The organism is Pseudomonas sp. FG35, assembly GCF_057809295.1.
This window is the reverse complement of sequence record NZ_JBMDJR010000008.1, coordinates 221,905-277,713: the sequence shown is the minus strand read 5'-3', so window position 1 is coordinate 277,713 and position 55,809 is coordinate 221,905. Positions and strand designations below refer to the sequence as shown.

Below are 55,809 nucleotides of genomic sequence, written 5' to 3'. Positions count from 1 at the left end.
CACCACGCGTCGGCTGAGCCTGACGGCGGCCGGTGCGGCGTTGTTGCCACAGGCTCAGGCGCTTGTCGTCCAGGTGGAGCGAGCGCGTCAGGCATTGGCGCGATTGAAGGACGACATGGCCGGCCCGGTGCGTATGACGGTTCCGGTGTCGCTGGGGGAAACCTTCTTCGACGGTCTGCTGCTGGATTTCTCGCAGAAATACCCCGAGGTACAGATCGAACTGGAGCTGAATAACAGCTACCGCGACCTGTCTCGCGACAGTTTCGATCTGGCGATCCGCACCGAGGTGGCCAATGACGAGCGACTGGTGGCCAAGCCGCTGCTGGCCTGGCAGGAAATGACCTGCGCCAGTCCTGAATATCTGGAGCGCTTTGGCGAACCGCTGACGCCGCAGGCGCTGGCCGAGCACCGTTGCCTGCTCAACAGTCATTACAGCGGTCGCGAGGAATGGCTCTATCACCAGCAGCACGAACTGCTGCGGGTGCGGGTGTCGGGGCCGTTCGCCAGCAATCACTATAACCTGTTGAAGAAAGCCGCATTGGCCGGCGCCGGGATCGCTCGCCTGCCGTCCTACCTGTTGCAGGCGGAATTGGCTGACGGCCGATTGCGCTGGCTCCTTCGCGATTTTCAGACCCGACGCATGCCGATGTATCTGGTGCACCCGTATCAGGGCGGTCTACCGAAACGCACCCAGGTGCTGGCAGATTACCTGATCGGCTGGTTCAAGCTCAGCGGCGAGGCGCTGGACCGGTTGTAGTGCCTGGCGATCAGGTGATCGATCGACAGTTTGCCTGGCCCGGTCGCCATCAGGTACAGCAACACCGCCATCCAGGTGCCGTGGGTCGGGTACGCATCCGGATACACGAACAGCTGAATGGTCAGGGTCATGCCCAGCAATGCCAGTGCCGAAAAACGCGTGGCGAAGCCAATCAGGATCAGGACCGGGAAGAAATGCTCGGCAAACGCGGCCAGATGTGCGGCGATTTCCGGCGCCAGCAGGGGCACGTGGTATTCGCTCTTGAACAGTGGAATCGTCGAGTCGGCCAGACGCGGCCAGCCGAACTCGAAGGTGCCATCGATCAGGTCGACGGCCAGGCCTTCGATCTTGGTCTGCCCGGATTTCCAGAACACCGCTGCGATGGAAAAACGCGCGATGAAAGCGATCAGACTGTGGGGGATTTTTTCCAGCAGCGCGATGGCGCGGACAATGAGGCTGTTCATGACGACACCTTTGGATGGAAATGAGTGATGACTTGGCGACTGATCAGCAGGGCGAGGGTCTGGCTGAGGTCGAAGGCCTCGGCGGATTCCAGCGCCTGCGTGAGTGAGTGGCCGGCCTTGAGCTGGCGAATGAACTGGCTGGCGCCGCTATCCATGGCGAACACCTCGACCTCCAGTCCGTTGCGCAGGATCAAAGCGTGTTGGGCGTGGTGCAGATCGATCCCGGCCAGCGTCGCGTCGTGCTGATGCGCGGCCCAGACGTCCACCACGGCGAAGCTTGAATCGAGCAGATGCAGCGAAGGGTGCAGGCCGATACGCAGTTCGTTGAGTGCATCGACATCTGCAAATACAGCAGCGATCAGGTCCTGACTGAGGGGTAACACATCGGCAACGTGGTAGGCCTGCGTGCGCAAGCGTTCGAGCCGCGCGACATCGGCCAGATAGGGAACGCTCGCGGCAGGTCCGAACTTGCTGATGAAGTCCGCCAGCTCACTGCCGTAATCGCTCATTAACGGACTGTGTGGCGGATGGCTTTGCACAAAAACTCCGGCCATGGCCCGAAAGAATTCGTCCCCCACCAACTGCACCACCACGGGATAACTGTCGGCCAGTGCGTTGATCAACGAGCTCTGAACATTGTTGCGATACACCGCGAAACGGCTGGCCGGATCGGCGCCGTTGGCGCTGCACAAACCGTCGGGGCAGGGCAGGTCGATATCGAGCAACGCTGCGCTGAATGCGGCTTGAGTGCTCATGGCCGACCTCCCGCGCACAGCAGTAGCTCATCGGCCTGCTGCGCTTCCGCCAACAGCATGTTGAAGGCCGGCACCTGATTGTCCCGTTCGATCAGCGTCGCCACCGGGCCGACACGTTCCAGCGCTTTTCGATACAACGACCAGACGGCTTGATCGATCGGTGCGCCGTGATCATCGATCAGCAAGCGATCACCGAGGCTGTCGGAGTCTTCAGCAAACCCCGCCAGATGAATCTCGCCCACCGCGTGCAGCGGCAGTGCGTCGAGATAAGCCAGGGGGGCGCGCTGATGGTTGATGCACGAGACGTAGACGTTGTTCACGTCCAGCAACAGACCACAGCCAGTGCGCCGGATGACCTCACGGATGAATTCCGCTTCGTCGATCGTCGAGCGCTGGAAGGCCAGATAGGTTGCCGGGTTCTCCAGCAGCATCGGGCGTTTGAGGGTGTTCTGCACCTGGTCGATGTGATCGCAGACGCGATTCAGCGTCGGCGTGTCGTACGCCAGGGGCAGTAAATCATTGAGAAACACCGGGCCATGGCTCGACCAGGCCAGGTGTTCGGAAAAAGAGTGGGGTTGATAGCGCTCGATCAGCGCTGACAGGCGTTTGAGGTGCTGGACATCCAGCGCGCCTTCGGCACCGATGGACAGCCCGACGCCATGCAACGACAGCGGATACGCGTCGCGAATCAAACCCAGAAAATGATGAAACGGGCCGCCGGCCACCATGTAGTTTTCGGCGTGGACTTCGAAAAAACCGATGTCCGGACGTGAATCGAGCACTTCGCTGAAGTGCTCGCTTTTGAGCCCCAGCCCGGCACGGGACGGGAGCCCGGTGAGGGCTGCCCGAGTGCGGCGCAAGGCATGGTCGCAGGATGTGATCATGATCGACACTCGGGCGGCTCCCGGATCAGGACTTGGCTTTGAACGCTTCGAGCTGACCGAAACCGGTCGGCGAGGTTTTGCTTTCGGTGGTGGTGCAGGTGCCTTTCGGAACCAGCTTCCAGGCGTTGGCCTGATGATCCATTTTCGCGGTGCCGGCACAGGTGGTGCCTGCGCCTGCGGCGCAATCGTTCTTGCCTTTCATGGCCACGCCGAAGCATTTTTCCATGTTGTCGTCAGCAGCGTGGGCGGTAGAGACGGCAGCGATGCTCAGAGCAGAACCGAGGGCCAGAACCAGGGCAGTGGCGGACAGGGTGCGGGTGGTAGCAGTCATGATGTTTCTCCGGTTTTAACTTGGGTTTGAACAAGCGATTGCGCTTGCTTGCCCCACTAGAGAAACGACTTGGGGATGCGTTACAGCGATCAATAAAAGATTTTTTGCCGGGCACAAAAAAACGGCCCGAAGGCCGTTTTCTGTTTGAAGCGATCCATCAACCGCCGAGGTACGCCTCGCGCACTTTCGGGTCGGTCAGCAGCGCTTCGCCGGTGCCTTGCATCACCACCCGGCCGTTCTCCAGAACGTAGGCACGGTCAGCGATTTTCAGCGCCTGGTTGGCGTTCTGCTCGACCAGAAACACCGTCACACCGTCCTTGCGCAGTTGTTCGATGATGTCGAAGATCTGCTGGATGATGATCGGTGCCAGGCCCAGCGACGGCTCGTCGAGCAGCAGCAATTTCGGCTTGCTCATCAGCGCACGGCCGATGGCGAGCATTTGCTGTTCGCCGCCGGACATGGTGCCGCCGCGCTGGTTGAAGCGTTCTTTCAGGCGTGGGAAAAGTCCGAGAACCTTGTCCATCTGTTCCTGATAGTCGCCCTTGTCGGTGAAGAATCCGCCCATGGACAGATTTTCTTCGACGGTCAGACGGGCAAATACCCGACGGCCTTCCGGCACCACGGCGATGCTCTTGCGCATGATCTGCGACGAGTCCTGGCCGACCAGTTCCTCACCCATGTAGCGGATGCTGCCGCTGTGGGCCTGCGGCGAACCGCACAGCGTCATCAGCAGCGTGGACTTGCCGGCACCGTTGGCGCCGATCAGGGTCACGATCTCGCCCTGGCGGACTTCGACGTTGACACTGTGCAGGGCCTGGATCTTGCCGTAGAAGGTGGAAACGTTTTCGAACTGCAGCATTTACGCTTCCCCCAGGTAGGCTTTGATCACTTCAGGATTGTCGCGGATCTGCTCCGGCGTGCCGTCGGCCAGGGGCGTGCCCTGGTTGATCACGACGATGTGGTCGGAAATGCTCATGACCAGTTTCATGTCGTGTTCGATCAGCAGCACGGTCACGTTGTGCTCTTCACGCAGCACGCTGATCAGCGCCTTGAGGTCTTCGGTTTCTTTCGGGTTCAGGCCGGCGGCCGGTTCGTCGAGCATGAGGATCCGCGGACGGGTCATCATGCAGCGGGCGATTTCCAGACGACGCTGCTGACCGTAGGCCAGGGTGCCGGCGGGGCGGTTGGCGAACTCTTTCAGGTTGACCTTTTCCAGCCAGTACTCGGCGAACTCCATGGCCTCGCGCTCGCTCTTGCGAAACGCCGGGGTCTTGAACAGGCCGGACAGGAAGTTGGTGTTCAGGTGACGGTGCTGGGCGATCAACAGGTTCTCGACCGCCGTCATGTCCTTGAACAGGCGCACGTTCTGGAAGGTCCGCACCACGCCTTTGAGGGCAATCTTGTGGCCCGGCAGGCCGTGGATCGGCTCGCCGTCCAGCAGGATGCTGCCGCCCGATGGCTGGTAGAAGCCGGTCAGGCAGTTGAACACGGTGGTCTTGCCCGCGCCGTTCGGCCCGATCAGCGCCACCACCTGTTTTTCCTTGACGGTCAGGGCCACGCCGTTGACCGCCAGCAAGCCGCCGAAGCGCATGCTCAAGTTTTCGACTTTAAGGATCTCGCGGCTCATTTTCGCAACTCCATGTGTGGGCGTTGCATCGGCAGCAGACCTTGTGGACGCCAGATCATCATCAACACCATCAGGGCGCCGAACATCAACATGCGGTACTCACTGAACTCACGCATCATTTCCGGCAGCAGGATCATCACCACGGCCGCGAGAATCACGCCCAGCTGCGAGCCCATGCCACCCAGCACCACGATGGCGAGGATGATCGCCGACTCGATGAAGGTGAACGACTCCGGCGTCACCAGACCCTGACGGGCGGCGAAGAAGCTGCCGGCGAAACCGGCGAAGCTCGCACCCAGGGTGAACGCCGAGAGCTTGATCACGGTCGGGTTGAGACCCAGCGCACGGCAGGCGATTTCATCTTCACGCAGCGCTTCCCACGCACGGCCGATCGGCATGCGCAGCAGGCGGTTGATGATGAACAGTGCGGCCAGCGCCAGCAGCAGGGCAACCAGGTAGAGGAAAATCACCTTGTTGATCGAGTTGTATTCCAGGCCGAAATACTCGTGGAAGGTTTGCAGGCCTTCCGCGGCCTTGCGTTCGAAGGTCAGGCCGAAGAACGTCGGTTTCTCGATGTTGCTGATCCCGTTCGGACCACCGGTGATGTCGGTCAGGTTACGCAGGAACAGGCGGATGATTTCCCCGAAACCGAGGGTCACGATCGCCAGGTAGTCGCCGCGCAGACGCAACACCGGGAAGCCGAGCAGGAAGCCGAACGTCGCCGCCATCAGGCCGGCAATCGGCAGGCAGATCCAGAAGCTCAGGCCGTAGTAGTGCGACAGCAGCGCGTAGCTGTAGGCGCCGACGGCGTAGAAGCCGACGTAACCCAGATCGAGCAGACCGGCGAGGCCGACCACGATGTTCAGGCCCAGGCCGAGCATCACGTAGATCAGGATCAGCGTCGCGATATCCACTGCGCCGCGGGAGCCGAAGAACGGCCACACCAGCGCACCGATGATCAGCGCGATGATGAAGTAGCGCTGGGTGGTCGGCAGGGTCAGGAAGTTGCTGGCCTTGGCCGGGATCAGCGGCATGCCCGGCGACGAACGCCACGCCTTGCTGATCTGCTGGTTGAACAGCACCCGCAGAAACATCAGCACCGAGCAGATGGCGATGGTCGCCAGAATGGCCGGGCTGGTGTTGTGCACTTCCAGATTGGTGCCGACGATAGTCAGTTTCAGGCCCAGTACCGGATAGGCCACGGCCCAGACCAGCAAGGCGCTGAACAACGCCTGTTTAAGATTCCTAGTCATACTTTCTCAACCTCCGGACGGCCCAGAATGCCGGTCGGACGGAACAACAGCACCAGAACCAACAAGCCGAAAGCCACGACGTCCTTGTATTGGTCGCCGAAGATATCGGCGCCAAAGGCTTCCGCCACCCCGAGCACCAGCCCGCCGAGCATGGCGCCGGGGATGCTGCCGATCCCGCCCAGCACTGCGGCGGTGAAGGCCTTGAGGCCGACGAGGAAACCGGCGTTCGGGTTGATCACGCCGTATTGCATGCTCAGCAGCACGGCCGCGACGGCCGCCAGCGCAGCACCGATGACGAAGGTCAGGGCGATGATGTTGTTGGTGTTGATGCCCAGCAGGTTGGCCATCTTGATGTCTTCGGCGCAGGCGCGGCAGGCGCGGCCCAGGCGAGAGCGGGAGATGAACAGCGTGAGGCCGAGCATGGCGATCAGGGTCACCACGAACACCACGATTTGCATGTAGGAAATCAGCACTTCATGTGCGCCACCTGGGCCGAAGGCGAAGTTGCCCGGAATCAGGTTGGGGATTGCTTTGTCCTTGGAGTCTTGCGCCAGCAGAACCGTGTTCTGCAGGAAGATCGACATACCGATCGCGGAAATCAGCGGGATCAGACGGTTGCTGCCGCGCAACGGGCGGTAGGCAATGCGTTCGATGCTGTATCCGTAGGAGCTGGTGACGACGATGCTGGCGATGAACGCCACGGTCATCAACAGCGGGACGCTTTCGAGTCCCATCATGGTCAGCCCGGCGATGGCGATGAACGCCACGTAGGAACCGATCATGTACACCTCGCCGTGGGCGAAGTTGATCATTCCAATGATGCCGTAGACCATCGTGTAGCCGATGGCGATCAGGGCATACATGCTGCCAACGTTCAAGCCGTTAACCAGCTGTTGGAAGAAGTGATAGATGTCAGGCATTACAGCGCTCCTAAAAACCTGATACGCATTTCACTGGTGGAGTCATTTTCCCGCCCGGCCCCGTGGATCTATATCCACTTCGAATCCGGGTTTTGCCAGCGAACCGCTGATGACGGTTTTGAGATTTTCAGGTGGGGAGACTGGCGGATCACGCCAGCGCGGCCCAATACGTTCGTAAAACAAAGCCCACGGCACGCCGTGGGCTTTATTGGCAGTCAGTCAGGCAGCGCCTTACTGAGGCGACGCTTCAGTTTTTGGGCCGTTAGCGTGCCATGTGTAAACCACGAACTTGAAGTCCTTCAGGTCGCCCTTGTCGTCGAAGCTCAGGTCGCCGGTCGGAGTCTTGAAGGTGCCTTTGTGGATGGCTTCAGCTACTTTGGCAGCATCTTCGGACTTGGCAGCCTTGATACCTTCGGCAATCACTTCAACCGCCGAGTAGGACGGGAACACGAACGGGCCGCTCGGGTCTTCTTTCTTGGCCTTGAATGCATCGGCCAGGGCCACGTTGGCCGGATCCTGGTCGAAGGATTTCGGCAGGGTCACCAGCAGGCCTTCGGCAGCGTCCTTGGCGATCTGGGTGATCGAGTCGTTACCCACGCCTTCCGGACCCATGAACTTGGCTTTCAGGCCTTTTTCCTGGGCTTGACGCAGGATCAGGCCCAGCTCCGGGTGGTAGCCGCCGTAGTAGACGAAGTCGACGTTGGCTTGCTTGAGCTTGGCGATGATCGCGGAGAAGTCCTTGTCGCCGGCGTTGACGCCTTCGAACACGGCAACCTTGGTGCCTTTCTTCTCGAGGGTGGATTTGACGGCGGTGGCGATGCCTTCACCGTACTGCTGCTTGTCGTGCAGCACGCCGACGATTTTCGGCTTCACGTGATCGGCGATGTAGTTACCGGCTGCAGGGCCTTGGGCGCTGTCCAGACCGATGGTGCGGAAGACCATTTTGTAACCACGGTTGGTGATGTCCGGGCTGGTGGCAGCCGGGGTGATCATTATCACGCCTTCGTCTTCGTAGATGTCCGAAGCGGGCTGGGTGGAGCTGGAGCACAGGTGGCCGACCACGAACTTGACGCCGTCGTTGACGACCTTGTTCGCGACTGCTACCGCTTGTTTTGGATCGCAGGCGTCATCGTATTCAACGGCTTCGAGCTTCTTGCCGTCGACGCCGCCTTTGGCGTTGATCTGTTCGATGGCCATTTTCGCGCCACTGAACTGCATGTCGCCGTACTGGGCTACTGGACCGGTTTTAGGGCCGGCGATACCGATCTTGATGGTGTCAGCTGCGAACGAATGGCTGGCAACCCCGGCCAGAACCATAGCGGCAAACAGTTTGGAAATCTGCTTAGTAGCCTTAGTCATAGTGCTCCACTCTTACTGTTGTATTTTTTTTGAGTCCTGACGCCGTAGCAGCAGAACCGGGACAGATATCTAGGCGATACCCTCCGGAAAGGCCCCCGGCAACTGTACCGGTACAGTGTAGAGCGCCGGTTGTTGGCCTGGGAAGCTGGCGCCAGGGGGCAAAACCTGAGGGTGTCGCTTAAATGAAAGAAAAAGACAGAATTGCGGCGGGACGTTCAGAGGGCTTATACCCCAATCATCAGCATTCCTTGGCGTTCCTGCTCTTTTCGTTCGGTACGACCTTTTGCAACCGGGTTTTTCTGCCGGACCACCGACGTTATCATTCGCGCCGATTTCTTTTCCGGACAGTCCCATGAATCAAGAACCTAGCACCCTCTATGCCAAGCTGCTTGGTGAAACCGCATCTATTACCTGGAAAGAGCTGGAGCGCTTCTACGCCCAGGGTGCCCTATTGTGGGTCGACGCCAGCCTGGATTTGATCGCGGTCGCCGAGGCCGTGGCGGCGGATCAGGGCGAGAAAGTCGCTGCCTGGCTGGCCGAAGACAAGGTCGCCAAGCTGTCTGAAACGCGGGCGCTGGATATTTTCGAGCGTGATCCAGAGATGTGGGCGGTGGTGGTCCGGCCATGGATCCTGGTCCAGGAAAGGGCAGTGGCCTGACGGGTTGCACCTTGTTGGTGCGAGTGCATGTCGGCAAAAAGTGTGTAGCGGAGTAGCGTGATGGCACGTTGCCGTAGAGAAATGCCACAAGCGTAGGTGGCATAACGGTGACGTAAACGTAACGGGCACAGTTTAGTAAGCAGCCTAACGGCTGCTTAATTGTTTCGGGATGTTGGGAAGGCCGAATAAACCGGGAATTTGAGCGCCTTATCGCGAGCAGGCTCGCTCCCACAGGAAATGCATTCCATTGTGGGAGCGAAACTGTTCGCGATAGGGGCGCCTCGGTCTGGTGTCAGACCGAGTAAGACTTGCCAGTGTGGTTATTGAGGGAAATAACCTTGGTCTTGCCGATCCGGTGACGGTAGATCTCGCGCAAGTATTTGATCGACTTCTTCACGCAATCGCGCGACAGGCGAATGTCGTTGATCGAGACAAACTTCTCTTTGTCGTTGATCAGTTCGCGGTACTTCTTCTCGTACATCGGCTTGATCGCGTACCAGTTGGTATCGAGGATCTTCGCCGGGTTCTCGAATTCGTTGAGCAGGTCGTCGATGCGGTCCTCGTCGAACTCTTCCTGAATGATGAAATCGAGGATCGAGTTGTCCAGGGTCTCGTCGAAACGGTACGGGGTCTTGGCGAAGCAACGCTTGATGAACGCCACGATCAGCGTCAGGAAGTCGTCCGACAGGCACGGGCTCTTGGCGATCAGGGTGGTCAGCGACAGGTTGGCCGAGGCGCCGATCACCAGCGCGTAGCGCTTGAGCGTGGTGTTGGGGAACAGGCTGTTGAGGTGGGTCTTCAACCGGTTCAGGTCCATGTACGACAGCTTGTAGTCTTTCGGCAGCGAAACGATCGAGACCACCGACGAGCAATTCTTGAAGAAGTGCAGGTCATGCAGCGCGGCGGCATCGTAGCCGGAATTCTTGTACTGCTCCAGCGACGCGCGATAGCGCTTGGACTCGATCGGCAGCAGGCTGATGCCTTCGATGGCCTGGGTCACCTTGTTGAAGTGCGGCAGATCGATCGAGCGGAAGAACAGGTCGTCGATGTTCAGGCGCTGCGGCTCTTTGTCGAACACCTTGAACTTGTCGCTGCTCGGCGGCGGGGTTTCCGGCACTACCGACTCGGCGTAGGCAATCGCCACCGGGCCGGCCAGACTCATGAACAGGTCGTTGGCGTCCAGGCGAATGGTCTCGCCGATGTCGATGCCGGCGCGGCGGAAATAGTTCTGGTCGTAGTCGGTCGTGACCGCCTGGGCCGTCAGAATGTTGAAGATCTGCTGCGAGATGTACTGGTTGGCGTGCTTCTCCATCGCATTGACATCAATGTTCTGGATGTTGCCGTCATCGCTCTCTTCGGCATAACGCATGATGTCGTTGGAGATCAGCATCATCGCGTTCCATGGGCGGATACGGCCCATGACGCTGGCTTCGCTGCTGTCTTCGTTGGCGAAGTTGTACGAGAAATCCCATTCTTCCGAGAGGTATTTGCACAGCAGGCGACCGGCGTTGATGTGCAGCGCCTCGGACATTTCGCTGCGGTGGTCGGAAATGTTCGGCAGCACACAGATGCCGCTGGTGAAGATCGGTTCGAACACGAACGAATGACCGCTCTTGCCGTCGTGCTCGTCCATCGGCTTGGTGTCGAACGTCTTGTTCATGTACGAGTGCTGCTGGGCCAGGCCGAATTCCGAGGCCATGCCCGAACCGGTACCGCCGCCGGCACTGAAGATCGAGAAATACAGGCGCGACTGGTTGGCCTTGATGCCGCAGCTGTCGATCAGGTACGAGTGGATCATTTTCCAGTCAGGGCTGGAGAAGCGCTGGGTGTCCTTGTTCAGGATGATCTTCGCCAGATACTGGCCGAGAATAGGTGCGTTACCGGCACCACCGGCGTGGACTTCCGACAAGTCCATGATCTTCATCTTGCTGTAGTCGCGCAGGAAACCGCTCTTTTCGCCCTTGCGCGAGAAGCGGATACGCCCGGCAATGTCCTTGTCGAGATCGCCGAGCATCACCAGCGGTTCTACCAGGAACACCGGTTTGGTCGATTTGTTCGGGCCGATCCGCAGATTCTGCTTGATCCACTGGGCCGGGCTGTAGCCTTTGTCGGAGGCCAGGCGACGGTCAGCCGCGCGATCCTCGTTGTTGAATTCGTTGAGGTAGAACTTGCGCGCGTTGTACACCAGCTCCGCCACGTCGAGGGCGATGTTGGAGCCGCAGCGACCGAGGCCGATCAGGCACACCGACGGGAATTCCTGATCGTTGTGCTGTTCGTTGTCGCCTTCCAGGTGCGGCGGGCGCGGGAATACCAGGTCACGCAGGCCATCAAGGTTGTCGAGGATGCGGTCGGTATTGGTTTCGGTGAAGTACAGGTATTGCTGGGTGCCCAGCGGACGCGAGGGTGGCAATGGCTTCATCGGGGCAGGGCTGTTCGCCGCTGGGCTCAGAGTCAGATCGGATACCGCAGTGGCCGGATTGTTTTTAGAAGTCATTGTGCGCCATATACCTGGACTGGTTGGTCGGCGACCGCTGTCGTCGAGCCTCACGGAATGGGAATCTCGCGTCTTTTTTCTGCGCGTATTTGGCCCGTGCGTCAGGGTTATGGCCTGAGTGTCGCGCGGGGGAATCCTTTCCTGATTGATGATGGATCGGCCATTATTCGGCGATCTTTAATCAAAAGGAGGCTAAATGATGTCAACGCGACCTTCGTTGGGGTTTGCCGGAATCGGTCTGATGGGCCTGCCGATGTGCCGCCGTCTGCTGGCCGCCGGCTATCCGCTGGCCGTGTGGAACCGCAACCCGGCCAAGTGCGCGCCGCTGGTCGAGGCTGGCGCCCGGCAGGTGGCGACTCCCGCTGAACTCTGTGAACAGGCTGACGTGGTGATGCTGTGCCTGGCGGACACCGCGGTGGTTCGCGAAGTGGTGTTCGGCCCGGCGGGCGTGGCCGAAGGGGCGAAACCCGGTCAGTTGCTGGTGGATTTTTCCAGCCTCGAACCGACGGCGACCCGTGAGATGGCAGCCGAGCTGGCCGACAAGACGGGCATGGCCTGGCTCGATTCGCCGGTGTCCGGCGGGGTAGTCGGGGCCGAGGCCGGCAGCCTGGCGATCATGGTCGGCGGTGCCGAGGCGGATCTGCAGCGAGTACGCCCGGTGCTGCTCGAACTCGGGCAGCGGGTCACACACATGGGCGGCGTGGGCGCCGGTCAGGTGACCAAGGCCTGCAATCAGATGATCGTCGCCTGCAACGCCTTGGTGATTGCCGAAGTGGTGGCGCTGGCCGAACAGGCCGGGGTCGATGCCAGCCTGATTGCCGAAGCGCTGGCCGGTGGTTTTGCCGATTCCAGACCGTTGCAGATCCTCGCCCCGCAAATGGCCGAAAGCCGTTTCGAGCCGGTGAAGTGGCACGTGCGCACGCTGCTGAAAGATCTGGATACCGCGGTCAAGTTTTCCCGGGAAACCGGCTCGGCCACGCCGATCAGCGGATTGGCCGCACAACTGATGCGCCTGCATGGGGCACAAGGCTTTTTGCAGAAGGATCCAGCGACACTGGTGCAAATGTACCGCGCGCCAGACTCAACGGATTGACCGCGTGCGCGTGTTTGCGCTGATTGATTTCCTCCAGCACCGGACGCAGTTCGGCCAGTGGCACCGGGCGGCTGAGCAGGTAACCCTGAATGAAGTCGCAGCCCGAGCGCTCCAGGAATTCGTATTGCTCCAGGCTTTCGACGCCTTCGGTGACCACCTGCAAGTGCAGGGTGTGCGCCATGACGATGATCGCCTGGACGATCTCCATGTCGGCGGTGGCCTTGGGAATGTCGAGGATGAACGAGCGGTCGACCTTCAGGGTGTTGAGCGGCAGGCGTTTGAGATAGGCCAGCGACGAATAGCCGGTACCGAAGTCGTCGATCGACAGTGACACGCCGAGGGCGCGGATCTGCCGCAGCAGCACCAGGGTGTTGGCGATGTTGCCCATCAAGGCGTTTTCGGTGACTTCCAGTTCCAGCCGTTCCGGGGCGACCCCGGCGCTGCGCAAGGCATGCTCGATTTCATTGGCCAGTTCTTCCCGGGCCAGATTCAGCGGTGAGCAGTTCCAGGCAATCTTCAGTTCTTCACAGCCATGGCGCGACAGCTCGCCAAGGTCCTCACAGGCCTTGCGCAGGACCCAGTTGTCGAGTTCGGCAATCAGGCCGTTGTTTTCGGCGATGGCAATGAATCGGTCCGGGGTGAGCAGGCCGTGCACCGGGTGCTGCCAGCGGATCAGCGCTTCAAGCTTGGTAACCTTGCCGGTCTTGAGTTCGAAGATCGGCTGGTAATACAGCAGCAGACCGTTCTCCTGACGCAGCGCGTGGCGCAACTCTTCCTCCAGTTGCAGTTCAAGGCTGGCGCGGTTTTTCAGATTGGAATCGAAAAAGTGCACGCCGTTGCGCCCGGCGCCCTTGGACTGGTACAGCGCCAGATCCGCGTGCTTGAGCAGTTCATCGCAGGTGGACCCGTCCTCGGGAAACAGGCTGATGCCGATGCTGGTGGTCATCACCATGCGCCGTCCGGCCAGTTCGATCGGCTCTTTCATCTTGAGCATGATGCGCTGGGCCAGGTTGCGCGCCTCTTCGCGGTCGCGCAGACCGATCAGGATGCAGAACTCGTCGCCGCCGAACCGCGCCACCACATCTTCATGGCTGCGCACCGAGCCCTTGATGTGCTGGGCAATGACCTTCAGCAGTTCGTCGCCGGCGTCATGGCCGAGGCTGTCATTGATGCGTTTGAAGTGGTCGATGTCGAGAAACATCACTGCCAGCATCCCGCCTTCGCTGGTTTTCTGGCTGAGTTTTTCAGCGAAGATCTGATTGAAGCCACGCCGGTTGATCAGGTTGGTCAGCGCGTCGTAGTTGGCCACGTGCTGCAGCGACATGCGTGCCTGATCCAGCTGGCTGAGCAGGGCGTTGACCCGGCGCAGATCGTGCTCCTTGTTCTGCAGCTTCTTGTCGGCCAATGCGGCGCTGATGGCGCTGCCAAGAATCAGCAAGGTGATCAGCGCGACGGTCAGGCCCAACTGCAAATGGCTGGTTTGCGACGCCAGGGTCGGCAGTTGCCCTTCGGGCAGCACCAGTTGCAGCGCCGCCATGCCGGTGAAATGCATGCTGAGGATGCCCGCACCGAGAATCAGCGCCGCCACGTATTTGAGCATCTGGATGTGCAGGCCGCTGCCTTCGCGCAGATAACCGGCCACCCACAGTGCGGCGAAGCTGGCGCCGATCGCGATCACGATCGAGGCCAGAAACAGAGTGGGGTCGTAGTAAGCCGAGGCGGCGGATTCGATGGCGGCCATGCCGACGTAGTGCATGCCGGCGATGCCCAGACCAATGACGATGGCGGTCTTGAGGTACTGCAGCAGGCTCGGCTGGGGCGTGCTCAGGGTGTGCATCGCCAGCCAGGACGCCAGTAGCGCGATCACCAGGGAAAACAGGGTCACGGGCAGGTCGTACTGAATGCCGATCGGCGCCTGGAACGCCAGCATGCTGATGAAGTGCATGGCCCAGATGCCGCCGGCCAGACAGGTTGCACCGATCCAGCGCCATATCCGCTGCGAGCCGGGCTCTTCAGCGTGGGCGACCCGTTCGGCCATGTCGAGGGTGGCGAAGCTCGCGGCGCAGGCGACCAGGTAAGCCACCAGCACCAGCAGGGGATTGTGTGTGCAATTGAGGATGACCTGCCCGCTCTCCGGCTGCTCGGCAACGAACTGCAAACCAAGCCACTCCATAGCATGCCCCGTCTCTGAATACGTCCTTACTGCGTCATCAACGCAGGCGAATGTTTGCAGTATAGAGGCGGTTTTTGCCGTGCAAGCGGTAGTGGCACATTGGTGCTAATGATTTCGGCATTAGCCTCATAGCGAATGGCGCTAAGCGTGCACAGGCCTGAACTCAGGCGACTTCGTTCCAGTGCGGTTGCAGCGGTGGCAGGCCGAAGCGGGCGCGGGCCTTGTCGCAGTCGGTGTTCTGTTCGCCGTTTTCCCAAGACGCTTCGAACTCGCGGCAGGGGCTGGAACGCTTGTCGTAGATCGTGCAGGCCACCGCTTTTCCGACTTCGCCCTCCAGCGCGGTGCAGCGCGGCGCCTTGCGGTCGGTGCCGATCATCGCGACCCGGCTGGGGGTGATCTGGGTGACCAGTTCATCGGGCACAGTCCCGCCGGAGGATGCGCATTCACCCCAGAAAAATGACACACGAAAATGGGAACAGCAGGCACCGCAATTCAGACACGGACTGGCTTCGGACATGGGCGGGATATCAAAGGGGTTGATCGGCAGGAACCGGACGGATCCGGCGGCCATTCTAGGCTTCGCCACGGCGTTGGGAAGGGGGGCGTGAAAGTATTTTTTCATTGCCGGATTTTTCCGCAAAACCCCCGGTTTTCGGGGGATTCGAAGCATTTCAAGGGCTTACGTTTCGTTACACGGCCATGGCCCGTCATCAGGCTTGCGAATGATCACAGACAGCCCCGACGAGCGTGACTAGATTGCAGGTTCCGGGCTCGGATGCGTTGGCAGTGAAGCCCTCATAACAATAAAGAGACGGACCCATGCAGAACTCGACCCAAGCGGCGAATGCCTGGCGCATTCTGTTCCTGCTGTTCCTTGCCAACCTGTTCAACTTCTTCGACCGCACCATCCCGGCGATCATCATCGAGCCGATCCGCATGGAATGGCACCTCAGCGACTTTCAGCTGGGGATTGTCGGCACTGCGTTCACTCTGGTCTACGCGATTGCCGGGCTACCACTGGGCCGAATGGCCGACACCGGTTCGCGCAGCAAACTGATGGGTTGGGGCCTGGCGACCTGGAGCGCGCTCACTGCCGTGAACGGTCTGGTCGGCAGTTTCTGGAGTTTTCTGCTGGTGCGCATGGGCATCGGCATCGGTGAAGCCAGTTACGCGCCCGCCGCCAACTCGCTGATCGGCGACCTGTTCCCGGCCCATCGCCGGGCCCGGGCCATGGGCATCTTCATGCTCGGCCTGCCGCTGGGACTGCTGCTGGCCTTCTTCACCATCGGCTGGATGGTCAAGGCATTCGACAGCTGGCGCGCACCGTTTTTCATCGCCGCCGTGCCGGGGCTGGTGCTGGCGGTGTTCATGTTTTTCATCAAGGAACCCAAGCGTGGCGCGGCGGAAACCGTACAGGTGTCCCAGGAGAAAGTCGACAGGCCGATTCGTCGGGTCCTCGCCATTCCGACCTTCCTGTGGCTGGTGATGGCCGGGCTGTGCTTCAACTTCGCGACCTACGCCTGCAACTCGTTCCTGGTGCCGATGCTCCAGCGTTATTTCCTGATGCCGTTGCAGGAAGCGGCGGTGGCGACCGGGGTAATCGTCGGTGTGACCGGGTTGATCGGCCTGACCCTCGGCGGCTGGATCGCCGACAAGATTCACCAGCGGGTGGCCAACGGGCGACTGCTGTTTGCCGCGTTCAGCCTGATCATCTCGACCCTGTGCACGGCGTGGGCGCTGCATGCCGGGCGTATCGAGATCGGGGTGTTTGTCGCGGTGTTCAGTGTGGGCTGGCTGTTCGCCTACAACTTCTACACCTGCGTGTACACGGCGATTCAGGACGTGGTCGAGCCGCGCCTGCGGGCTACGGCGATGGCGCTGTTCTTTGCCGGCTTGTATTTGCTCGGCGGCGGGCTGGGTCCGGTGGTGGTCGGCGGCTTGTCGGATCACTTCGCCAAGTCGGCGATGGTCGCGGCGGGCGCCGAGCAGATGACCGAAGCCTTCAAGGCCGTCGGCCTGCATGATGCGATGTACCTGATTCCGGTGGCGTTGTTCCTGACCATGGTGTTCCTGTTCCTCGCCTCGCGCTGCTTTGTGCGGGATGCGAAGCGGATGAAGGAGGGGCTGGTGGCAGTGGTTGAGCCGCAGAATCAGGCCGTTACCGCTTGATCGGAGAGGCAAACAAAAAGGCCCGCATCACTGCGGGCCTTTTCATTTGTGGCGATGGAGCAGGGCGGTTTAGCCCGCTACCAGCACCCGGATCGCTTCCAGTCGCAGCGCTGCCTTGTCGAGCATCGCCAGACCTTGTTCACGCTGCTTGCGCAGAGCGTCCAGTTCGCTGTCGCGCACGGTCGGGTTGACCGCCTGCAACGCGGTCAGGCGTGCCAGTTCTTCGTCGGTGTCGGCTGCCAGACGGCGGCGGGCCTCGGCCACGCGCTCGGCGTGGCGCGGGGTGACCTTGTCTTCACCGGCGTTGATCCGTGGCGTCAGCTGATCGCGCTGGGCCTGGATGAACTTGTTGGCGCTGGCGCGCGGCACGCTTTCCAGTTGATCGTTGAGGGTTTCGAACGCCACGCGCGACGACAGGTCGTTGCCGTTGGCATCGAGCAGGCAGCGCAGGGCGGCCGGCGGCAGGTAACGGCCCAGTTGCAGCGAACGCGGGGCAACCACTTCGCTGACGTAGAGCAGTTCCAGCAGCACGGTGCCCGGCTTGAGCGCCTTGTTCTTGATCAGCGCGACGGCGGTGTTGCCCATCGAACCGGACAGCACCAGATCCATGCCGCCCTGCACCATCGGGTGTTCCCAGGTGATGAACTGCATGTCTTCGCGCGACAGCGCCTGGTTACGGTCGTAGGTGATGGTCACGCCTTCGTCGTCGCCCAGCGGGAAGCTGGCGTCGAGCATCTTCTCGCTCGGCTTGAGGATCAGGGCGTTTTCCGAATGGTCTTCGCTGTCGATGCCGAAGGCGTCGAACAGGGTTTCCATGTAGATCGGCAGGGCGAACTGGTCGTCCTGCTCGAGGATGGCCTCGACCAGCGCCTCACCTTCGCCGGCGCCGCCGGAGTTGAGTTCCAGCAGGCGGTCGCGACCGGTGTGCAGCTCGGCTTCCAGACGCTCGCGCTCGGTGCGCGCCTCGTCGATCAGCGCTTGCCATTCGCCGTCGTCGGCCTCTTCGAGCAACGGCAGCAGGCGCGGGCCGAACTGATGCTGCAAGGCGTTGCCGGTCGGGCAGGTGTTGAGGAACGCGTTCAGGGCTTCGTGGTACCACTGGAACAGGCGCTCTTGCGGGCTGGTTTCCAGGTACGGCACGTGCAGTTCGATGATGTGCTTCTGGCCGATCCGGTCGAGACGACCGATCCGCTGCTCCAGCAGGTCCGGGTGCGACGGCAGGTCGAACAGCACCAAGTGGTGGGCGAACTGGAAGTTGCGACCTTCACTGCCGATTTCCGAGCAGATCAACACCTGCGCGCCGAACTCTTCGTCGGCGAAGTAGGCGGCGGCGCGGTCACGCTCGAGGATGTTCATGCCTTCGTGGAACACCGTGGCCGGGATCCCGGAGCGCACGCGCAGGGCGTCTTCCAGGTCCATCGCGGTTTCGGCGTGGGCGCAGATCACCAGCACTTTGGTGCGCTTGAGCATTTTCAACTGGTCGATCAGCCACTCGACGCGCGGGTCGAATTTCCACCAGCGTTCTTCTTCGCTGGCGTCCGGCTGGGCCTGGAAGCTGACTTCCGGGTACAGCTCGGCGTGCTCGCCCAGCGGCAGTTCGAGGTATTCGTCCGGGCACGGCAGCGGGTACGGGTGCAGTTTGCGCTCCGGGAAACCCTGCACGGCGGCGCGGGTGTTACGGAACAGCACGCGGCCGGTGCCGTGGCGGTCGAGCAGTTCACGCACGAGGCGGGCGCTGGCTTCGGTGTCGCCATCGTTGACGGCGGTGAGCAGGGCTTCACCTTCGTTGCCGAGGAAACCGTGGATGGTCTTGTGCGCGGCCGGCGACAGGCGACCCTTGTCCAGCAGCTCCTGAACGGCTTCGGCCACCGGGCGATAGTTTTCGCTCTCGGCACGGAAGGCGGCCAGGTCATGGAAACGGTTCGGGTCGAGCAGGCGCAGACGGGCGAAGTGGCTGTCCTGACCGAGTTGTTCCGGGGTGGCGGTGAGCAGCAGCACGCCGGGAATGACCTCGGCCAGCTGTTCGACCAGCGAGTATTCCGGGCTGACTTTGTCTTCGTGCCACACCAGGTGGTGGGCTTCGTCGACCACCATCAGGTCCCAACCGGCAGCGAACAACGCGTCTTGCGCCTTTTCGTCGTCGACCAGCCACTCCAGCGCCACCAGGGCCAGCTGGGTGTCTTCGAACGGGTTGGTGGCATCGCTTTCGATGAAACGTTCTTCGTCGAACAGCGCGACCTGCAGGTTGAAGCGGCGGCGCATTTCCACCAGCCACTGGTGCTGGAGGTTTTCCGGTACGAGGATCAGTACGCGGTTGGCGCGGCCCGACAGCAACTGACGATGGATCACCAGACCGGCTTCGATGGTCTTGCCCAGACCCACTTCGTCCGCCAGCAATACACGCGGCGCGATGCGGTCGGCGACTTCACGGGCAATGTGCAACTGGTGGGCGATCGGTTGTGCGCGCACGCCGCCCAGGCCCCAGAGCGAAGACTGCAACTGGCGGCTGGTGTGTTCCAGGGTGTGATAACGCAGGGAGAACCACGCCAGCGGGTCGATCTGGCCGGCGAACAGACGGTCGCTGGCAAGACGGAACTGAATGAAGTTCGACAGTTGGGTTTCCGGCAGGGTGACCGCTTCGTTCTGCGCGTTGAGGCCGTGGTAGACCATCAGGCCGTCGACGTCGTCGACCTGCTGGACAGTCATCTTCCAGCCTTCGAAGTGAGTGATCGAATCGCCCGGCGAGAACCGCACGCGGGTGAGGGGCGCATTCCGTAGCGCGTACTGGCGAGTTTCGCCAGTGGCCGGGTAAAGCACGGTCAACAAGCGGCCGTCCTGTGCCAGAACGGTGCCTAAACCAAGCTCTGCTTCGCTGTCACTGATCCAGCGTTGCCCCGGTTGATACTGCTGCGCCATGCTGCCTGACTCCCACCTTGAAAAAGCGGGCTATCTTAACGGAATGAGGGCTCGAGGCCAAAGGATAAGGAGCCTCGGCCCGGCTTTTAACCGCAATCGGCCAATTGCAGGGAAGATTAGGTCATGCATCGGTTTTACGGGATGTTGCGGCACCCCTGAGTGCCAAACCGGTCACAAGTTTGCGACCGATGGCTCAAGGCCCCCCTGGCGCCGCCGATAACCTGCTGACAGGAGACCCTTCATATGCTGCCACCGATGCTCCCCCTGAGCGCCGTGCCGATCACCTCCCAGCAGGATCCGATCCGCCAGCGACCGGATATTCCCCCTGTGGTGCCGGTGCAGGAAAGCTCCAACGAAAGCACCATCGACCTGCAAAAGCGCGACCCGGAAGAGGACGGCTATCTGCTGCGCGAAGAGCAGCGCCGCCAGCAGGAACGCGATCGCCGGCGCCGCGAAGCCGACGACGACCCCGAAGCGCACCTCGCCGTGCCCGGCACCGAACTGAATGCCGACAACACCGTACCGGTGGCGCCGTTGATGGAAGATCAGCCGCGTCAGGGGCTTTGGGTCGATATCGAGATCTGAGGCCGGGCGGCCAGTTCCGTCAGGTTTTCCAGCAGCACGTCGATCTCTTCTTCTGTGTTCAAGTAGCTCAACGCCACCCGCGCAATATTCGTCAGCCCGCGCGCCTGCATGTCCAGCGGCGTGTAGGCCACGCCATTGGCGCCGATGTTGATTCGCCGTTCGGCCAGCGTCTGCTTCAGCGCCACGCTGTCCCAGCCTTCGAGCGTGAAGGCGATCAGCCCGGATTGTTGATTGGCCGCGCCAAGATTCCGCAGCGTCAGGCCGGGAATCGCCTTCAGGCGTTGCCGCAGTCCATTGCTCAGGTGTGCGATGCGTTGGCGGATCGCGAACGCGCCGAGGCGATTGTGCTCCTCCAGCGCATTGGCCAGCCCGGCCAGCAGCGCCAGCGACACTTCACTGGTTTCAAAGCGGCGCGCGTCATCACGCAGAGTGAATCGCTTGCCGTCCCACGGCGCCGACAAAACATCGCGCTGCACGGGGAGCAGCCGTTGCAGAAATTGCGCCCGGATGTACATCAACGCCGTGCCGCGCGGCCCGCGCAGGAACTTGCGTCCGGCACCCTTGAGCACGTCGCACTGCAAGTCTTGAACATCGCAAGGCAACTGCCCCAGCGCCTGACCGGCATCGATGAAATAAGGGATGCCGTGACGCCGCGCCACGCTGCCGATCTGCGCGGCGGGGTTGATAAGACCACCGTTGGCCGGCAGCCAGGTCAGGGCGATCAGGCGGACCTGGCCGTCGATCATCTGCGCCAGGGCTTGCGGGTCGACTGCCCCGTGGGCGTCACAAGGAATCACTTCGAGCCGCGCGCCGGCCTTCACCGCTTCGGCCATGCACGCCAGATTGCCGGCCCATTCATGACGCCCCACCAGAATCCGTTCGCCGGGCTGCCACGGCCCCAGCGCGTTGAACGCCTGGCTCCAGGCTGCCGAGCCGCTGCTGGCGAAGGCGATGTCTTCGGGCTGGGCGTTGAGCAGGGCGGCGGCCGCGTTGCGCGCGCGTTCCTGTACCCGGTTGTCTGCCGCTTCCATCGGCCCGCCGAGGGCTTCGCGTTGCAACTGTTCGATCACTGCATCGAGGGTGGCCTGGCTAGGCAGCGAGGCGCCGGCGTGGTTGAAGTGGACCACCTGAGCGCAGCCGGGTGTGGCTGCGCGCAGGCGCGAGAGGTCATCGATGTTCACGGCTTGAGCTCGAAGATCGCGTCGATTTCCACCGCGACGCCGGCCGGCAGACTCGACACGCCGACCGCAGTGCGCACGTGCCGGCCCTTGTCGCCGAGGGCGTTGACCAGCAGGTTCGAGGCGCCGTTGGCGACGAAGCCCTGAGCCTTGAAGTCCGGTGTGGCGGCGACGAAAACCCCGAGGCGCAGGATGCGCACCAGTTTCGACAGGTCATCGCCCAGCGCATGGCTCAACTGGGCGAGCAGTCCCATGGCAGCCAGTTCAGCGGCTTTAATGCCTTCTTCGTCGGAGATCGCTTCGCCCAGTCGCCCAATGAAGACAGGTTTGCCGTCGAGCAATGGAATCTGCCCGGAGATGAACAGCTGATTCTGGCTGACCACATGGTTGACGTAATTGGCGATCGGTTGGCTCGGTTCGGGCAGGCGCAGGCCGAGTTGTTGAACGCGTTGGCTGAGGGAATCGGTCATGGGAAGTCCTCCTGAGTGAGGGCTTCAGCATGTTGTGGCGAGGAAAGGGCGACAAACGGATAGATTTAATTCGACGCATCCAAAAAACTCATGCGTTCGCGGTTTCCTCCAGCCACTGGCAGAAACTCTGCGCCGCCGCAGTGGCCGGGCGTTGCGGGGTGACCAGCCAATAACCGATCTCGCCGAGCATTGGCGGCGTATCGAAGGCTGGCACCAGCGCGCCCTCCTTGATCCGCCGATCGATCATTCGTTCACGGCCCATGGCAATGCCCTGACCGGCGACGGCCGCTTCGACGACGATGTTGTAGTCATGCAGCATGACGCTGGGTACATGAGTCAGATCGATGCCGCTGTGTTGCTGCCAGTCGATCCATTCGAACGGCTGGTGCGACTTGGCCATCAGCAACGGGCCGTTGCTCACGCCTTTGGCCTTGAAGGCCGGGCTGCACACTGGTGTCAGGGTTTCGCCCATGAACCGGCGGGCCTGGACTTTCGGCCAGCCGCCCTTGCCGTAGCGGATCGCCAGATCCACCTCGCCGGCGTCGACATCGGCCAGTTGCACGGCGGGCAGCAGTTCGACGTGGATGTTCGGGTAGTTCGCGTTGAAATCCGCCAGGCGCGGTGCCAGCCATAAAGTGGCGAAAGAGGCGAGCAGGCCGATGCGCAGGGTGGCGGGGCGTTCGCCGCGCAGGTCGTGGGTGGCGGCGGCAATCGCGGCGAGGGCGGGTTCGATCTGCCGGTAGTAGTGTTCGCCGGCGGGTGTCAGATCGATCGCCCGGGTGCGGCGCACGAACAGTCGCTGATCGAGGAACTCTTCGAGTTTGTGCACCTGATGGCTGATCGCGCTTTGGGTCACCGACAGCTCAGTGGCAGCCTTGATGAAGCTCAAATGGCGGGCCACGGCCTCAAAGGCGCGCAAGGCCATCAGCGGTGGCAGATCCTGATGCAGGGGCACGGCGCAGATCCTTCGGGTTCAGAGCGAGGTGCCGATTGTGCGGGCAAATCCGGTGGGCGGTACATGAATTGTTGTAGAGCGTTCAGGTCAGTGGCTGGTCAGCGCCTGCGTCAGGCCGCATTATTGGCGCAGTCCTGTCGGAGATCCGGCAGTTGTGATTCAGTCCAAGCGATGCACCGAACGCCATGAGCCAAGACGACAAGCTGATTGACCTCAACACCGAACGCGCCAAGCGGGTGCATGACCTCAACGAGAAGCGCCTGAACGAAGTACGCCAGGCTTTCGAGCAGGCCATGCCTTTGGGTAAACCGAAGAAAAAGCCGAAAAACAAACCGAAAAAGCGTTGATCTCCCCTGCATCCGTTGATGCAGGTCAGTTATTTCCCCTCCTTTCCTCCCCATGGTGAGCGGCATTGATCCCGGTCAATTCCTGCGCCTGCCTGATTGGTTAACTTAGTTCCATCGCAGCAGAGCAGGGGCCAGGAGGCCAGTCATGTTTTTCGATAACGTGGTGTTTGCCGGGGTCCTGACTGTGGGCCTGATGGTTCTGTTTTTTGCAGGGTTTGGATTTTTTATCTGGAAGGATGCGAACAAGCGCAAGAAGCCTTGATTCTTCCGGGTTTGATGAGCACGCAAGGCATTTTGGGCAACTTCGGTTGCCCTTTTTTTGTCTTCTTGGCGGCCTTTGGGCCGACCATGCTTTGGGTTGTTTGGGGTGAATATCCGTTTCTGCGGGTGTTGCCGCTGACGGTTTCGCCCTTACGGCGAGTCCCTTTGGCAAACGCCCCAAAGGAACCAAAGGTCTGGGCCCCGGCGTTCGGCACCTCGCTTTGGCTCGGCGTTCCTTCGTTCCGGGATTTATCCGGGGGCATCGCCTACGGTTTGCTTCGCTGCACCTCCTCTCGATGCATGCGGCTTCGCCGCACGGTCGCTGCGCTCCCACCCCCGGATAAATCCCTCCACTCAGCCTTCCGATGGGGCCGGCACGTCAAAAGCATTACTCGAGCTAACGCTCATCGTGTTGAGTGGTGAGGAGCGGAAGGCGGACTGCTTTGCTTTGATCGTTCCCACGCTCCGCGTGGGAATGCAGCCCGGGACGCTCCGCGTCGCATCTCTGGAAGCAACAAAAAAGGCGTGATCCTTTCGAATCACGCCTTTTTCATTTCAGCGGTCTATCAGCTACCCAGCGCCTTCGACGCCAGCCAGAACAGGCCGGCCGACAGCGCCACGGTGGCTGGCAGGGTCAGGACCCAGGCCAGCAGGATGGTTTTCACCGTGCCGCCTTGCAGGCCGCTTTTGTTGGCGACCATGGTGCCGGCCACGCCCGAGGAGAGGACGTGGGTGGTGGACACTGGCAGGCTGAAAATGTTGGCCATGCCGATCAGGCTGGCGGTGGTGATCTGGGCCGACATGCCTTGGGAATAGGTCATGCCTTGTTTGCCGATCTTCTCGCCGATGGTCAGTACCACGCGTTTCCAGCCGACCATGGTGCCCAGGCCCAGGGCCAGCGCTACCGCCAGAATTACCCAGAACGGGGCGTATTCGGTGGTGGTGGTCAGGTCTTTGCGCAGTTTGTCCAGGTCGGCTTTTTCACGAGCGGCGAGGCCTGGCAGTTTGCTGACTTTCTTCGCGGTGTCGTCCAGGCAGAGCAGGTAGCGACGCACTTCGATGCGGCTTTCAGCGGACAGCGAGTGGTAGTCAGCTACACCTTTGAGCGTGTCGAGCAGGGCGGCGATGGTCGGTTCGGTCTGTTGCGGGTTGCAACGGAATTTCTCCGGCAGGTCGCCTTCCACGCTTTTGCCCAGGGCCAGGAATTCGCCCAGGGTATCGGCGTTGCGCTTGTAGAACTGGCTCAGGTGCAGGGTCGCATCGCGAGTGCGTTCGATCTGGTAGGTGGTGCTGTTCAGGTCGAGTACGAACTGCGCAGGCACGATACCGATCAGTACCAGCATGATCAGGCCGATACCTTTCTGGCCGTCGTTGGAGCCGTGCACGAAGCTCACGGCCATTGCCGAGATCACCAGGACCAGGCGGTTCCAGAACGGTGGGTGCTTCTTGTCGTCGATCTTGCGGCGCTGTTCCGGCGTCTTGTGCATCTTCGACAGCGGGCGCCACCATTTCAGGCCGATCAGCACCAGCGCGGCGATCAGGAAGCCGGCCATCGGCGAGAACACCAGCGAGGCGCCGATGTCGATCGCTTTCTGCCAGTTGACGCCGTCAGCCAGTGGAATTTCGTTGATCAGGGCGTTGGCCAGGCCGACACCGAGGATCGAACCGATCAACGTGTGCGAACTGGAGGCCGGGATACCGAAGTACCAGGTGCCCAGGTTCCAGGCAATCGCGGCGGCGAGCAGCGAGAACACCATCGCCAGACCATGGCCGGTGTTTACGTTGATCAACAGTTCTACCGGCAGCAGGTGCACGATGGCATACGCCACGCCAACGCCGCCCAGCAATACGCCGAGGAAGTTGAACACGCCCGAGAAGAACACCGCCAGGTGAGGCGGCATCGCTTTGGTGTAGATAACAGTGGCTACCGCGTTAGCGGTGTCATGAAATCCATTGATGAACTCGAAGGCGAGGACAAATGTCAGGGCGAGCAGGAGGCTCACAAGCACCCAGGCATCCAGTCCGCTGAATAAATCGATCATGAAGGTTTTCTGACCCGGTCATAAGGGGGCGCGATTATGCCAGAAAAGACTGGAAATCGATCCCCTACCTGCTCATCGGTAAGCGTCTTCGCCAAATTAATTTGTATCAAGGTGCATTACCCAAGCTTTTTGCAGGGTTTTGCAAGGTGTTGATTCGATTGATAAAAATGCGAGACGCCGGCGGATTGGCCGGTTGTCGGGAGGGGGCTGAAACTTGTATGAAATATCTGAGAAACGCGTCTGACATGCTCCAAACCTGTGCAATACAGGGGAGTTGGCCGCTGCCCGCGGGTAGCGGGCGCGCAAGGCATCGTCAGTCCACCGTGCTTGTAGCCCGGTGAGTACGCTTACCCTCGAAAGTCTCAAAGGAAGGCATCAAGGCTCTTCGGCTTTGAGTTCCTCTTCCATTTTTTTCAGTTCTTGCTGGAAGACCTGATCCTGAACGGTAGGGCGTTTACGCCAGGCTTTGCGTTCTGGTTCGGGCTGGGCGGCGTAGGTGGTGACTTCCCCGCCGTAAACTTCCTTGTAACGTTGTTCCTGGCGCTCAAGTTCCGCGCGCAGTTCGTCTTTCGTCACAGTGCTACCTGTATGAGTTGAGATAAATGTCTGGTGAAACGCACTGCAACGAATCATTTAACCGGTTCACCAACAAGCGCTCGCCCGGACAGGCAGCGGTGTTGTCGGGAAGACGGTCAGGACTTCCATGTTGCAGGCGGCTACGGCACCAGATTAAAACTGACGCAGCATCAGTTTCCTGTTTCAGCGAGCGCGCTGGCGGTGCATGAGTAATGCGCATCAGGCGCTGGCCGGGGCCGGCGGCGATGGACATCGCGCCGGCGGGTGGCACCGTCGGCAAATAAAAGCGCGGTGTCACTGAGGTGCATTATAGCGGCCGAATCGGGATTGACTATCTTTGCCAAGTTAAAAACGGTTCCGGATGTGTGATTGTTTTGTGACGTGCAACTTCCGGCAATAGTTGCATCGTTGTTGCCCAGTGTTTGGTTTCTGGCGCCATTTAGTCGAACAACTAAGGCGCTTAAATCGTCCAGACGTTCCAAGTTCAAATCCGCTCTGCACAGCCTGGCCGAGGAGGCCAGGGTGATTGCGATTATCGGTCGACGGTTCGATAATCGCCCGGTGTTGGCGGTCTGTCACTTGTGTATCCGCCAGCGAGCCGCTTGTATAGCCGTTGATCCGAACAAGAAAAAAAGGACCTGACATGAACGATCAAATGCGCAATTCCTTCACCTCGGTAGCGCCGCCGATCGTCGCTTCGCCGGCCAAGCGTATCCAGGCCCTGACTGGTGATCCGGATTTCATGACCTCCCTGGCCCGTGGCCTGGCGGTGGTGCAGGCGTTTCAGGAGCGCAAGCGCCACCTGACCATCGCCCAGATCAGCCACCGCACGGAAATTCCCCGCGCCGCCGTGCGCCGTTGCCTGCACACACTGATCAAACTCGGCTACGCCACCACCGACGGGCGCACTTATTCGCTTCTGCCCAAAGTGCTGACCCTCGGTCACGCCTATCTGTCGTCGACGCCGCTGGCGGTCTCGGCCCAGCCGTACCTCGACCGCATGAGCGAGCAACTGCACGAGGCCTGCAACATGGCCACGCTGGAAGGCGACGACATTCTCTACATCGCCCGTTCGGCGACCACTCAGCGTCTGATTTCGGTGGACCTCTCGGTGGGCGGGCGTTTGCCGGCGTACTGCACGTCCATGGGGCGGATTCTGCTGGCGGCGCTGGACGACACCTCGCTGCGCGAATACCTCGACCACGCCGAACTGGTGGCCAAGACCAGCCGCACCATTCACACCGCAGACGCCTTGCTCGAATGTCTGCAGGAAGTCCGGCAGCAAGGCTGGTGCATTGTCGATCAGGAACTGGAGCAGGGCCTGCGTTCGATCGCCGTGCCGGTGTACGACGCTTCCGGCCAGGTGGTGGCCGCGCTCAACGTCAGCACCCACGCCGGTCGCGTCAGCCGCACCGAGCTGGAGCAGCGCTTTCTGCCCGGTCTGTTGAGCGCCAGCCGCGACCTCAGTGCGCAGTTGTTCGCCTGATGAAGCTGTTCGATAAACGCACAGAGTTGCGTTTATCGAATTGACGCTAAAACCCCCGGATCATTAATGTCGCGGCAGCGTCATCCGGCGCGAATGTGAATGAGCCCGCCGGATTGTCGACTCCCATAATAATGACAAGAGGCAACTTCCCATGCGCACGTTCCCCGACTGTCGCCGCTCCCGTTCCTGTTGCCGGTATTAGCGCAACGCCTGATTCCTTCCTTATATAGTTGTGACCGTGCCGCTCTCTGGCCGGCCGCCGTTCGACTGCGTTTTCTTGCGTGGAATAAAAATAATGAACCAGCCTCAGTCCGCTGTAGGTCACTGCCTCGACGTGCAGTCCTTCATCAACGCTCAACCGATCTCGCGCTATCAGTGGCGCGTGGTGATCCTGTGTTTTCTGATTGTGTTCCTCGATGGCCTCGACACTGCGGCCATGGGTTTTATCGCGCCAGCCCTGTCCCAGGACTGGGGCATCGACCGCGCCAGCCTCGGCCCGGTGATGAGTGCCGCGCTGATCGGCATGGTCTTCGGTGCGCTGGGCTCCGGGCCGCTGGCTGACCGCTTCGGGCGAAAAGTCGTACTGGTCGGCGCGGTATTTCTGTTCGGCGCCTTCAGCCTGGCTTCGGCCTACGCCACCAACGTCGATCAACTGCTGGTACTGCGTTTCCTCACCGGTCTGGGACTGGGCGCGGGGATGCCGAACGCCACCACGCTGTTGTCGGAATACACCCCGGAGCGCAAGAAGTCGTTGCTGGTGACCAGCATGTTCTGCGGCTTCAACCTCGGCATGGCCGGCGGTGGATTCATTTCGGCCAAGCTGATCCCGGCATTCGGCTGGCACAGCCTGTTGTTGATCGGCGGGATTCTGCCGCTGATCCTCACCGTGGTATTGCTGCTCTGGCTGCCGGAATCGGCGCGCTATCTGGTGGTGCGCAATCGCGGCACTGACAAGGTGCGCAGGACCCTCGCACCCATTGATCCTGCCATCGTCGCTCAGGCCGCGAGTTTCAGCGTGCCGGAACAGAAAACCGTCAAAGCGCGCAACGTGTTCGCGGTGATTTTCTCCGGTACCTACAGCGTCGGCACGTTGCTGCTGTGGCTGACCTACTTCATGGGCCTGGTGATTGTTTACCTGCTGACCAGCTGGCTGCCGACCCTGATGCGCGACAGCGGCGCGAGCATGGAGCAGGCGGCGTTTATCGGCGCGCTGTTCCAGTTCGGCGGGGTGTTGAGTGCGGTCGGCGTGGGCTGGGCGATGGACCGCTTCAATCCGCACAAGGTCATCGGCATTTTCTACCTGCTGGCCGGGGTTTTTGCCTACGCGGTGGGGCAGAGTCTGGGCAACATCACGCTGCTGGCGACGTTGGTGCTGGTGGCGGGCATGTGTGTCAACGGCGCGCAATCGGCGATGCCGTCGCTGGCAGCGCGGTTTTATCCGACGCAGGGCCGGGCGACCGGTGTCTCGTGGATGCTCGGGATCGGCCGCTTCGGCGCGATTCTCGGGGCGTGGATGGGCGCAACCCTGTTGGGCCTGGGCTGGAATTTCGAACAGGTGCTGACAGCGTTGGTGATCCCGGCCGGGCTGGCCACGGCAGCGGTGGTGATCAAGGGCCTGGTCAGTCACGCGGACGCAACCTGATATCCACGTCCATCACTCCCGCACGCGGTGCGGGAGTGATCATTAGGCAGATAACAATCTGTTCGATAAACGAACACTCAGTCGATTATCGGATTGTTTGGCGAAAATCAGCGGCTTAATCTTCAGTGACTCCGGCGCAGAACCTCGCGCCTTTTTATTCACTGGCGATTCATTACAAAAACGGGAGCCCGCTCCATGGCTGAGATCCTTTCGCTGCACGACGCGGTGAAGCAATTCGTCAACGACGGCGACACCGTCGCGCTCGAAGGCTTCACTCACCTGATCCCTACGGCGGCGGGTCATGAAATCATTCGTCAGGGCAAGAAAGATCTGACCCTGGTGCGGATGACGCCTGACCTGATCTATGACCAACTGATCGGCGCCGGCTGTGCACGCAAGCTGATCTTCTCCTGGGGTGGTAACCCTGGCGTGGGTTCGCTGCACCGTCTGCGCGACGCGGTCGAGAAGCAATGGCCGCACGCGCTGGAAATCGAAGAACACAGCCACGCCGACCTGGCCAATGCCTACGTCGCCGGCGCCTCCGGCCTGCCGTTCGCGGTGTTGCGGGCCTACGCCGGTTCCGACCTGCCGAAGGTCAACCCGCTGATCAAATCCGTGACTTGCCCGTTCACCGGCGAAGTGCTGGCGGCGGTGCCGTCGGTGCGTCCGGACGTGACCGTGATCCACGCCCAGAAAGCCGACCGTCAGGGCAACGTGCTGCTGTGGGGCATCCTCGGCGTGCAGAAAGAAGCCGCACTGGCTGCCAAGCGGTGCATCGTCACCGTCGAAGAAATCGTCGACAACCTCAACGCCCCGATGAACGCCTGCGTGCTGCCGAACTGGGCCTTGAGCGCGGTCTGCCACGTACCCGGTGGCGCGCATCCGTCCTACGCCCACGGTTACACCGAGCGTGACAACCGCTTCTATCAGGCGTGGGATCCGATCGCCCGCGACCGTGAGACGTTTACCGCGTGGATCAACGAATACATCCATGGCTGCGCTGACTTCAGCGAGTTCCAGGCCAAGTTGGCCGCTGCTTCGGAGGCCAAGTAATGACTTACACCACCAATGAAATGATGACCGTCGCCGCGGCCCGTCGCCTGCAGAACGGCTCGGTGTGCTTCGTCGGCATCGGCCTGCCGTCGAAAGCCGCCAACCTGGCGCGCCTGACCTCGTCGCCGGACGTGGTGCTGATCTACGAATCTGGCCCGATCGGCGCCAAACCCAGCGTATTGCCTCTGTCGATCGGTGACGGCGAACTGGCGGAAACCGCTGACACCGTCGTGCCGACCGGTGAGATTTTTCGCTACTGGCTGCAGGGCGGGCGCATCGACGTCGGTTTCCTCGGCGCAGCCCAGGTCGACCGTTTCGGCAACATAAACACCACCGTGGTCGGCGACTATCATCAGCCGAAAGTACGCCTGCCGGGTGCCGGTGGCGCGCCGGAGATTGCCGGTTCCGCCAAAAGCGTGCTGATCATCCTTAAACAGTCGGCGCGTTCGTTTGTCGACAAACTCGATTTCATCACCTCGGTCGGCCATGGCGAGGGCGGCGATTCGCGCAAACGTCTGGGCCTGCCGGGTGCCGGCCCGGTCGGGATCATCACCGACCTGTGCATCATGGAGCCGGAAGAGGGCACCCACGAATTCGTGGTCACCGCACTGCACCCGGGCGTGACCCGTGAACAAGTGATCGCTGCCACCGGTTGGGCCATCCGTTTTGCCGACAACGTTGACACCACCGCCGAACCGACCGAAGTCGAGCTGACCGCCCTGCGTGATCTCGAAGCCCGCACCGCAGCGGCCCACGGCCAGGCACCGGGAGAAGCATGATGCGCGACGTTTATATCTGCGATGCGATTCGTACCCCCATCGGTCGTTTTGGTGGCGGTCTGGCGGCGGTTCGCGCCGACGACCTGGCCGCCGTGCCGATCAAGGCCCTGATGGAACGCAATCCGTCGGTGGACTGGAGCGCCATCGACGAGGTATTCCTCGGCTGCGCCAACCAGGCTGGCGAAGACAACCGTAACGTGGCGCGCATGGCGCTGCTGCTGGCCGGTCTGCCGGAGAGCGTTCCGGGCGTCACCCTCAATCGCCTTTGCGCGTCGGGCATGGACGCCATCGGTACAGCGTTCCGCGCCATCGCCAGCGGCGAAATGGAGCTGGCGATTGCCGGCGGTGTCGAGTCGATGTCCCGCGCACCGTTCGTGATGGGCAAGGCCGACGCGGCGTTTTCGCGCAACATGAAACTGGAAGACACCACCATCGGCTGGCGTTTCATCAACCCGTTGATGAAGGCCCAGTACGGCGTCGATGCGATGCCGCAGACAGCCGACAATGTTGCCGACGATTACGAAATTTCCCGCGAGGATCAGGACGCTTTCGCCCTGCGCAGTCAGCAACGTACTGCCGCTGCCCAGGCTGCCGGCTACTTCGCCGAAGAAATCGTCGAAGTGCGGATCGCCCACAAGAAGGGTGAAACCGTGGTCAGCCAGGACGAACACCCTCGCGCCGACACCACGCTTGAAGCGCTGAGCAAACTGAAACCGGTCAACGGCCCGGACAAGACCGTCACCGCCGGCAACGCGTCGGGCGTCAACGACGGTGCTGCCGCGCTGATTCTGGCCTCGGCGGAAGCGGTGAAAAAACACGGTTTGACTGCCCGCGCCAAAGTGCTGGGCATGGCCAGCGCCGGGGTCGCGCCACGGGTGATGGGCATCGGCCCGGTGCCGGCGGTGCGCAAACTCACCGAACGCCTCGGCGTGGCGGTCAGCGATTTCGATGTGATCGAACTCAACGAAGCGTTTGCCAGCCAGGGTCTGGCGGTATTGCGCGAGTTGGGGCTGGCGGACGACGCGGCCCAGGTCAACCCGAACGGTGGCGCGATTGCCCTCGGTCATCCGTTGGGCATGAGCGGCGCGCGGCTGGTGCTGACTGCGCTGCATCAGCTGGAAAAGACTGGTGGCAAGAAAGGTCTGGCGACCATGTGCGTCGGTGTCGGCCAGGGTCTGGCCCTGGCCATCGAACGCGTCTGACGCAAGCCGTGACGAAAAAGAACAGAGGAAAGCGAAATGACTGACAAGCCTGGTTACCGCCGCCCGCAGGAAGGCACCCAGCCGCCGTACCTGCACCCGACCTATCAATCCACCAATCTGCGCTCGCCGTCCAAGCCGTTGGTGTTCCTGCCGCATTCGCTGTCGGAAATCACCGGCCCGACCATCGGCGCCGAGCGTGTGGCCGACACCGACAACGATCTGACCGCCCAGCATCAGGGTGAACCGCTCGGCGAGCGGATCATCATTCACGGGCGTGTGCTCGACGAAGACGGCCTGCCGGTGCCGGGGATTCTGGTGGAGATCTGGCAGGCCAACGCCGCCGGTCGCTACAACCATGCCCGTGACCTGCACGACGCACCGCTGGACCCGAACTTCACCGGCACCGGCCGCACCGTGACCGACGCCGACGGCTGGTATCAGTTCCAGACCATCAAGCCCGGCGCCTATCCGTGGGGCAACCACCACAACGCCTGGCGCCCGGCCCACGTGCATTTCTCGTTGTTCGGGCCGAGCATCCTGACGCGCCTGGTCACGCAAATGTATTTCCCGGGCGACCCGCTGCTGGCCTACGACCCAATCTACAACTGCGTGCCGGACACCTCGGCCAAGGAACGCCTGATCGCCGCTTTCGATCTGGAAAAAACCATTCCGTCCTACGCCCTCGCTTATCGCTGGGACATCGTGCTGCGCGGCCGCGAAGCCACGCCGATGGAGAAATGAGATGACCCTGACTGCGACCACGTCCCACACCGTCGGGCCGTATTACCACATCGGCCTGACCTGGCTGAACCGTGAAAACCTCGCCAACGAACTGACCCTCGGCCAGCGTGTGGCGATCACCGGGCAAGTGGTGGATGGAAACGGCGATGTCGTCAACGACGCCATGCTCGAAGTCTGGCAGGCCAACGCTGCCGGCAAATACGATCACCCTGAAGACGAGCAGGCCAAGCCGCTCGATCCGAATTTCGAAGGCTTTGGCCGGGTACCGGTGGACGCCGAAGGGCGCTTTCGTTTCACCACCATCAAGCCGGGCACGGTCGAAGGCCTGAAAGGCTCGACCCAGGCGCCGCATCTGGTGGTGCTGGTGTTCGCGCGCGGTCTGGTGAAGCACTTGCTGACGCGGATTTATTTCGAGGGCGATCCGGCGAACGTCAATGATCCGCTGCTCGAATGCGTACCGGCCGAGCGCCGCGATACGTTGCTGGCGAAGCCGGATGCGGCGGGTGTCTATCAGTGGAATGTGATCCTGCAGGGCACTGATGCCGAGACGGTGTTCTTCGATTACTGAACCGGATACTGATCGTTCCCACGCTCTGCGTGGGAATGCATACCGTGACGCTCCGCGTCACAGTGGACGTAGAGCTTCCATGGCGGCATTCCCACGCGGAGCGTGGGAACGACAGAGATCGGGTCTGGTTGGTGATCCAATGCGGAACGGGACTGTTGCGAAGTGTGTCTAGACTCTCACTGTCCCTATCGAGTGAAAAAACAATGACAATCACCACCTCCCATTACACCGGCGAAGAGCGCAGCAAGCGCATCTTTGCCATTGTCGGTGCCTCGTCCGGCAACCTCGTCGAATGGTTCGACTTCTACGTCTACGCTTTCTGCGCGATCTACTTCGCCCCGGCGTTTTTTCCCTCGGACAACCCCACGGTGCAGCTGGTCAACACCGCTGGCGTTTTCGCCGCCGGGTTTCTGATGCGACCGATCGGCGGCTGGATTTTCGGCCGGGTCGCAGACAAGCACGGGCGCAAGAACTCGATGCTGATCTCGATCCTGATGATGTGCTTCGGCTCGTTGTTGATCGCCTGTCTGCCGACCTACAAGGACATCGGCGTCTGGGCGCCGCTGTTGCTGTTGTTCGCGCGTCTGCTGCAAGGCCTGTCGGTGGGCGGTGAGTACGGCACCACCGCGACCTACATGAGCGAAGTCGCGCTCAAGGGCCAGCGCGGGTTCTTCGCCTCGTTCCAGTACGTGACCCTGATCGGCGGGCAACTGCTGGCGGTGCTGCTGGTGGTGATCCTGCAACAGTTCCTCACCGAAGAAGAATTGCGTGCCTACGGCTGGCGGATTCCGTTCGTGGTCGGTGCGGCCGCCGCGCTGATTTCGCTGTTCCTGCGTCGCTCGCTGAAAGAAACCACGAGCAAGGAAATGCGCGAGAACAAGGACGCCGGCAGCATCCGCGCACTGTTCCGCGACCACAAGGCTGCGTTCATCACCGTGCTGGGTTACACCGCCGGCGGCTCGCTGATTTTCTACACCTTCACCACGTACATGCAGAAGTACCTGGTGAACACCGCCGGCATGCACGCCAAGACCGCCAGCTACATCATGACCGGCGCGCTGTTCCTGTACATGTGCATGCAGCCGCTGTTCGGCATGCTCGCCGACAAGATCGGCCGGCGTAACTCGATGCTCTGGTTCGGCGGCCTCGGCACGTTGTTCACAGTGCCGATCCTGCTCAGCCTGAAAAGTGTCGGCAGTCCGTTCCTGGCCTTTGTGCTGATCACCCTGGCGCTGGCGATCGTCAGTTTCTACACCTCGATCAGCGGTCTGGTGAAAGCCGAGATGTTCCCGCCGGAAGTCCGCGCCCTCGGCGTCGGCCTGGCCTACGCGGTGGCTAACGCGATCTTCGGCGGGTCGGCCGAATACGTGGCCCTGAGCCTCAAGGCTGGCGGCATGGAAAACGCGTTCTACTGGTATGTCACCATCATGATGGCCGTGGCGTTCCTGTTCAGCCTGCGCCTGCCGAAAGAAGCGAAGTATCTGCACCACGACCTTTAAACCATGCGCGCGGGCCACAAGTGCCCGCGCCGTCAAGGACTGTTTATGACTCAGCGACCGGGCAATCAATTGTTCGATGCCTACTTTACTGCCCGCGATATGCGCGACGTGTTCTGCGATCAGGGCCGGGTGCAGGCGATGCTCGACTTCGAAGCGGCGCTGGCCCGGGCCGAGGCGCGGGTCGGCTTGATTCCGGCGGATGCTGTCGCGGCCATCGAAAACGCCTGCCGCGCCGGGCTGTTTGATTTCGCAGCGCTGGGCGAGGCGATTGCCACGGCCGGCAATTCGGCGATTCCACTGGTCAAGGCATTGGGCAAACAGATTGCCGCGACCGATGCCGAAGCCGAGCGCTATGTGCATCTGGGCGCCACCAGTCAGGACGTGATGGATTCCGGGTTGGTGCTGCAATTGCGTCAGGCGCTGGAATTGATTGAAAGGGAGTTGGGGCAACTGGCCGACGCCCTCGCCACTCAGGCGCAGCGCCATGCCGCGACGCCGCTGGCAGGACGTACCTGGCTGCAACATGCGACGCCGGTGACGCTCGGCATGAAGATCGCCGGTTGGCTCGGTGCGATCACGCGCAGCCGTCAGCGTCTGCGCGAGCTCAAACCGCGACTGCTGGTGCTGCAATTCGGCGGCGCGTCCGGCACCCTCGCGGCGCTCGGCGAACAGGCGTTGCCGATCGCCCAGGCGCTGGCCGAAGAACTGCACCTGAACCTGCCGGAACAACCGTGGCACACCCAGCGCGATCGCATCGTCGAGTTCGGCGCGGTGCTCGGTCTGATCGCCGGCAGCCTCGGCAAATTCGGCCGCGACATCAGCTTGTTGATGCAGACCGAAGCGGCGGAAGTGTTCGAGCCGTCGGCGCCGGGCAAGGGCGGTTCCTCGACCATGCCGCACAAACGCAATCCGGTGGGCGCGGCGGTGTTGATCGGTGCCGCGACCCGGGTGCCGGGGCTGGTCTCGACGCTGTTCAGCGCCATGCCGCAGGAACACGAGCGCAGCCTTGGTCTGTGGCACGCCGAATGGGAAACCCTGCCGGAAATCTGCTGCCTGGTGTCGGGCGCACTGCAACAGGCACGGCTGCTGGCCGACGGTCTGGAGGTCGATGCCGCGCGCATGGCCCGCAACCTGGAGTTGACTCAAGGCCTGGTGCTGGCCGAAGCGGTGAGCATCGTGCTCGCGCAGCGGGTCGGTCGTGATACCGCGCATCATCTGCTCGAGCAATGCTGCAAACGAGCGGTGGCCGAACAGCGTCACCTGCGTGCGGTTCTCGGTGACGAGCCGCAGGTGACCGCAGAGCTGAGCGCAACCGAACTGGATCATCTGCTCGATCCCGCCCATTACCTCGGTCAGGCGCAGGTCTGGGTCGAGCGTGCGGTGGCCGAACACAACGCATTGTCTGACTGAAAGGAGAGGGCTGTGGCTTTCGTTCAACTCGCCGATGGCGAACTGCATTACTCATTGGAAGGCCCGGTCGATGCGCCGGTGCTGGTGCTGTCCAACTCGCTGGGCACCGACCTGCACATGTGGGACGTACAGATGCCAGCCTTCACCGAACATTTTCGGGTGCTGCGTTTCGACACGCGCGGGCATGGCCAGTCGCTGGTGACGCCGGGCCCTTACAGCATCGAGCAACTGGGCCGCGACGTGCTGGCGCTGCTGGATGCGCTGCACATCGAACGCGCGCATTTCTGCGGTCTGTCGATGGGCGGGTTGATCGGCCAGTGGCTGGGGATCAATGCCGGCCAGCGTCTGAACAAACTGATCGTCTGCAACACCGCTGCAAAGATCGGCGATCCGTCGGTGTGGAATCCGCGCATCGAAACCGTGCTGCGCGACGGCCCGGCGGCGATGGTCGCCTTGCGCGATGCGTCGATTGCCCGCTGGTTTACCCCGGACTTTTCCGCCGCCAACCCGGCAGCCGCGAAGCAGATCACCGACATGTTGGCCGCGACCCATCCTGAAGGTTACGCCGCCAACTGCGCGGCGGTGCGCGATGCGGATTTCCGTGAGCAGTTGGCGTCGATCAAGGCGCCGCTGCTGGTGATCGCCGGTACCGAAGATGCGGTGACGCCACCGTCCGGCGGGCATTTCATTCAGGAACGCGTGCGCGGCGCCGAGTACGCCGAGTTCCATGCGGCGCACCTTTCCAACGTTCAGGCCGGCGACGCATTCAGCGACCGCGTGCTGACCTTTTTGCTGGCCGATTGAGGGGATTTCCGTGGACGAGAAACAACGTTACGACGACGGCCTGCAAGTGCGCCGCGCGGTGCTCGGCGACGCTCATGTCGATCGCAGCCTGACCACGCTGACCGAGTTCAACTCGGAGTTTCAGGAGATGATCACCCGTCACGCCTGGGGCGACATCTGGACCCGCCCGGGCCTGCCACGCCACACCCGCAGCCTGATCACCATCGCCATGCTGATCGGCATGAACCGCGAAGGTGAACTCAAGTTGCACCTGCGGGCAGCGGCGAACAATAGCGTGAGCCGAGGCGAGATCAAGGAAGTGATCATGCAGAGCGCGATCTACTGCGGGATTCCGGCGGCGAATGCGACGTTTCATCTGGCCGAATCGGTGTGGGATGAGCTGGGTACCGAATCCCGCGAGTAATCGCCGAATTCGAAGAATCGCAGCCTGTGGAAGGCTGCGATCCTTTGGACTTCACACCTTGGCAACAATGAAAATCCGCTTGAACGCAAACAACGTATGGCCGTTTTCCTCCTGCGGATAGTGCGCATGCACCCGCCTCAGGTAGTGATAAATGAAGCGTGCCTGTTCCTCTGACGTCAGTCCCTGCATCACCGGCCGCAGCGCCGACACCTTCACCCAGTCATAAATCGGTGAGCTTCCGCGCACGACCTGCAACTGCTCGGTTTCCCAGATATCCAGCGACTGGGTCCGCGGAGCCAGCAGCCGGTAGTAATCCTCCAGCGACAACAACGTCCGCGCGGCCATGCGCTGGCGCAATTGCGCAGTGCCGATGGGGCGGCCGCAGGGGCCGGCATCGTTGAGGGTGCCGAGCATCAGCCGATACCACAGCGCATCACGCCAGTCCGGCATGTGCGCGGCGAGGCACCCGCCGGGGTTGAGGTGGCGAAGCAGTCCCGGCAACAGCGTTTGATGGTCATCGATGAAATGCAGCACGGCCGCGGCGAACAACAGGTCGGCCGGCTTGCGGGGTTTCCAGTGTTGCAGTTCGGCGTGTTGCCAGCGCGCCTTGATCGGCAGGCAGCGGGCGACCTGAAGCATGTCTTTCGAACTGTCGATGCCCTTGATCTCTGCCTCGGGCCAGCGATCCGCCAGAATCTTTGTGGCAATCCCGGTGCCGCAGCCCAGGTCATAAATGCGTTGGGGATTTTCCAGGTCGACACGGCCGAGCAATTCATCGACCGGTTGTTGCCTGAGACGGGAAAACTGCTGGTACGCCTTGGCGTCCCAGTCTTTGTCGACGGGAGCGGGGTTGAGTCGGGTGATCATGAGGCGGTCCTCCGGTGATCAGCAGGGTCTTCCGATGACAACCTGGCTCGAGTCTTGGGGGACCAACATCAACAGATAACGGAAGCGGGTGGGGGTGGAGCGCCTGAGTCCTTCAGGTTTTTTCACTTTAAATGATGGCTGGCGCAACGCCAGCCATTCGGACAGGCGGCTTAAAGCAGGCTGATCGGATAGCTGACGATCAGGCGGTTCTCGTCAAACTCGTTGTTGCTGAAATCACGACGCATGGTCGAGTTGCGCCATCTGACGTTCAGGTCCTTGAGCGCGCCGCTTTGCACGGTGTAGCCCAGTTCGGACTCGCGGCCCCATTCCTTGCCGTCGGTGGTGGTCCCGGTGTGGACGTTGTCGCCACTGATGTAGCGGTTCATCAGGGTCAGGCCGGGAACGCCGAGGGCGGCGAAGTTGTAGTCGTGGCGGACCTGCCAGGAGCGTTCCTGCGCGTTGTCGTAACTGGCGTTGTAGCTGTCGTTGGCCAACGTGCCGCCGCTGGTACCGTTGACGCGCATCCAGGCGCTGTCGCCGGTGAGTTTCTGCAGGCCGACGTAGAAGGTGTGGCCACCGTATTTTGCCGAGAACATCCCCGACCAGGTCTTGTTATCGAGGTCGCCGGCGCGGGCACTGCCGTCGTCCTTGCCATAGAAGAAGCCGAGGTTGGCGCCCAGGGTCCAGTCGCCGAGCGGCTGGCTGTGGATCAGGTTGACGTATTGCTGGCTGTAGATGTCCTTGAGTTCGGCGTTCCACAGGCCGATCTGGGTGCGCTTGTCGTTGAACACGTATTCGCCGCCCTGAAAGTTAAAGCGATCCGAGGTGAACGCGGCTTTGCCGGTCATCGACATGTCGCTCATGCTGCTGTCGTCACGCGGGCTGTTGGCGCGGAACTGGCCGCCGTAAAGGGTCAGGCCATCGATTTCCTTCGAGGTGATCTGGCCGCCGCGAAAGGTCTGCGGCAGGGAGCGGCCGTCGTCCGAGCGCAGGATCGGCAACACCGGCATCCACTCGCCGACCTTCACTTCGGTTTGCGACAGTTTTGCCTTGAACGCGACGTTGGTGCGGCCGAAGTTGTCCGCCGGGCGTCCGTCATGATCCAGCGGCAACAATTGCGTGCCGCCGGTGCCTTTGCCGCCATCGAGCTTCACCGAGTACAACCCCAGCACATCCAGACCGAACCCGACGGTGCCTTGGGTGAAACCGGATTTGGCGTCGAGGATGAAGTTCTGCGTCCACTCTTCAGCCTTGCCCTGAGCCTTGGTCGGGTTGGTGAAGTTGCGATTGATGTAGAAGTTGCGCAGGTTCAGGTTGACCTTGGCCCCGTCGATAAAACCGGCTTCTTCAGCCGCAGCGGGCAGCGCGATGCCGGCCAGGGCGAGGGCGATCAGACCGGGAAGTGCGTAGGGCGCAGGGGAGGTTGTCATGGGCTCGGGTCTCTCTTGTTTTTTTGGGGCGAACGGGAGCGCTGCGGCCGTTTTCTGAGGCGCAGGAATTCAATGGAATCAGGGGGCGAGCGGCGGCGATCAGCCGGGTGGAGCAGGGCGCGGGAGCATGGTGTCGAACCTGTTGTTATTGGTTTTGTGGCTCGAATGGTGCGGGGCGCGGGCGAGGCGATTCAATCGGCGAAAGTGGAATTCGGGCGATTATCGAACGCAAGATTCGCAGGCAACAAAAAGCCCACCAAACGGTGGGCTTCTTGTATTCAGCAGATGATCAGAACAGCTTCATCTTCGGCGCTTCTTCTTTGAGCGGCTCGTTCTGCGCGGTCTGCGCATTCCAGCCACCGCCCAGGGCCTTGTACAGGTTGACCGCACTGGTCAGCTGCGCGAGGCGGTCGGTGATCAGCGATTGTTGCGCGCTGAACAGCTGACGCTGGGCATCGAGGAAGGTCAGGTTGCTGTCGACGCCAATGCGATAGCGACGCTCGGCCAGGCGGTAGTAGTCCTGGTTGGCGGCGACGAAATCACGCTGGGCCTGCAATTGCTCGGTGTAGGTCTGGCGGGCGGCGAGGCCGTCGGCGACTTCCTGGAAGGCCGTTTGAATGGACTTCTCGTAGTTCGCCACGCCAATGTCCTTCTGGATCTTGGCGTAGTCGAGGCTGGCACGCAGGCTGCCGGCGTTGAAGATCGGCAGGTTGATCTGCGGCTGGAACAGCCACGTACCCGAACCGCCCTTGAACAGGCCGGACAGGTCCGGGCTCAGGCTGCCCGCGTTGGCGGTCAGGCTGATGCTCGGGAAGAACGCTGCACGGGCCGCGCCGATGTTGGCGTTGGCGGCCTTCAGGTTGTACTCGGCCTGCAGGATGTCCGGACGACGTTGCAGCAGATCCGACGGCAGACCGGCCGGCACGTCGGCCAGCAGGTCATCCGACAGCGGCTTGGCCGCTTGCAGGTTGGCCGGGATGCCGGTGCCCAGCAGCAGGGTCAGGCTGTTTTCGTCCTGGGCGACCTGGCGGGTGTAACGCGCCAGTTGTGCCCGGGCGTTTTCCACCGAGGTACGCGACTGCGCCAGGTCCAGCGCCGAGGCCACACCGACTTCGTTGCTGCGACTGGTCAGCTTGTAGCTTTCCTCGAAGGCACCGAGGGTGTCCTGCGTCAGCTTGAGCAGTTCCTTGTCGGCCTGCCAGGTCAGGTAGGCGTTGGCCACGCTGGCCACCAGGCTGATTTGGGTGCTGCGGCGCGCTTCTTCGGTGGCGAAGTATTGTTGCAGCGCTTGTTCGCTCAGGCTGCGAACCCGACCGAACAGGTCGAGTTCGTAGGCGCTGATGCCGACGGTAGCGGAGTAGGAACTGCTGATGGCCGCTTCACCGGTCTGCGACGCACGGGCCGGAACCCGCTGACGGCTGCCGCTGGCATTGGCCGACACGGCCGGGAACAGGTCGGCGCGCTGGATGCGGTATTGAGCCGCGTAGGCGTCGATGTTCAGCGCCGCGACACGCAGGTCGCGGTTGTTTTCCAGGGCGACCTGGATCAGCTGCTGCAGGGCAGGGTCATGGAAAAACTGTTTCCAGCCCTGCTCGGCAGCGGCCTGCGCCGGTGCCTGGGCCGGCGAGTACGCCGGGCCCTGCGGGAACTGCGCGGCCACCGGTGCTTCCGGCTGCTGATAATCCGGTATCAGCGAGCAACCGCTCAGCACGAAGGCGGCGACTGCGATGGAGAGTAGCGACTTGCTCATTGGCCAGCCTCTTTAGGAGTTTCTATGGCGTCATCCTTGCCGGCGTTTTTGCGCTGACCCATGGACGACACAGTGACGAAGAACAGTGGAACCCAGAAAATCGCCAGGATCGTTGCGGTGAGCATACCGCCAATCACGCCGGTACCGATCGCGTGTTGGCTGCCCGAGCCTGCGCCGGTGGAGATAGCCAACGGTACAACACCGAGGACGAAGGCCAGCGACGTCATGATGATCGGTCGCAGACGCATGCGGCAGGCTTCGATGGCCGCATCGCGCAGACTGCGTCCCTGCTCGTGCAATTCCTTGGCGAACTCGACGATCAGAATGGCGTTTTTAGCCGCCAGACCAATGGTCGTCAACAGACCCACCTGGAAGTACACGTCGTTCGACAGACCGCGCAGGCTGGTGGCCATCAGCGCACCGATGATCCCCAGCGGTACCACGAGCATGACCGCGATCGGAATCGACCAGCTTTCATACAGCGCCGCCAGACACAGGAACACCATCAGCAGCGACAGGGCGTACAGCGCCGGAGCCTGCGAGCCGGAGAGTCGTTCTTCATACGACAGACCGGTCCACGAAATACCCACACCGGCCGGCAGTTTCTTGGCAATCGCCTCGACTTCGGCCATCGCTTCACCGGTGGAGTAACCCGGCGCCGGGGCACCAAGGATCTCGACCGCTTCAACACCGTTGTAACGCGCCAGCTTCGGCGAACCGTAGATCCACTCGCCCTTGGCGAACGCGGAGAAAGGAACCATGGTGCCGGAGGCGTTACGCACGTACCACTTCTTCAGGTCTTCCGGGCTCATGCGCGAATCTGGCCGGCCCTGCACGTACACCTTCTTCACCCGACCGCGGTCGATGAAGTCGTTGACGTAGCTACTGCCCAATGCAATCGACAGGGTGTTGTTGATGTCGGAGATGGTGATGCCCAGGGCACTGGCCTTCTCGTCATCGATTTCCAGCTGGAATTGCGGTTCGTCGTTCAGACCGTTCGGACGGACCTGCGTGAGCACCTTGCTCTGCGCGGCCATGCCGAGGAACTGGTTGCGTGCAGCCATCAACTTCTCGTGACCGATACCGGCGCGGTCCTGCAGGAACACGTCGAAACCGGTGGCGTTACCCAGCTCCAGTACAGCCGGCGGGGCGAAGGCGAACACCATCGCATCGCGGAAGCTGAAGAAGTGCTGCTGGGCGCGGGCGGCGAGTTTGAACACGCTGTTGTCGGCGTTACGTTCGTCCCACGGCTTGAGCATGATGAACGCCATACCCGAGCTCTGGCCACGGCCGGCGAAGTTGAAGCCGGTCACGGTGAACACCGAGGCGACTGCGTCGCCTTCACCGCCATCCTTGGTCGGACGCAGCAGGAATTCACGCATTTCATCCACCACCACCTGAGTGCGCTGGGCACTGGAACCGGCTGGCGTCTGCACCTGGGCGAACAGAACGCCCTGGTCTTCTTCCGGCAGGAACGCGGTCGGAATGCGGGTGAACAGCCAGATCATGCCGACCACGATCAGCAGGTAGGCCAGCAGATACGGCGCCTTGCGCGACAACATGTTGCCGACACCGCGCTCGTAGCTGTTGACGCCACGGTCGAAATTGCGGTTGAACCAGCCGAAGAAACCTTTTTTCGGCGTGCCGTGCTCACCGTGCGGAATCGCCTTGAGCATGGTGGCGCACAGCGCCGGGGTGAAGATCAGCGCGACCAGTACCGACAAGGCCATGGCCGACACGATGGTGATCGAGAACTGCTTGTAGATCACACCGGTGGAGCCGCTGAAGAACGCCATCGGTAGCAATACCGCCGACAGCACCAGGGCGATACCGACCAGGGCGCCCTGGATCTGGCCCATGGATTTCTTGGTCGCTTCCTTCGGTGACAAGCCTTCTTCGCTCATCACCCGCTCGACGTTTTCCACCACAACGATGGCGTCGTCCACCAGCAAACCGATGGCCAGCACCATGCCGAACATGGTCAGGGTGTTGATGCTGAAGCCGGCCGCCGCGAGGATGCCGAACGTACCGAGCAATACCACTGGCACGGTCATCGTGGTGATGACGGTGGCGCGGAAGTTCTGCAGGAACAGGAACATCACCAGGAACACCAGCGCAATCGCTTCGACCAGGGTGTGAACCACGCCTTTGATCGACTCGGTCACCACCGGGGTGGTGTCGTACGGGAACACCACTTCCATGCCTTGCGGGAAGAACGGCTTGAGGTCGTCAATCGTCTTGCGCAGTGCCTTGGCGGTGTCGAGGGCGTTGGCGCCGTTGGCCAGTTTTACCGCCAGACCGGACGCCGGGCTGCCGTTGAACTGGGCGCTGATCGCATAGTTCTCGCCACCCAGGCCGACGTCGGCCACGTCTTTCAGACGGACCTGAGAGCCATCCTTGTTGACCTTGAGCAGAATCTCTTTGAACTGCTCGGCGGTCTGCAGACGGGTCTTGCCGATGATCGTGGCGTTCAGCTGCTGGCCCTGCACGGCAGGCAAGCCACCGAGCTGACCGGACGACACCTGGACGTTCTGCGCCGCAATCGCGGTTTTCACGTCGACCGGGGTCAGGTTGAAGTTGTTCAACTTGGCCGGGTCGAGCCAGATGCGCATCGCGTACTGGGCACCGAAGACCTGGAAGTCACCGACACCGGCGGTCCGCGAGATCGGGTCCTGCATGTTCGACACGATGTAGTTGGACAGGTCGTCCTTGGTCATGCTGCCGTCACGCGACACCACGCCGATCACCAGCAGGAAGTTCTTCACTGCCTTGGTCACGCGGATACCCTGTTGCTGCACTTCCTGCGGCAGCAGCGGGGTGGCCAGGTTCAGCTTGTTCTGGACCTGGACCTGCGCGGTGTCGGAGTTGGTGCCTTGCTCGAAGGTCGCGGTGATGGTCATGCTGCCGTCGGAGTTACTTTCCGAGGACACATAACGCAGGTTGTCGATACCGTTGAGCTGCTGCTCGATCACTTGCACCACGGTGTCCTGAACCGTCTGTGCCGAAGCACCCGGGTAGGTCACGGAGATCGCAATGGCCGGTGGCGCAATGCTCGGGTACTGGTTGATCGGCAGTTTCAGGATCGAAAGTGCCCCGACCAGCATGATCACCAGGGCAATTACCCAGGCGAAAATCGGACGGTCGATGAAAAATTTTGACATGGATTACTCCCCTTTGCCGCCGGCGGCTTTGTCAGCTGCCTGAGCGGGGGCCGGGTTCTTGTTGCCGACGTTGGTCGCTTCGGTCGGTTTGACCTCAACACCCGGTTTGACGAATTGCAGCCCTTCGGTGATCAGGCGATCGCCGGCCTTCAGGCCGTCTTCGATCAGCCACTGGCTGCCGACAGTACGGCTGGCCTTGAGCTGACGCAGTTCGACCTTGTTGTCCGGGCCGACGACCAGTGCGGTCGGGGTGCCTTTGAGGTCGCGGGTCACGCCTTGCTGCGGCGCGAGGATCGCGGCGCTGTTCACACCGGCCTGCAACTGCGCGTGGACGAACATGCCCGGCAGCAGAGTGTGATCCGGGTTCGGGAACACGGCGCGCAGGGTCACGGAACCGGTGGTCTGATCGACCGACACTTCGGAGAATTCCAGCTTACCGTCGAGCTTGTACTGGCTGCCGTCTTCGAGGGTCAGCTTGACCGCAGCGGCGTTGTCGCCGGCCTTCTGCAGACGACCGCTTTCCAGTTCGCGGCGCAGCTCCAGCAACTCGACCGAGGACTGGGTGACGTCGACGTAGATCGGGTCCAGTTGCTGGATCACGGCCATCGCATCGGCCTGTCCGTTGCTGACCAGCGCGCCTTCGGTCACCGAAGAGCGGCCAATACGACCGGAGATCGGTGCGTAGACCTTGGTGTAGCGCACGTTGATCTGTGCGGTCTGCAACGACGCTTCCGATTGCAGGCGGTTGGCCACGGCGGTGTCGTATTCCTGACGGCTGACGGCCTGCTCGTCGACCAGTTGCTTGTAGCGGTCGGAGATCGACTTGGTCGAACGCAGGTTGGCTTCGGCGCTTTTCAGGGTCGCTTCATAGACCGACGGATCGATCTGATACAGCTGCTGGCCGGCTTTGACATCGCCGCCTTCCTTGAACAGACGCTTGAGAATGATGCCGTTGACCTGCGGACGAACTTCGGCGATGCGGAACGCGCTGGTGCGGCCCGGCAATTCGGAAGTCAGGGTAAAGGCTTGTGGTTGCAGGGTGACGACGCCGACCTGAGGAGGTGGTGCGGCGGGAGCCGCCTCTTCCTTTTTACATCCGCTGAGCAGCGATGCCAGGGCGACGGCAGTGACCAGAGCGGTAACAGCTGGCTTGAATTGCATGAAGATCCTCGGGTCAGGCGCGCGAAAAGCGCACAAGAAGTGTGGAAGGGTAAAAAAGGGTTACCGGGTGGATAAGTAGCTTGCTAAGGAATATACTTACGTTCATGGTTGTTTGTAAACACCTTGGCGTCGTATCCACCCTGTTACAAAAGTCGCCGCAAGGTCTGAAATTGTAGGCCGGGGATCCGATCCGCGAGAGATCAACCCTTTTTTATTCAGCGGATATTCAGCCATCCCTGAAACATCCTGTTTGAGGTTTTACTGCCATGGTTCGTCGTACCAAAGAGGAAGCTCAGGAAACGCGCAGCCAGATTCTCGAAGCGGCCGAGAAAGCCTTCTATGAGCGGGGCGTGGCCCGCACGACCCTGTCGGACATCGCTACCTTGGCCGGGGTGACGCGCGGTGCGATCTACTGGCACTTCAGCAACAAGGCCGATCTGCTGCAGGCCATGCTCGATACCCTGCATGAGCCGCTGGACGAACTGGCCAAGGCCAGCGAAAGCGAGGACGAACCCGATCCGCTGGGTTGCATGCGCAAATTGCTGATTCATTTGTTTCATCAAGTTGCGCTGGATCCGAAGACCCGGCGTATCAACGAAATTCTGTTTCATAAGTGCGAGTTCACCGATGAAATGTGCGACCTGCGCCAGCAGCGCCGGACCGCCAGCCTCGATTGCAATGTGCGGATCGCGCTGACACTGAGTAATGCGGTCAATCGTGGGCAGTTGCCGGCAGACCTCGACACTGCCCGGGCAGCCATCAGCATTCACGCCTATATCGACGGCCTCCTTTATGGATGGCTATTGGCGCCGGACAGCTTCGAGCTGTACGCCGAGGCCGAACGCTGGGTCGATACCGGGCTGGACATGCTGCGCCTGAGCCCCAGCCTGCGCAAATGAAACAAAATTCGTTGTTGGATCAGTTTGTGTCAATGACGGAGGAGGGTGAAGATCCCTGTTCACTCGCCCCGCTGCAATGGGATGCTTTTATATACCTCTGCGGCGCGGGTTGATATGTAGCGAGCTACGTATTTTGTAGGGATTTTGTGTCGAGCCTGTGAAGGAATGTGAGCGAGTCACCCGTCCGGCGACCAATAAAAAGCCCCCGATTCTCACGAGTCGGGGGCTTTTGTGTTTCTGCGGTGTGGCTTACAGGGTCGGGTAGTCGAGGTAACCGACCGCACCTTTGCCGTAGAAGGTTTCCGGGTGCGGCTCGTTCAGCGGCGCATCGGCCTTCAGACGGGCCGGCAGGTCCGGGTTGGCAATGAACGGGATGCCGAATGCCACGGCGTCAGCCTTGCCCTCGGCCAGCCACGCGTTGGCGCTGTCCTTGGTGAAACGCTCGTTGGCGATGTACGCGCCGCCGAAGGCTTCTTTCAGTTGTGGGCCGAGGCTGTCGGCGCCCTCTTTCTCGCGGGAGCAGATGAAGGCGATGCCACGCTTGCCCAGCTCGCGGGCGACGTAGGTGAAGGTTTCGGCCAGGTTGTCGTCGCCCATGTCATGGGAGTCGGCGCGTGGTGCCAGGTGTACGCCGACACGGCCGGCGCCCCAGACTTCGATGGCCGCGTCGGTCACTTCCAGCAGCAGGCGTGCACGGTTTTCCAGGGAGCCGCCGTAGTTGTCGGTGCGCTGGTTGGTGCTGCTTTGCAGGAACTGGTCGAGCAGGTAACCGTTGGCGCCGTGGATTTCCACGCCGTCGAAACCGGCTGCCTTGGCGTTTTCCGCACCCACGCGGTAGGCGTCGACGATGTCGGCGATTTCAGCGGTTTCCAGCGCACGCGGGGTTGGATAGTCGGCCAGCGGGCGAACCAGGCTGACATGGCCTTTTGGCTGGATGGCGCTCGGTGCAACCGGCGTTTCGCCGTTCAGGTACGACGGGTGGGAGATCCGGCCGACGTGCCACAGTTGCAGGACGATCTTGCCGCCGGCGGCGTGAACGGCCTTGGTCACATTGGTCCAGCCGCGCACCTGGTCGTTGGACCAGATGCCCGGGGTGTCCGGGTAGCCGACGCCCATCGGGGTGACCGAGGTGGCTTCGCTGAGGATCAGGCCGGCCGAGGCGCGTTGTACGTAGTACTCGGCCATCAGCGCGTTCGGTACGCGGCCTTCGTCGGCGCGGCAACGGGTCAGCGGCGCCATGATGATGCGGTTGGACAGCTCGAGGTCGCCCAGTTTGATCGGATCGAAAATTGTTGCCATGAGATACAACCCTCGTGAGGTAAGTGAGTGAATCAGTTAGCGGTGGCCAGCTCGGGATTGCCGTTCTGGCGGAATGTGATCAGGGTCACCAGCAGCGCGAGAACCGCAAGCGCTGCAGCGGCGAGAGGCACGCTGGTCAGGCCGTAGCCGTGGGCGATGACGCTGCCGCCGACCCAGGCGCCGAGGGCATTGCCGACGTTGAAGGCGCCGATGTTCAGGGTCGACACCAGGTTCGGTGCGGCCTGGCCGTAGGTCACGACGTTCACTTGCAGGGCCGGCACCGCGGCGAAACACGCGGTGGCCCAGAGGAACAGGGTGATCTCGGTCGGGATCAGCGCGATGCTGGTCCAGGTCAGGACGGTGGAGGTCACGGCCATGGCGATGAACACGCCGATCAGCGTCGCGGCCAGGCCCTTGTCGGCCAGTTTGCCGCCGATGATGTTGCCGACAGTCAGGCCCAGGCCGATGAGCATCAGGGTCCAGGTCACGCCACGGGGCGAAACACCGGTGACATCGCCCAGCAGCGGTGCGACGTAGGTGAACAACGTGAACACCGAGGCGGCGAACAGCGCGGTCATGCTCAGCGACAGCCAGATCCCGGCGCCCTTGAGCGCGGCCAGTTCGGCGCGCATGTCGAGTTTTTCTTCGTCACGCTTGGCCGGCAGGAAGCGGATCAGTCCGATCAGCGCGATCACACCGATCACGGTCACTGCCCAGAAGGTCGAGCGCCAGCCGGCTTCCTGACCGAGCGCGGTGCCCAGCGGTACGCCCAGCACGTTGGCCAGGGTCAGGCCGGTGAACATCAGGGCCACGGCCGAGGCGCGTTTGTTCGGCGCCACCAGGTTGGCCGCGACCACCGAACCGATGCCGAAGAACGCGCCGTGACACAGGGCGGTAACCACTCGAGCGAACATCAGCACGTTGTAATCAGTGGCGATGGCGCAGAGCAGGTTGCCGATAATGAAGATGCCCATCAGCGTAACCAGTGCAGCCTTGCGCGGCAGTTTTGCAGTGGCCATTGCCATGAACGGCGCACCAATCGCCACGCCCAGGGCGTAGCCGGTCACCAGCCAGCCGGCACCGGGGATCGACACACCGAGGTCAGCCGCCACATTGGGCAGCAGGCCCATGATGACGAACTCGGTGGTGCCGATGGCGAAGGCGCTCAAGGCGAGTATGAGAAGCGAGAGGGGCATCGTTGGATCCTTTTGGCTGGCTGACGTTAAGGGTCAGAGCTCTTTGCTGAGGGTGCTGAGGAACGCCTGGATCACGTCCTCGTTGCGTTTGAAAAAGTGCCACTGGCCGGCTTTCTGACTGCTGATCAGCCCGGCCCGTTGCAGGGTGGCCAGGTGGGCGGAGACGGTCGATTGCGACAGGCCGCAGCGTTGATCGATCTGCCCGGCGCAGATGCCGTACTCGTGGTTGTGGATCTGTTCCGGAAACTGGGCTTTCGGGTCTTTCAGCCAGTTGAGGATGTCTCGCCGTACTGGGTGTGCCAGGGCTTTTATTATTTCGTCGAGGTCAATGTTCATGGCTGGGTGCTCGTGATGTGTGTAGCGCTATATCGCGATGAGGCGAACTTTATATCGGTACTTCGCGATACACCAATATGAATTTGATCTGATGACCGCATAAATCGGTATATCGGGTTATAACGATATGTGAGGTGTAAACAAACGCGGGCGCGGTGCTAAGCTGCGCCCATGAACTATCTCGCACATTTACACCTCGGTGGCCAGCGCCCCGGTCAACTGCTCGGCAGTCTGTATGGCGATTTCGTCAAAGGGCGGCTGCAAGGGCAGTTCGACCCGGAGATCGAGGCGGCGATTGCCCTGCATCGACAGATCGACGTGTTCACCGATCGCCACCCGCTGGTGGATGCCTCACTGGCGCGGTTTTCCACGACCCGCCGCCGTTACGCGGGCATCGTCCTCGATGTGTTTTTCGACCATTGCCTGGCGCGGGACTGGACGCTGTACGCCGACCGTCCGTTGGGCCAATTCACCACCGACGTTTACCGCGTGCTGTCCAGCGAGCGGCAATTGCCCGAGCGCCTGGCGAGGATCGCCCCGCACATGGTGGCCAATGACTGGTTGGGCTCGTATCAGGAGTTCGAAGTGCTGGAGCAGGTGTTGCGCGGCATCTCCCGACGCCTGACCCGGCCCGAAGAACTGGCGGGGGCGATGGAGGAGTTGCGGCGGTTGTATGAACCGTTGAGCGAAGACTTCCGCTTGTTCTACCCACAGCTGCAGGACTTTGCCGGCCGGCAGCTGTAGGCAGACGTCGCCGATCAGGCGGCGATCAGATCGCGGGCGTGTTGCGCTTCGACCGGTTTGAGCACATCGCCGAACAAGGCTTTCTGCACCGCCTGTTGTGCCTCGAACGCCAGCGCCGCGCGTTCCCGGCCCTGGCAGGCAATCGGTTTGAGCAGATGAATCTCGACATCGCCGCAATCGTTGCTGAACAGGCGCATCAGGTGCGACAGCAGATCATCGTCACCAATGAACGGCGCCAGCGAATCTATCTTGCCCTCACGCAGATAACGGATCGCCACCGGCTGCAGTTTCACCTCGGAATCAATCGCCGCCGACAGCAGGCGACCGTGAAAGGTACGCAGCGAACGGCCATCGGTGGTGGTGCCTTCGGGGAACATCAGCAGCGGATGATCGGTTTGCAGGTGACGGGTCATTTGCTTGCGGATCAACTGGCTGTCGCCCGAACCGCGACGGATGAACAGACTGCCGGCCTTCGCCGCGAGCCAACCGGCCACCGGCCAGGTGCGCACTTCGGCCTTGGACAGAAACGACAGCGGCGTGAGCATCCCGAGCAGCGGAATGTCGGTCCACGACACATGGTTGCTGACCCACAGCATCGGCTGTTTCGGAAGCTCGCCATGCACGGTCACGCGAAAGGGCAGGGCATTGCTCAGGCGCGCCATGAAAAACCGCGACCAGCGCTGCCGGCGTTGCATCGAATGAGCGAGCCCCAGACGCTCGAAAACCCCGAAAACACTGGCCATGCTCAAGCCCAGCGTCACCACCAGCAGCACTCGCGCGATCCGCGCGTACACCCGCAGCCGGCTCATCACACGGCCGCCTTGAAGTGCTTGGCGTAGCGCGGGCAGAGTTCGTCGCGCTTGAGCAGGATGAACACGTCGGCGACCTGGAAGTCTTCGTCCCAGCACGGCTCGCCGCAGATCTTCGCGCCCAGGCGCATGTAGGCCTTGAGCAGCGGCGGCATTTCGGCGATCACGTTCGACGGAATGTCGAGGCTCGGCAGCGGGTTCTTCGGCTCGGCGCGCAGGTGTTCGGTGCACAGATAACGTTCGCGCAGACGCTGCATGATCGCGTGGGCCTGTACGCCGCCGTCCTGCATCGGGATGCTCGCGCAACCCATCAGGTAGCTGTAGCCGCCCTGATTCAGGACTTCGGCCAGTTCCCCCCAGAGCACGGCGATGGTGCCGCCGTTGCGGTAGGCCGGGTCGACGCAGGTGCGGCCGATTTCCAGGATCGGGCCTTGCAGACCGGCGAGGCCGTGCAGGCTGAATTCTTCTTCGCTGTAGAACTTGCCCAGGCTGCTGGCGGCGGTGTGATCGAGCAAACGGGTGGTCGCCACCAGGCGGCCGGTGTTCAGGTCACGCACGCCGATGTGGCTGCAGTGAACATCATAGTCATCCATGTCCAGACCCAGCTCCGCGCCGTTCAGCTTGGCGTTGAACTCGCCGCTGAACACGTTGAAGCGCAAGGCCTGGGCTTGCTGCAAGGCCTCGGCGCCGATCAGGCGTTCGGCTTGCAGGCGGCGTTCATTGCCGGTGTCGCTGATGCGGGCGATCTGAGTCATGTGAATCTCCGTACGGGCCTTGAACCCGTCATGGGTTGCAGCCGATCGACTTTCTTTATGCAGCCGTGTTGTGCAAAGTCAGGCTATGTAGCCCCGGTGTCATCGCCATGAATGTTTGGTGATGCTTATATGACAGCCCACGAGGAGCCTCTGATGACCTGGTCGACCCTGCTTGAATGCCGCGAACGCCTGCCCGCCGTTGCCGACCTGGCGGAGGGCTTCGCCACGTTGCTGCAGCAACTGGGCAGCGTCACGCCGTTCGAACTGGCGGTGGCGGGAGGGCGGCGAATGGCGACGCCGGGGCTGGCGTTTCTGGTGGGTTATCAGGCGGCGCTGCGGATGCTCTGGCCGAGCGCGCCGCCAAGCCTCGGCGCGTTGTGTGCGACCGAGCAGCGCAGCCTGCGCCCGGCGGACATGCAGACCCGGCTCACGGATCTGCGTCTCACCGGGCAAAAGGATTTCGTCACTGCCGGCGATGCGGCGGACTGGCTGCTGATTGCTGCCCGCAGTGAGCAACCCGGCGAATCACCGCGCCTGAGTCTGGCGGTGGTGTATCCCGGCGAACCCGGCGTGCGGGCGGAAAAACTCCCGGCGCTGCCGTTGATGCCGGACATCAGCCATGGTCGGCTGCATCTCGACGATGCGTTGTGCGAGTTGCTCGCCGGGGACGGTTGGGATGCTTACGTCAAACCGTTCCGCACCCTTGAAGACGTATACGTGTTGAGCGCAATGACCGCGTGGCTGTACGGCGTCGGTCAGGACAGCGGCTGGCCGCAGCCGTTGCAATTGCGCTTGCTGGCGCTGTTGGCCGGTTGCGCGGAAGTCAGTCGCCAGCCGCCGAACAACCCTGCTGGGCATGTGTTGCTCGGCGGATTGTTTGCGCAGTTCGACGGGCTTGACGCGGAGGTCGATCAGGCCCTGCGTGACGGTAATCCTGAGTGGGCGACGATGTGGCAGCGCGATCAATCGGTCATGCAACTGGCGGCGGGTGCGCGGGCCAAACGCCTGGCCAAGGCTTTGGGGGCAAACCAAAACACATCTGTCATGAACGCCGGCTAGTCTTCTCAGGTTCATTCCCAGAGCCCTCGTCATGTTCAAAGGCCTGTCCCTGTTTCTGCTGCTGATCAGCTTCACGGTTCAGGCCGAACAATGGCCGGGCGAGCAATGGCCGACCGGCCCGAAACTCACCAGCCCGGCCGTCGATGCATTGGAGGCCTACGCCTTCCCGACCCGCGATGACAGCACCCGAAAAGGCATTCGCACCGACGCCTTGCTGGTGATCCGTGACGGCCAGCTCATCTACGAACGCTACGCCGCCGCGACCACCGCCGACACCCCGCACCTGACCTGGTCGATCAGCAAAAGCCTGATGGCCACGGTGCTCGGCGTGGCGTACGGCGAAGGCCTGTTCAAGCTCGATGACCCGGCCGCGAAATATTACCCGGTGCTGGAAAAACACCCGGCCATCACCCTCAAGGATCTGCTGCACTGGGCCTCGGGCATCGACTGGCAGGAAGACTACGAATACGCCCCATTGAAATCCTCGGTGGTGGCGATGCTCTACACCCGTGGCCACCGCGACATGGCCGCCTTCACCGCCGATCACGACAGCTACGCGCCGGCGGGTCAGGCGTTCCGCTATTCCAGCGGCGACAGCAATCTGTTGGCCTCCGCGCTGAAAACCGTCGTCGGTCCGCAACGTTATCCGGACTATCCGTGGACTGCGCTTTTCGAACCCTTGGGCATCCGCCATGCCACGTGGGAAACCGACGCCACCGGCACTTTCGTCGCCTCTTCCTATGCCTATATGACGGCCCGGGATCTGGCGCGAATCGGCCTGCTGATGGAACGTGACGGACGCTGGAACGACCGGCAGTTGTTGCCCAAAGACTGGGTCGCCTTCAACCGCCAACCCTTCGCCGGCTACAAGGCGAATCAGGACGAAGCCGTGCCCGGCGGCCACTGGTGGCTCAATCGCCCGGCGGATGGCGCCGCCTCCCCATGGCCCGACGCACCGCCCGACACCTTCGCCGCCCTCGGCCACTGGGGCCAGGCGCTGTACGTGATCCCGAGCGAAAAACTGGTGATCGTGCGCTACGCCGATGACCGCGACGGCAGCTATCGCCACAACGAATTGCTCAAGCGCGTGCTCGGGGCGGTGCGGCCATGAAACGGTTCAGACGCATCCTGCTGGTGATGTTGGTCGTGTTGCTGGGCTGGGGTTGGCACGAGCGCGAAAACCTGTGGGCCTTCCCCGACATCATCAGCGCCTACACCGCCAAGGAATATTGTTCGTGCCGCTACGTCATGAACAACGACGCCGAATATTGCCGGGGCTACGTGAAGCAGTGGCTGCCCAGCGAACTGACCGATGACCGCACGCAAAAAATCGTCACTGCCAGCGGCCTGGGACGCAGCAACAGCGCCCAGTGGCAAGGTGAACGCCAGGGCTGTCGCCTGCAACCCTGATCCGGTTCCACCCTGTGGAACCACATTCGATTGTCCTCTCGCGTGTCTCGCGGTTATCTGGCGGTGAGCACGACCTGCCGTTCACGTGTCGTGAAACAACACCGAACAACAAGACCGGGAACACCCGCGCGAGGAGATCCGTCATGCCCCGACATCAGCACATTCTGGCCTGGCTCAACGATGTGGCCAGCGACCTGCACGCCACCCGCCAGGACATTCACGCCCACCCTGAACTCGGTTTCGAAGAAAGCCGCACCTCGGCGCTGGTCGCCAGGTCGCTCGAAGAGTGGGGCTATGAAGTCCACACCGGCGTCGGCAAGACCGGCGTGGTCGGCGTGCTGCGCAACGGCAGCAGCACACGCAAACTCGGGCTGCGGGCCGACATGGATGCGCTGCCGATCATCGAAAATACCGGTGTCGCCTACAGCAGCCGGCATCAAGGCTGCATGCACGCCTGCGGCCACGACGGGCACACCGCGATGTTGCTCGGTGCGGCGCGTTATCTGGCCGCGACCCGTCAGTTCGACGGCACCCTGACGCTGATTTTTCAGCCCGCCGAAGAGGGCCAGGGCGGGGCGGAAGCGATGCTCGCCGATGGCCTGCTCGAACGTTTTCCGTGCGATGCGCTGTTCGGCATGCACAACATGCCGGGCCTGCCAGCGGGTCATCTGGGCTTTCGCGAAGGGCCGATGATGGCTTCGCAGGACTTGCTCACAGTGACGATTGAAGGCGTCGGCGGCCACGGCTCGATGCCGCATCTGGCGGTGGATCCGCTGGTCGCTGCGGCCAGTGTGGTGATGGCTTTGCAAACCGTGGTCGCGCGCAACATCGATGCGCAGCAGGCGGCGGTGGTAACGGTCGGCGCATTGCAGGCCGGCGAAGCGGCGAACGTGATTCCGCAACAGGCGATCCTGCGCCTGAGCTTGCGTGCGTTGAATGCCGAAGTCCGTGTTCAGACACTGGACCGCGTACGCTCGATCATCGAAGCGCAGGCCGAGAGCTTCGGCTGCACCTCGACCATCGAACACCGCCCGGCCTACCCGGTGCTGGTCAACCACGCCGCCGAAACCGAGTTCGCC

The 55,809-nt window shown here is 61.8% G+C and carries 53 protein-coding genes (2 of these 53 cut by a window edge); 24 read left to right on the top strand and 29 right to left on the bottom strand.

Annotation, left to right across the window (positions count from 1 at the left end; all coding sequences use genetic code 11):
* Positions 1–757, top strand: partial view of a LysR family transcriptional regulator gene (locus ACODTD_RS18050; protein ID WP_041475158.1) — the 3' portion only. Its footprint begins 152 nt before the window's first position; only the last 757 of its 909 coding nucleotides appear in the window; its start codon lies beyond the left edge, outside the window; its stop codon occupies positions 755–757.
* Here ACODTD_RS18050 and ACODTD_RS18045 read toward each other — a convergent pair.
* From ACODTD_RS18045 to ACODTD_RS18005, 9 genes are all read right to left on the bottom strand, one after another.
* Positions 706–1,221 (bottom strand): DoxX family protein, encoded by a 516-nt coding sequence (locus ACODTD_RS18045; RefSeq protein ID WP_011332796.1) that lies wholly within the window; start codon positions 1,219–1,221, stop codon positions 706–708. The genes ACODTD_RS18050 and ACODTD_RS18045 overlap by 52 nt on opposite strands.
* Positions 1,218–1,976, bottom strand: coding sequence for an HvfC/BufC N-terminal domain-containing protein (locus tag ACODTD_RS18040; protein WP_011332797.1), 759 nt, complete (start codon positions 1,974–1,976; stop codon positions 1,218–1,220). Before ACODTD_RS18040 ends, ACODTD_RS18045 begins: the two co-directional genes overlap by 4 nt.
* On the bottom strand, positions 1,973–2,860 hold the full coding sequence (gene bufB / locus ACODTD_RS18035; RefSeq protein ID WP_041475510.1) for an MNIO family bufferin maturase: 888 nt from the start codon (positions 2,858–2,860) through the stop codon (positions 1,973–1,975). The genes ACODTD_RS18040 and bufB overlap by 4 nt, the downstream gene beginning before the upstream one ends.
* A gap of 25 nt (positions 2,861–2,885) precedes the next feature.
* Positions 2,886–3,191, bottom strand: a complete 306-nt coding sequence (locus ACODTD_RS18030) for a BufA1 family periplasmic bufferin-type metallophore (RefSeq protein WP_011332799.1) — start codon at positions 3,189–3,191, stop codon at positions 2,886–2,888.
* 157 nt (positions 3,192–3,348) lie between these two features.
* Positions 3,349–4,050: an ABC transporter ATP-binding protein gene (locus tag ACODTD_RS18025; protein ID WP_003222380.1), complete on the bottom strand. Its 702-nt coding sequence runs from the start codon at positions 4,048–4,050 to the stop codon at positions 3,349–3,351.
* A complete protein-coding gene (gene livG / locus ACODTD_RS18020; RefSeq protein WP_007959160.1) occupies positions 4,051–4,818 on the bottom strand; it encodes a high-affinity branched-chain amino acid ABC transporter ATP-binding protein LivG in 768 nt (255 codons plus the stop codon). It abuts the gene before it with no gap.
* Positions 4,815–6,071 carry a high-affinity branched-chain amino acid ABC transporter permease LivM gene (locus tag ACODTD_RS18015; protein ID WP_011332801.1) on the bottom strand — a complete coding sequence of 419 codons (1,257 nt, stop codon included), beginning with the start codon at positions 6,069–6,071 and terminating at the stop codon, positions 4,815–4,817. Before ACODTD_RS18015 ends, livG begins: the two co-directional genes overlap by 4 nt.
* On the bottom strand, positions 6,068–6,991 hold the full coding sequence (livH, locus tag ACODTD_RS18010; protein WP_007959165.1) for a high-affinity branched-chain amino acid ABC transporter permease LivH: 924 nt from the start codon (positions 6,989–6,991) through the stop codon (positions 6,068–6,070). The genes ACODTD_RS18015 and livH overlap by 4 nt, the downstream gene beginning before the upstream one ends.
* A gap of 231 nt (positions 6,992–7,222) precedes the next feature.
* Positions 7,223–8,350, bottom strand: coding sequence for a branched-chain amino acid ABC transporter substrate-binding protein (locus ACODTD_RS18005; protein WP_201816771.1), 1,128 nt, complete (start codon positions 8,348–8,350; stop codon positions 7,223–7,225).
* Between the two features lie 352 nt (positions 8,351–8,702).
* Between ACODTD_RS18005 and ACODTD_RS18000 the strand changes: the two genes are divergently transcribed.
* Complete coding sequence (locus ACODTD_RS18000) at positions 8,703–9,008, top strand: DUF2288 domain-containing protein (protein WP_201816769.1); 306 nt, start codon at positions 8,703–8,705, stop codon at positions 9,006–9,008.
* 292 nt (positions 9,009–9,300) lie between these two features.
* On the opposite strand, the gene ACODTD_RS17995 is transcribed toward ACODTD_RS18000, so the two are convergent.
* Positions 9,301–11,502: a hypothetical protein gene (locus tag ACODTD_RS17995; RefSeq protein WP_011332804.1), complete on the bottom strand. Its 2,202-nt coding sequence runs from the start codon at positions 11,500–11,502 to the stop codon at positions 9,301–9,303.
* A 196-nt stretch (positions 11,503–11,698) separates the two neighbouring features.
* Here ACODTD_RS17995 and ACODTD_RS17990 point away from each other — a divergent pair, with 196 nt between their 5' ends.
* Complete coding sequence (locus ACODTD_RS17990) at positions 11,699–12,595, top strand: NAD(P)-dependent oxidoreductase (protein ID WP_011332805.1); 897 nt, start codon at positions 11,699–11,701, stop codon at positions 12,593–12,595.
* Here the strand turns inward: ACODTD_RS17990 and ACODTD_RS17985 are convergent.
* Both ACODTD_RS17985 and ACODTD_RS17980 read right to left on the bottom strand, forming a co-directional pair.
* Positions 12,486–14,768, bottom strand: a complete 2,283-nt coding sequence (locus tag ACODTD_RS17985; protein WP_011332806.1) for a putative bifunctional diguanylate cyclase/phosphodiesterase — start codon at positions 14,766–14,768, stop codon at positions 12,486–12,488. The genes ACODTD_RS17990 and ACODTD_RS17985 overlap by 110 nt on opposite strands.
* 163 nt (positions 14,769–14,931) lie before the next feature.
* Positions 14,932–15,285, bottom strand: a complete 354-nt coding sequence (locus ACODTD_RS17980; RefSeq protein WP_011332807.1) for a YkgJ family cysteine cluster protein — start codon at positions 15,283–15,285, stop codon at positions 14,932–14,934.
* 302 nt (positions 15,286–15,587) lie between these two features.
* Between ACODTD_RS17980 and ACODTD_RS17975 the strand changes: the two genes are divergently transcribed.
* Entirely contained in the window at positions 15,588–16,937 is a 1,350-nt protein-coding gene (locus tag ACODTD_RS17975; protein ID WP_011332808.1) for a spinster family MFS transporter, read from the top strand.
* Positions 16,938–17,006: 69 nt separating this feature from the next.
* Here the strand turns inward: ACODTD_RS17975 and rapA are convergent, their stop codons facing one another.
* On the bottom strand, positions 17,007–19,853 hold the full coding sequence (gene rapA / locus ACODTD_RS17970) for an RNA polymerase-associated protein RapA (RefSeq protein ID WP_085748196.1): 2,847 nt from the start codon (positions 19,851–19,853) through the stop codon (positions 17,007–17,009).
* Between the two features lie 243 nt (positions 19,854–20,096).
* Between rapA and ACODTD_RS17965 the strand changes: the two genes are divergently transcribed.
* Positions 20,097–20,438 carry a hypothetical protein gene (locus ACODTD_RS17965; protein ID WP_007959194.1) on the top strand — a complete coding sequence of 114 codons (342 nt, stop codon included), beginning with the start codon at positions 20,097–20,099 and terminating at the stop codon, positions 20,436–20,438.
* Here the strand turns inward: ACODTD_RS17965 and ACODTD_RS17960 are convergent.
* The 3 genes from ACODTD_RS17960 to ACODTD_RS17950 all read right to left on the bottom strand — a co-directional run bounded on the left by ACODTD_RS17960 (position 20,408) and on the right by ACODTD_RS17950 (position 23,041).
* Positions 20,408–21,619 (bottom strand): aminotransferase class V-fold PLP-dependent enzyme, encoded by a 1,212-nt coding sequence (locus tag ACODTD_RS17960; protein ID WP_201816766.1) that lies wholly within the window; start codon positions 21,617–21,619, stop codon positions 20,408–20,410. The genes ACODTD_RS17965 and ACODTD_RS17960 overlap by 31 nt on opposite strands.
* Entirely contained in the window at positions 21,616–22,086 is a 471-nt protein-coding gene (locus tag ACODTD_RS17955; protein ID WP_489105072.1) for a RidA family protein, read from the bottom strand. Before ACODTD_RS17955 ends, ACODTD_RS17960 begins: the two co-directional genes overlap by 4 nt.
* Before the next feature lie 88 nt (positions 22,087–22,174).
* On the bottom strand, positions 22,175–23,041 hold the full coding sequence (locus tag ACODTD_RS17950; protein ID WP_489105071.1) for a LysR substrate-binding domain-containing protein: 867 nt from the start codon (positions 23,039–23,041) through the stop codon (positions 22,175–22,177).
* A 185-nt stretch (positions 23,042–23,226) separates the two neighbouring features.
* Between ACODTD_RS17950 and ACODTD_RS17945 the strand changes: the two genes are divergently transcribed.
* Together ACODTD_RS17945 and ccoM are read left to right on the top strand one after the other, a co-directional pair.
* The gene (locus tag ACODTD_RS17945) at positions 23,227–23,388 is read left to right on the top strand and encodes a hypothetical protein (protein ID WP_007959203.1); all 162 of its coding nucleotides are present in this window, start codon (positions 23,227–23,229) and stop codon (positions 23,386–23,388) included.
* A gap of 145 nt (positions 23,389–23,533) precedes the next feature.
* Positions 23,534–23,650 (top strand): cytochrome c oxidase subunit CcoM, encoded by a 117-nt coding sequence (gene ccoM, locus ACODTD_RS17940; protein WP_007959205.1) that lies wholly within the window; start codon positions 23,534–23,536, stop codon positions 23,648–23,650.
* 565 nt (positions 23,651–24,215) lie between these two features.
* On the opposite strand, the gene ACODTD_RS17935 is transcribed toward ccoM, so the two are convergent.
* From ACODTD_RS17935 to ACODTD_RS17925, 3 genes are all read right to left on the bottom strand, one after another.
* Positions 24,216–25,691 carry an inorganic phosphate transporter gene (locus tag ACODTD_RS17935; RefSeq protein ID WP_011332813.1) on the bottom strand — a complete coding sequence of 492 codons (1,476 nt, stop codon included), beginning with the start codon at positions 25,689–25,691 and terminating at the stop codon, positions 24,216–24,218.
* A 375-nt stretch (positions 25,692–26,066) separates the two neighbouring features.
* On the bottom strand, positions 26,067–26,267 hold the full coding sequence (locus ACODTD_RS17930; protein WP_007957826.1) for a hypothetical protein: 201 nt from the start codon (positions 26,265–26,267) through the stop codon (positions 26,067–26,069).
* A gap of 170 nt (positions 26,268–26,437) precedes the next feature.
* Positions 26,438–26,749, bottom strand: a complete 312-nt coding sequence (locus tag ACODTD_RS17925) for a hypothetical protein (protein WP_489105070.1) — start codon at positions 26,747–26,749, stop codon at positions 26,438–26,440.
* Positions 26,750–26,910: 161 nt separating this feature from the next.
* On the opposite strand from ACODTD_RS17925, the gene pcaR reads away from it, so the two are divergent.
* The 11 genes from pcaR to pcaC all read left to right on the top strand — a co-directional run bounded on the left by pcaR (position 26,911) and on the right by pcaC (position 37,854).
* The gene (gene pcaR, locus ACODTD_RS17920; RefSeq protein WP_011332816.1) at positions 26,911–27,753 is read left to right on the top strand and encodes a pca regulon transcriptional regulator PcaR; all 843 of its coding nucleotides are present in this window, start codon (positions 26,911–26,913) and stop codon (positions 27,751–27,753) included.
* A 295-nt stretch (positions 27,754–28,048) separates the two neighbouring features.
* Positions 28,049–29,395 (top strand): 4-hydroxybenzoate transporter PcaK, encoded by a 1,347-nt coding sequence (gene pcaK / locus ACODTD_RS17915; RefSeq protein WP_064382955.1) that lies wholly within the window; start codon positions 28,049–28,051, stop codon positions 29,393–29,395.
* 195 nt (positions 29,396–29,590) lie between these two features.
* Complete coding sequence (locus ACODTD_RS17910) at positions 29,591–30,448, top strand: CoA transferase subunit A (RefSeq protein ID WP_489105069.1); 858 nt, start codon at positions 29,591–29,593, stop codon at positions 30,446–30,448.
* A complete protein-coding gene (locus ACODTD_RS17905; RefSeq protein ID WP_221615148.1) occupies positions 30,448–31,227 on the top strand; it encodes a CoA-transferase subunit beta in 780 nt (259 codons plus the stop codon). The genes ACODTD_RS17910 and ACODTD_RS17905 overlap by 1 nt, the downstream gene beginning before the upstream one ends.
* A complete protein-coding gene (gene pcaF / locus ACODTD_RS17900; protein ID WP_480392670.1) occupies positions 31,224–32,429 on the top strand; it encodes a 3-oxoadipyl-CoA thiolase in 1,206 nt (401 codons plus the stop codon). Before ACODTD_RS17905 ends, pcaF begins: the two co-directional genes overlap by 4 nt.
* Before the next feature lie 36 nt (positions 32,430–32,465).
* Positions 32,466–33,170 carry a protocatechuate 3,4-dioxygenase subunit beta gene (gene pcaH / locus ACODTD_RS17895; RefSeq protein WP_011332820.1) on the top strand — a complete coding sequence of 235 codons (705 nt, stop codon included), beginning with the start codon at positions 32,466–32,468 and terminating at the stop codon, positions 33,168–33,170.
* Between the two features lies 1 nt (position 33,171).
* Positions 33,172–33,738 (top strand): protocatechuate 3,4-dioxygenase subunit alpha, encoded by a 567-nt coding sequence (gene pcaG / locus ACODTD_RS17890; RefSeq protein ID WP_039771428.1) that lies wholly within the window; start codon positions 33,172–33,174, stop codon positions 33,736–33,738.
* A 203-nt stretch (positions 33,739–33,941) separates the two neighbouring features.
* Complete coding sequence (locus ACODTD_RS17885; protein WP_489105068.1) at positions 33,942–35,237, top strand: MFS family transporter; 1,296 nt, start codon at positions 33,942–33,944, stop codon at positions 35,235–35,237.
* Positions 35,238–35,282: 45 nt separating this feature from the next.
* Positions 35,283–36,647, top strand: a complete 1,365-nt coding sequence (locus ACODTD_RS17880) for a 3-carboxy-cis,cis-muconate cycloisomerase (protein WP_489105067.1) — start codon at positions 35,283–35,285, stop codon at positions 36,645–36,647.
* Between the two features lie 12 nt (positions 36,648–36,659).
* Positions 36,660–37,451 carry a 3-oxoadipate enol-lactonase gene (gene pcaD, locus ACODTD_RS17875; protein WP_489105066.1) on the top strand — a complete coding sequence of 264 codons (792 nt, stop codon included), beginning with the start codon at positions 36,660–36,662 and terminating at the stop codon, positions 37,449–37,451.
* Positions 37,452–37,461: 10 nt separating this feature from the next.
* The gene (gene pcaC, locus ACODTD_RS17870) at positions 37,462–37,854 is read left to right on the top strand and encodes a 4-carboxymuconolactone decarboxylase (protein ID WP_489105065.1); all 393 of its coding nucleotides are present in this window, start codon (positions 37,462–37,464) and stop codon (positions 37,852–37,854) included.
* Between the two features lie 51 nt (positions 37,855–37,905).
* Here pcaC and ACODTD_RS17865 read toward each other — a convergent pair whose 3' ends face one another.
* From ACODTD_RS17865 to emhA, 5 genes are all read right to left on the bottom strand, one after another.
* A complete protein-coding gene (locus ACODTD_RS17865) occupies positions 37,906–38,721 on the bottom strand; it encodes a methyltransferase domain-containing protein (RefSeq protein ID WP_011332826.1) in 816 nt (271 codons plus the stop codon).
* A 170-nt stretch (positions 38,722–38,891) separates the two neighbouring features.
* Positions 38,892–40,151 carry an OprD family porin gene (locus ACODTD_RS17860; protein ID WP_489105064.1) on the bottom strand — a complete coding sequence of 420 codons (1,260 nt, stop codon included), beginning with the start codon at positions 40,149–40,151 and terminating at the stop codon, positions 38,892–38,894.
* Between the two features lie 289 nt (positions 40,152–40,440).
* The gene (emhC, locus tag ACODTD_RS17855; protein ID WP_221615151.1) at positions 40,441–41,901 is read right to left on the bottom strand and encodes an efflux RND transporter outer membrane subunit EmhC; all 1,461 of its coding nucleotides are present in this window, start codon (positions 41,899–41,901) and stop codon (positions 40,441–40,443) included.
* Positions 41,898–45,062, bottom strand: coding sequence for an efflux RND transporter permease subunit EmhB (emhB, locus tag ACODTD_RS17850; protein WP_085748206.1), 3,165 nt, complete (start codon positions 45,060–45,062; stop codon positions 41,898–41,900). Before emhB ends, emhC begins: the two co-directional genes overlap by 4 nt.
* 3 nt (positions 45,063–45,065) lie before the next feature.
* Entirely contained in the window at positions 45,066–46,223 is a 1,158-nt protein-coding gene (emhA, locus tag ACODTD_RS17845; protein ID WP_011332830.1) for an efflux RND transporter periplasmic adaptor subunit EmhA, read from the bottom strand.
* 266 nt (positions 46,224–46,489) lie between these two features.
* Between emhA and emhR the strand changes: the two genes are divergently transcribed.
* Positions 46,490–47,122 carry an efflux system transcriptional repressor EmhR gene (emhR, locus tag ACODTD_RS17840; protein ID WP_007957850.1) on the top strand — a complete coding sequence of 211 codons (633 nt, stop codon included), beginning with the start codon at positions 46,490–46,492 and terminating at the stop codon, positions 47,120–47,122.
* Between the two features lie 249 nt (positions 47,123–47,371).
* Here emhR and ACODTD_RS17835 read toward each other — a convergent pair whose 3' ends face one another.
* The 3 genes from ACODTD_RS17835 to ACODTD_RS17825 are packed head-to-tail and all read right to left on the bottom strand — an operon-like array spanning position 47,372 to position 49,953.
* Positions 47,372–48,421, bottom strand: coding sequence for an alkene reductase (locus ACODTD_RS17835; protein ID WP_011332832.1), 1,050 nt, complete (start codon positions 48,419–48,421; stop codon positions 47,372–47,374).
* A gap of 32 nt (positions 48,422–48,453) precedes the next feature.
* Positions 48,454–49,617, bottom strand: a complete 1,164-nt coding sequence (locus ACODTD_RS17830; protein ID WP_011332833.1) for an MFS transporter — start codon at positions 49,615–49,617, stop codon at positions 48,454–48,456.
* Between the two features lie 33 nt (positions 49,618–49,650).
* Positions 49,651–49,953 (bottom strand): ArsR/SmtB family transcription factor, encoded by a 303-nt coding sequence (locus tag ACODTD_RS17825; protein WP_007957866.1) that lies wholly within the window; start codon positions 49,951–49,953, stop codon positions 49,651–49,653.
* Positions 49,954–50,124: 171 nt separating this feature from the next.
* Between ACODTD_RS17825 and ACODTD_RS17820 the strand changes: the two genes are divergently transcribed.
* On the top strand, positions 50,125–50,697 hold the full coding sequence (locus tag ACODTD_RS17820; protein WP_011332834.1) for an acyl carrier protein phosphodiesterase: 573 nt from the start codon (positions 50,125–50,127) through the stop codon (positions 50,695–50,697).
* A gap of 14 nt (positions 50,698–50,711) precedes the next feature.
* On the opposite strand, the gene ACODTD_RS17815 is transcribed toward ACODTD_RS17820, so the two are convergent.
* Entirely contained in the window at positions 50,712–51,506 is a 795-nt protein-coding gene (locus ACODTD_RS17815; protein ID WP_201816749.1) for a lysophospholipid acyltransferase family protein, read from the bottom strand.
* The gene (olsB, locus tag ACODTD_RS17810) at positions 51,506–52,261 is read right to left on the bottom strand and encodes an L-ornithine N(alpha)-acyltransferase (RefSeq protein ID WP_007957877.1); all 756 of its coding nucleotides are present in this window, start codon (positions 52,259–52,261) and stop codon (positions 51,506–51,508) included. Before olsB ends, ACODTD_RS17815 begins: the two co-directional genes overlap by 1 nt.
* Positions 52,262–52,414: 153 nt before the next feature.
* Between olsB and ACODTD_RS17805 the strand changes: the two genes are divergently transcribed.
* The 4 genes from ACODTD_RS17805 to ACODTD_RS17790 form a co-directional block, all read left to right on the top strand.
* Positions 52,415–53,320, top strand: a complete 906-nt coding sequence (locus ACODTD_RS17805; RefSeq protein ID WP_489105063.1) for an acyl-CoA dehydrogenase middle domain-containing protein — start codon at positions 52,415–52,417, stop codon at positions 53,318–53,320.
* Positions 53,321–53,351: 31 nt separating this feature from the next.
* Positions 53,352–54,431: a serine hydrolase domain-containing protein gene (locus ACODTD_RS17800; protein ID WP_489105062.1), complete on the top strand. Its 1,080-nt coding sequence runs from the start codon at positions 53,352–53,354 to the stop codon at positions 54,429–54,431.
* A complete protein-coding gene (locus ACODTD_RS17795; RefSeq protein ID WP_011332838.1) occupies positions 54,428–54,730 on the top strand; it encodes a hypothetical protein in 303 nt (100 codons plus the stop codon). Before ACODTD_RS17800 ends, ACODTD_RS17795 begins: the two co-directional genes overlap by 4 nt.
* A 143-nt stretch (positions 54,731–54,873) precedes the next feature.
* Positions 54,874–55,809: the 5' portion of a M20 aminoacylase family protein gene (locus ACODTD_RS17790; protein WP_011332839.1), read on the top strand. It continues 240 nt past the right edge of the window; only the first 936 of its 1,176 coding nucleotides appear in the window; the start codon lies at positions 54,874–54,876; its stop codon lies beyond the right edge, outside the window.

What these genes read in the sequence shown, in the direction of transcription:
- pcaR (WP_011332816.1), top strand. Translation starts at nt 26,911, where the DNA reads ATGAACGATCAAATGCGCAATTCCTTCACCTCGGTAGCGCCGCCGATC.
- ACODTD_RS18030 (WP_011332799.1), bottom strand. Translation starts at nt 3,191, where the DNA reads ATGACTGCTACCACCCGCACCCTGTCCGCCACTGCCCTGGTTCTGGCC.
- ACODTD_RS17975 (WP_011332808.1), top strand. Translation starts at nt 15,588, where the DNA reads ATGCAGAACTCGACCCAAGCGGCGAATGCCTGGCGCATTCTGTTCCTG.
- ACODTD_RS17990 (WP_011332805.1), top strand. Translation starts at nt 11,699, where the DNA reads ATGATGTCAACGCGACCTTCGTTGGGGTTTGCCGGAATCGGTCTGATG.
- ACODTD_RS17880 (WP_489105067.1), top strand. Translation starts at nt 35,283, where the DNA reads ATGACTCAGCGACCGGGCAATCAATTGTTCGATGCCTACTTTACTGCC.
- ACODTD_RS17800 (WP_489105062.1), top strand. Translation starts at nt 53,352, where the DNA reads ATGTTCAAAGGCCTGTCCCTGTTTCTGCTGCTGATCAGCTTCACGGTT.
- pcaH (WP_011332820.1), top strand. Translation starts at nt 32,466, where the DNA reads ATGACTGACAAGCCTGGTTACCGCCGCCCGCAGGAAGGCACCCAGCCG.
- ACODTD_RS17820 (WP_011332834.1), top strand. Translation starts at nt 50,125, where the DNA reads ATGAACTATCTCGCACATTTACACCTCGGTGGCCAGCGCCCCGGTCAA.
- ACODTD_RS17980 (WP_011332807.1), bottom strand. Translation starts at nt 15,285, where the DNA reads ATGTCCGAAGCCAGTCCGTGTCTGAATTGCGGTGCCTGCTGTTCCCAT.
- ACODTD_RS17815 (WP_201816749.1), bottom strand. Translation starts at nt 51,506, where the DNA reads ATGAGCCGGCTGCGGGTGTACGCGCGGATCGCGCGAGTGCTGCTGGTG.
- ACODTD_RS17835 (WP_011332832.1), bottom strand. Translation starts at nt 48,421, where the DNA reads ATGGCAACAATTTTCGATCCGATCAAACTGGGCGACCTCGAGCTGTCC.
- ACODTD_RS17985 (WP_011332806.1), bottom strand. Translation starts at nt 14,768, where the DNA reads ATGGAGTGGCTTGGTTTGCAGTTCGTTGCCGAGCAGCCGGAGAGCGGG.
- ACODTD_RS17825 (WP_007957866.1), bottom strand. Translation starts at nt 49,953, where the DNA reads ATGAACATTGACCTCGACGAAATAATAAAAGCCCTGGCACACCCAGTA.
- ACODTD_RS18005 (WP_201816771.1), bottom strand. Translation starts at nt 8,350, where the DNA reads ATGACTAAGGCTACTAAGCAGATTTCCAAACTGTTTGCCGCTATGGTT.
- emhA (WP_011332830.1), bottom strand. Translation starts at nt 46,223, where the DNA reads ATGCAATTCAAGCCAGCTGTTACCGCTCTGGTCACTGCCGTCGCCCTG.
- ccoM (WP_007959205.1), top strand. Translation starts at nt 23,534, where the DNA reads ATGTTTTTCGATAACGTGGTGTTTGCCGGGGTCCTGACTGTGGGCCTG.
- ACODTD_RS17795 (WP_011332838.1), top strand. Translation starts at nt 54,428, where the DNA reads ATGAAACGGTTCAGACGCATCCTGCTGGTGATGTTGGTCGTGTTGCTG.
- ACODTD_RS18015 (WP_011332801.1), bottom strand. Translation starts at nt 6,071, where the DNA reads ATGACTAGGAATCTTAAACAGGCGTTGTTCAGCGCCTTGCTGGTCTGG.
- pcaF (WP_480392670.1), top strand. Translation starts at nt 31,224, where the DNA reads ATGATGCGCGACGTTTATATCTGCGATGCGATTCGTACCCCCATCGGT.
- ACODTD_RS17995 (WP_011332804.1), bottom strand. Translation starts at nt 11,502, where the DNA reads ATGACTTCTAAAAACAATCCGGCCACTGCGGTATCCGATCTGACTCTG.
- livG (WP_007959160.1), bottom strand. Translation starts at nt 4,818, where the DNA reads ATGAGCCGCGAGATCCTTAAAGTCGAAAACTTGAGCATGCGCTTCGGC.
- bufB (WP_041475510.1), bottom strand. Translation starts at nt 2,860, where the DNA reads ATGATCACATCCTGCGACCATGCCTTGCGCCGCACTCGGGCAGCCCTC.
- livH (WP_007959165.1), bottom strand. Translation starts at nt 6,991, where the DNA reads ATGCCTGACATCTATCACTTCTTCCAACAGCTGGTTAACGGCTTGAAC.
- pcaK (WP_064382955.1), top strand. Translation starts at nt 28,049, where the DNA reads ATGAACCAGCCTCAGTCCGCTGTAGGTCACTGCCTCGACGTGCAGTCC.
- olsB (WP_007957877.1), bottom strand. Translation starts at nt 52,261, where the DNA reads ATGACTCAGATCGCCCGCATCAGCGACACCGGCAATGAACGCCGCCTG.
- rapA (WP_085748196.1), bottom strand. Translation starts at nt 19,853, where the DNA reads ATGGCGCAGCAGTATCAACCGGGGCAACGCTGGATCAGTGACAGCGAA.
- pcaG (WP_039771428.1), top strand. Translation starts at nt 33,172, where the DNA reads ATGACCCTGACTGCGACCACGTCCCACACCGTCGGGCCGTATTACCAC.
- ACODTD_RS17860 (WP_489105064.1), bottom strand. Translation starts at nt 40,151, where the DNA reads ATGACAACCTCCCCTGCGCCCTACGCACTTCCCGGTCTGATCGCCCTC.
- ACODTD_RS17830 (WP_011332833.1), bottom strand. Translation starts at nt 49,617, where the DNA reads ATGCCCCTCTCGCTTCTCATACTCGCCTTGAGCGCCTTCGCCATCGGC.
- ACODTD_RS17945 (WP_007959203.1), top strand. Translation starts at nt 23,227, where the DNA reads ATGAGCCAAGACGACAAGCTGATTGACCTCAACACCGAACGCGCCAAG.
- ACODTD_RS17910 (WP_489105069.1), top strand. Translation starts at nt 29,591, where the DNA reads ATGGCTGAGATCCTTTCGCTGCACGACGCGGTGAAGCAATTCGTCAAC.
- ACODTD_RS17955 (WP_489105072.1), bottom strand. Translation starts at nt 22,086, where the DNA reads ATGACCGATTCCCTCAGCCAACGCGTTCAACAACTCGGCCTGCGCCTG.
- emhC (WP_221615151.1), bottom strand. Translation starts at nt 41,901, where the DNA reads ATGAGCAAGTCGCTACTCTCCATCGCAGTCGCCGCCTTCGTGCTGAGC.
- ACODTD_RS18000 (WP_201816769.1), top strand. Translation starts at nt 8,703, where the DNA reads ATGAATCAAGAACCTAGCACCCTCTATGCCAAGCTGCTTGGTGAAACC.
- ACODTD_RS18025 (WP_003222380.1), bottom strand. Translation starts at nt 4,050, where the DNA reads ATGCTGCAGTTCGAAAACGTTTCCACCTTCTACGGCAAGATCCAGGCC.
- ACODTD_RS17965 (WP_007959194.1), top strand. Translation starts at nt 20,097, where the DNA reads ATGCTGCCACCGATGCTCCCCCTGAGCGCCGTGCCGATCACCTCCCAG.
- ACODTD_RS17885 (WP_489105068.1), top strand. Translation starts at nt 33,942, where the DNA reads ATGACAATCACCACCTCCCATTACACCGGCGAAGAGCGCAGCAAGCGC.
- ACODTD_RS17805 (WP_489105063.1), top strand. Translation starts at nt 52,415, where the DNA reads ATGACCTGGTCGACCCTGCTTGAATGCCGCGAACGCCTGCCCGCCGTT.
- emhR (WP_007957850.1), top strand. Translation starts at nt 46,490, where the DNA reads ATGGTTCGTCGTACCAAAGAGGAAGCTCAGGAAACGCGCAGCCAGATT.
- ACODTD_RS17935 (WP_011332813.1), bottom strand. Translation starts at nt 25,691, where the DNA reads ATGATCGATTTATTCAGCGGACTGGATGCCTGGGTGCTTGTGAGCCTC.
- ACODTD_RS17865 (WP_011332826.1), bottom strand. Translation starts at nt 38,721, where the DNA reads ATGATCACCCGACTCAACCCCGCTCCCGTCGACAAAGACTGGGACGCC.
- ACODTD_RS17905 (WP_221615148.1), top strand. Translation starts at nt 30,448, where the DNA reads ATGACTTACACCACCAATGAAATGATGACCGTCGCCGCGGCCCGTCGC.
- ACODTD_RS18040 (WP_011332797.1), bottom strand. Translation starts at nt 1,976, where the DNA reads ATGAGCACTCAAGCCGCATTCAGCGCAGCGTTGCTCGATATCGACCTG.
- emhB (WP_085748206.1), bottom strand. Translation starts at nt 45,062, where the DNA reads ATGTCAAAATTTTTCATCGACCGTCCGATTTTCGCCTGGGTAATTGCC.
- ACODTD_RS18045 (WP_011332796.1), bottom strand. Translation starts at nt 1,221, where the DNA reads ATGAACAGCCTCATTGTCCGCGCCATCGCGCTGCTGGAAAAAATCCCC.